We start from the raw sequence: 57671 nt of genomic DNA, 5'->3' as shown, positions 1-57671 counted from the left end.
GGTTACTGCGAAATTACTGGACTTGGATCCCGAGAGTGGCGAGAAACTTGATACGTTAGCTCTAGCTGATCAACTTGAAACTCAACTTCGCGGACAATTTGAAACCGATGATATTAGTATTCATATTATTGGCTTTGCAAAGATGATAGGTGATGTGGCCAATGGTGCTAAAGATGTATTGGTATTCTTTGCTATTGCGATCGCAATTACCGCTGTTTTAGTTTACTTCTTCTGCAAATCTTTGATGCTCACGGTATTACCGTTGTTATGTTCGATCATTGCGGTAATTTGGCAAATGGGCTTATTAACACTACTTGGCTTTGGTCTCGATCCGATGTCAATACTGGTGCCATTCTTAGTGTTTGCCATTGGTATTAGCCATGGTGTTCAGATGATCAATTCAGTCGGTAAAGAAGTTACCAAGGGCAGTACATCCTTTAATGCAGCCAAGTTAGCTTTCACCACTTTATTGATTCCTGGCGGCGTAGCCTTGCTGTCAGACACAATTGGATTTATGACATTATTGGTTATTGATATCGGTATCATTCGTGAACTTGCCATCACTGCGAGTATGGGTGTCGCCGTTATTATTTTAACCAATTTATTGTTATTACCTGTTCTTATGTCTTTTGTTAAGTTCAGTGATAAATACAAGAAAAAGTTTGCCGGTAAAGAGGATCGAGCCGATAGATTTTGGGATTGGATTGCAGCGTGCTCAAGCCCGAAAGTTGCAGTAGTTATTCTGGTCGTTACCGCCGTTCTGTTCGGATTCGGATGGATGCAAGCTCAAAAAATGAAAATCGGTGATTTACATGCTGGTGCTCCCGCGCTTCATGAGTCATCTCGTTACAACCAAGACACGTTTTTAATTACTGACAAGTATGAAATCAGTACGGATTATTTGTCTATTTTGGTTGAGGCGACCAAAGATGCGTGTACCTCTTACGACGTAATGAATGCAATTGATGAACTTCAATGGCGCATGAGTAACATCGAAGGTGTGCAATCTGCGGTAAGTTTAGCGTCGGTGGCAAAAATAATTAACGCGGGTTACAACGAAGGTAATGCTAAGTGGCGTGTTTTGCCCCGAAATCAGCAAACGTTAGTTCAAGATATTGCCCGGGTCGATACCTCTTCTGGTCTATTAAACGGTGACTGTTCTGTGATGCCTATCATCTTGTTTATGAAGGATCACAAGGCAGAGACGATTAATCGCGTGGTGGAAGCGGTAAAAGAGTATCGGGTAGATTTTGAAACACCTGAGCTACAGTTCAAACTTGCGTCAGGGCCTATTGGCGTTATGGCGGCTCAAAATGAGGCCGTTGATGAGTCGCAAAATCCAATGATGTTATACGTGTTTGGGGCGGTGATTTTATTATGCCTTATAAGCTTCAAGTCATTGCGCGCTACATTGGCAGTGGTTATTCCTTTATATGTAGTATCAGTATTAGCACAAGCGCTAATGACGTATCTACAAATTGGCTTAACCGTTTCGACGTTACCGGTTATTGCACTCGGTGTCGGGATTGGTGTGGATTACGGTATTTATATTTTATCGACCATGAATCATAAACTTAAAGCCGGTATGCCTGTACGCCAAGCCTATTTCGAAGCACTTAAAGAGCGAGGTAGTGCGGTGTTGTTTACCGGAGCTACGCTAGCGGTCGGTGTCAGTACTTGGGTGTTTTCATCGCTTAAGTTCCAGATGGACATGGGGATTTTGCTAACCTTTATGTTTATCGTGAACATGATGGGCGCCATTATCGTACTGCCTGCTTTAGCGAGTGTTTTCTGGCGCAAGCAAAAATAATTTCGCATAATTATTTAGTATTTTGCATAAAAAAGGCCGTATGGCCTTTTTTTATGAGCGAAATTCAGATAACTATTTCAATTGTAAATTTTGCGTGAATTTAAGGCTTTTAATGGTCGCCAATTTTAGCGAGAATAGTCACATATAGATGAAAAACTGTATATATGTCAGTCTATTGTCTAGTCTCATACAATATCGTCGACGGTACTGACATTGTAACAAATTGTTAATGCGTCGATTCAATACCACTGTTACTTCCACAAAAGTAAGGAATAGGTAAACACATGACGGTTGCAACACACCAGCATTCAGTTTTGTTAGAAAACGTAGTCAAACTTATTGAAAAAAAGGTAGATAAGTCACAAGTTGACTTAGTCAAAAACTTTTCTCATATTTTGTTCAATAATATTTCCACAGATGATCTCGATAATCGCAGTGATAGCGATTTATACGGAGCGACGCTCAGCCTGTGGAATAAGTTTTTAAACTTCGATGCCAGTAAGCCAATTATCCGTGTATTTAATCCTGAGGTAGGTAAACATGGTTGGCAATCAACTCATACCATAATAGAAATTTTAGTACAGGATATGCCGTTTTTGGTCGACTCTGTGCGCATGGCGTTAAACCGGGTTGGCGTAACCGCTCATTTATTATTGCACAGCCCAATCGCGATTCAGCGTGATGAAAACCATAAATTTACCGGGTTTATCAATGGCGATAAAAAAGTTAAAAATGCCAATAAGGAAACTATTTTCTTAATTGAGGTTGACCGTCAAACGACTAAGAAAGCTTTAGACAGCTTGGCTAACGAATTGATGTCTGTTGTTAATGAGGTTTCATTGGCTGTACAAGACTGGAACGCAATGAGCGATAAACTCGATGTGATTATTAAAGCGTTTCCAAATAACCCATCGCCAGCCACGGTAGAACAAAAAACACAAACTATTAAGTTTTTGTCTTGGTTAAACGACCATAATTTCACCATTATGGGTTATCGCTCATATAGTGCTAAAGCCGTTGAAGGTGATTATCGTTGGTTAGCGGACAACGAATCGAGTCTGGGATTAATGAAAAACTCTGTGAGCGAGCGCGAACGGGTATTGTCAAATATTCCTGGGTCTGCTCGTGAAGAAGCATTGAGTAATCATCCACTTTTACTCACTAAAACCAATAGTCGTTCACGTGTGCATCGTCCTGCTTACCTTGATTACGTTGGTATCAAACGTTTTGATGAAAAGGGCAATGTGATTGGCGAAGACCGTTTTATTGGACTGTATTCTGCTTCTTTTTATAATAGCAGTGCGACACAAGTGCCGGTCTTGCAAAATAAAATTGATAATATTTGTCAAAAATCAGGTTTCGATAAAGATTCACATGGACACAAAGCGTTCTTGAATATTATTGAAACCTATCCCCGTGATGAATTGTTGCAAGGTAGCGAAGATGAGCTCGCACAAATTGCGTTAGGTATTTTTCAAATGCAAGAGCGCGGAATTTCACGTTTATTTGTGCGCAAAGACGTATTTGGACGTTTTGTTTCATGTATGGTTTATGTTCCTCGGGAGCGTTACAACACTCAATTGCGTAAAGATACGCAGGTGCTGCTACAAAAATCGTTTGATAGCCAAGAAGACGTAGAGTTTACGACTTACTTTTCAGAATCTGTATATGCTAGAACGCAATACATTGTCAGAGTGAAAGACAACAATTCGGAATATAACGTGAAGGAAATTGAAAAGAATATCATCGAGCTGACTAAGAGTTGGAACGATAAATTAACGGCTACCATTCGTACGACTTATGGTGAAGCGGCCGGAAAAGTCATCGAGAAAAAATATGAAGATGCATTTCCTCCGAGTTACAAAGAGCAGAATTTGCCCAGCGCCGCATTGGTCGATTTAGAAAAAATTGAATTACTAAGTGCAGAGCATACTTTAGATATGTTGTTCTACCGACCACAAGAAGAAGCTCTCGACAGTGAAGTCGTTAAGTTAAAGCTATTTCATAAAAATGAGCCTATTCATTTATCTGCCGTGTTGCCCATGTTAGAAAACTTTGGTCTTAGAGTGATCGAAGAAAGTCCGTATCGTGTTAAATCCAGTGATGGTCAGATGAATTGGATCATGGAATTTACCATGTTACACAGCACCAGTAATCGTATGGATTTGGTACGTGCTCAAGCACTTTTCCAAGATGCATTTGCGAAAGTTTGGTCAAATGATTTAGAAGACGACGCTTTTAACCGTTTAGTGCTAGGTGCGGGATTACCCGGCCGAACCGTGACTATTTTACGTGCCTATGCAAAATATATGCGTCAGATCGGAAGCTCGTTCAGTAAAGATTATATTGCCAACACACTTGCCCATTATCCTGACATAGCAAAGATTTTGGCCTCGTTGTTTAATCAACGTTACAATCCAAAAGTGCGCCGTTCGAATAAGCGCGAAGAGACACTGTTAAACGAAGTGAAAAAGCATTTGGATAACGTCTCAAACTTAGATGATGACCGTATCATTAGGCGCTATTTAGATCTTATTCTTGCTACCACTCGGACCAATTTCTATCAAAGCGATGCTCAGGGTAACGAAAAGTCTTATGCCTCATTTAAAATGTTATCTGAGCTTATTCCTGACATGCCTTTGCCGCGTCCCAAATTTGAAATATTTGTTTATTCCCCGCGCGTTGAAGGTGTTCACTTACGTGGTGGCAAAGTGGCGCGAGGTGGATTGCGTTGGTCTGACCGTCAAGAAGATTTCCGTACTGAAATTTTAGGCTTAGTTAAAGCGCAGCAAGTTAAGAATACGGTTATTGTGCCTGTGGGTGCAAAAGGGGGGTTTGTTTGTAAAAACTTGCCTGTTAATCAAGGGCGTGAAGCATTCCAAAAAGAAGGCCAAGCGTGTTATAAAATTTTCATCCGTAGTTTACTTGATATCACCGATAACATCGTCGATGGGGAAATCGTCTATCCTCGAGATGTCGTGCGTCTTGATGAAGATGATCCTTATTTGGTTGTTGCCGCTGATAAAGGAACGGCTACGTTCTCAGATATTGCCAATGGTATATCAGAGGAATTTAATTTCTGGTTGGGTGATGCATTTGCCTCTGGTGGCAGTATTGGTTACGACCATAAGAAAATGGGCATTACCGCACGTGGTGGTTGGGAGTCAGTTAAACGTCATTTCCGGGAGATGGACGTTGATTGTCAAACGACCGATTTCACCTGTGTTGCAATTGGAGATATGGCGGGTGATGTATTTGGCAACGGAATGTTGTTATCGAATCATACCAAGTTGATTTGTGCTTTTAATCATCTACATATTTTCTTTGACCCTACACCAGACGTGAAAGCCAGCTATGCAGAACGTAAACGCTTATTTGAAAACCCTTCGTTAGGTTGGAATGATTATGACAAATCTTTAATTTCGTCCGGTGGTGATGTTTTTAGCCGTGCCTCGAAGTCAATTAAGTTAACCCCTGAAATGAAAAAATGGTTGGGCACTAAACAGCTCACCATGACACCGAATGAACTTATCCATAATATTTTGCAAATGGAAGTCGATTTAATTTGGAACGGCGGCATTGGAACATATGTTAAAAGTGCTAAAGAAAGTCATTCACAAGTAGGTGATCGTGCAAATGACGATACGCGTGTTAATGGTGCTCAAGTAAAAGCCAAAATTATTGGTGAGGGCGGTAATCTAGGACTCACACAATTAGGTCGAATTGAATTTGCTCGCAATGGTGGAAGAGTGAATACCGACTTTATCGATAACGTTGGCGGAGTGGATTGTTCTGATAACGAAGTTAATATTAAAATTTTACTCAATGCCTTGGTTAATGCTGGAGACTTAACTCTCAAACAACGAAATAATCTATTGCACGAGATGACAGACGATGTGGGTGACTTGGTGATCCAAGATTGTTATCGCCAAACAGAATCTATTTCTATTACGCAATTGAGTGGCGGCAGTCAGTTAAAAGAGCAGCTACGTTTTATCCATAATTTGGAAAAAGAAGGAAATTTAAATCGTGAAATTGAATTTATACCCACTGACGATGAGATTTCTGACCGTTTAGCAGCATCGCAAGGGCTTACTCGTCCTGAATTATCTGTGCTTATTGCCTACGGCAAAATGATGTTAAAAGAAAGATTCAATACCCCGGAAATTACTGACAATCCATATCATCGTAAATTATTAATCAGCGCATTCCCAGCTGTATTGCAAAAGCGTTACGCCGAGCAAATGGAACAGCATCCACTTCGTAGCGAGATTATTGCCACTAAGTTGACTAATAATTTAATTAATGACATGGGAATGAATTTTGTTTTTCGCATGCAAGAAGAAACCGGTGCCAACATTGATGAGATAGCCAATGCGTATTGCGTGGTTAAAGGTATATTCTCAATGGAATCGCTATGGACCGAAGTACAAGACTTAGACAATAAAGTGAGTGCACAAACGCAGCTTTCAATGCTTGAAAGTATGCGTCGCACGCTGCGTCGTGCTTCGCGTTGGTATTTGCGTCACGGCGTTAAATCTATGGGCATTCAAGAAGCAATCGACAATTACACGTCTACTTTTGCTGATTTGTTTAAAAACCTTAAAGACTACTTAGTAGAAGATGAGTACCAAGAACTTGAAGCGAATTGCGCACGCTTGACCAATGCAGGTGTGCCGGATGATATTGCTTATAAAGTTTCTAGCCTAAGTAATTTGTTCCCATGTTTAGATTTGGCACAAATCGCCAAAGCGGAAGGACGCAGTATTAAGCTGGTTGCGAGTTTATATTTCAAACTTGGCTCACGTCTTGAACTTCATTGGTTTTTGGAACAAATAAATAAACAGACAGTTTCTAATCATTGGCAAGCATTAGCACGTGCGTCATATCGAGAAGAACTCGATTGGCAACAACGTGCTTTGGCGACAGTATTACTCACTGGCGCGCCTAAAAATAATGATGCAGAAATGATACTTGGCACATGGATGGAACATAATCAGGCTCTATTAGAGCGTTGGTATAGTATGATGTCGGAATTCAAAACCAGTAGTACTCATGAATTTGCGAAGTTTTCAGTCGCATTACGTGAATTAATGTTGCTTAGCATAAACGCTAACGCGTAATATTAAACGTACGGTCTTTAACGCCCTGGTTTCGCACTGGGGCTTTTTTTTGTCTGAGGAAAACGAACACCATGTATGCCATTTTACAGAAATTTTTATTTACCCAAGATGCCGAGTGGAGTCATGACTTTACGATTACGTGGCTTAAGCGCACGCAGCATACTTTTTTAAACATGGCCTACAAACAGCGCATCGCAGACAAACCAGTGGAGTGCTTTGGTTTACACTTTAAGAATCCTGTTGGTTTAGCTGCTGGATTAGACAAAAACGCAGAATGTATTGATGCTTTCGCGGCGATGGGATTTGGATTTATAGAAGTCGGTACGGTTACCCCCAAACCGCAAGCGGGTAATGACAAACCTCGAATGTTTAGATTACCAAAAGGGCAGGCGATTATTAATCGTATGGGATTTAACAATAAAGGGGTTGATTACCTTGTAGAACAAGTTCAAAAGGCCCGTTACACAGGGGTGCTTGGGATCAATATTGGTAAAAACAAAACGACACCTGAGGACGAAGCACTAAACGATTATTTGATCTGTTTGCGCAAGGTTTATCAGCATGCTAGTTACGTAACAGTAAATATATCGTCACCTAATACGCCAGGGCTTAGAAACTTACAATATGGTGATGCACTCACACAATTATTAGGCGGCTTAAAAGCAGAGCAAATTAAGCTTAAGGCTCAACATAACAAGCATGTTCCTATCCTTATCAAGATCGCGCCCGATCTGCAGGATTCTGAATTGAGCTCAATGGTTGATTCTTTTTTGAGCGTCGGGATCGATGGAGTGATCGCAACGAACACGACACTTGATCGTGAAGCAGTTAAAGGCCAGCAATATGCTGAGGAGGCTGGCGGTCTGAGTGGGTCAGTACTCACTGACAAAAGTCAGCGGATCGTGACATCGTTATGTCGTCAGCTAGCGGGGCAGGCGCCTGTCATTGGTGTGGGTGGGATTGATTCGGTGTCTGCTGCGAAGGCTCGGATCGATGCCGGATCACCTTTGATTCAAGTGTATTCGGCGCTGATCTACCAAGGTCCAAAATTAATAAAAGAGATCGTAGATTCGTTATAATGATCGATGGCTGATCGGCTTCTTTTATCACCTTTAAGTATGACGAAAAGTGCATGATTCCAACGTAAACTATGCTAGCTTTTATTTAAGGATTAAATTCTAACTAGGCTAAGGAATCATGCTACTTCCTAATACAAATTGGTTTTGGTATACGCACGATAATGAACTGCGTCTCGACTTAGGTCACACATTGACCTTTGTGGTGCCTTTTGCGTTAAAGAATTTAGTTAATTTACCTACAGATAAACAGTTATTTAGTCTTGAAGATACCGAGCACTATGTGGCGTTAGCTGAAAGCTTAGATAACAGTGGGTTAGTCTTGACTGAAGGGCAGTTGGTGCAAGTTTTATTAAATGCCACCGCTGCGCTTAAATTTCATAAACCTGTTTGCATGAAGAGTTGGTTGTACAAGGCGCAGTCGACTAGTGGTGTGCATTGTCAATTGGCGATGTTAGAGGCTGCCGATAATGATAATGGCGAATTAGGCCAAGTCATCGTGATAGAACAACAAGGCACAACGGCAACGTGCATGCTTATTTCTGACCAATTTGTCGTAAGCAATAGCAAAACATTGTCGCAGTTTGAAATAATCAAAGTTATGAACGATCGGCTTATTCCATACCTTGCTGATATTCCTATGTATAAACGCGCTTAGCTGTCAACGTTCCTCAATATCACCTCTGTACTTTACTCATTTATAATTCTTCGAATTAACGATCTGATTTTTATGCATTTAGCCATGCGATTACTCCTTTATTACCGTATAATCGCGCCCGAAGAAATAACTGGATCGGTATATGTTTGAATTTTTAGTCACCACGTCTAAGGGGCTCGACGAGCTTCTTGCCAAAGAAATATCTGCGCTGTGTCCGCAATTGTCAGTAAAAACCAAGCCTGGTCAGGTGCTGTTTAGCGGTGAAATTGAGCACGCATACAAAATTTGCTTATGGTCCCGGTTGGCCAATCGGGTATTGCTTAAGGTTGCAGAAGGCCACGTGGATGTCGCTGATGACGTATATCAAATCACCAGTAGCGTAAATTGGACATCGCATTTCAGTGTTGATAGTACATTTGTTGTCGACTTTGTTGGCGCCAATCATTGTATTAATAATACGCAATTTGGCGCATTGAAAATTAAAGATGCTGTTGTAGACCAATTTAATGAATTGTTTGAATCACGACCTTCGGTGAGTAAGATTGATCCCGATATTCGCTTGCAAGGAAGAATGTGGAGTGACAAGTTAACGGTGTATCTTGATTTGTCAGGGCATAGTTTACATCAACGTCATTACCGTGTGAAAACGGGCTTAGCCCCTGTTAAAGAGCATATCGCTTGCGCTATGTTGGTACGAAGCGGTTGGACGCAAGATAAAGCCTTACCCTTACTTGATCCTATGTGTGGTGCGGGCACCATTGCTATTGAAGCGGCGCTTATGGCTGCCAATATTGCACCAGCACTCAAGCGTAAAGATTGGGGCTTCACGCGTTGGCTTCAACATGATGCCACTTTATGGGAATCGCTGGTAACGGATGCAGAATCAAAAATTGTTGAGTCAACTAGTGTGATCTGCGCAAGTGACATTGACCATGGTGTTGTCGCCATTGCTAAAGAGAATGCCGATGCTGCTGGCGTATTTTCAGCTATAGAATTTAATACCATAGACGCTTGCAAAGTTACGCCTCCTAAAGGGCAGGCACTGGGTTATATTGTTAGTAATCCGCCTTATGGTGAAAGACTGAGTGAAATCACCGCGTTGCTTCCATTATTTCAAGCGTGGGGAGTGAATCTTAAAGAACATTTCAAAGGTTGGAATTTGTCATTATTGACGTCAAATCGTGACTTGCTGCGCAGTATGAAAATGTTTGCCAACAAAGAATATAAGTTGATGAACGGCAAGTTAGAATGTCAGCTAGTTAACTTCGCATTAGATGAAAAAAACTGTGTTACCAGAGAAGTCTCACTGAGTAATAATGACTTTGCTAATCGTTTGACCAAAAATCTGAAACGTCTCAGTAAATGGCTTAAAACTGAAAATACAAATTGTTACCGTATTTACGATGCGGATTTGCCAGAATACAACGTGGCAATTGACCGCTATGGTGACTGGCTTGTTGTACAAGAATATGCAGCTCCGAAAGATGTGCCGACAGCGAAAGCTAAGCGACGTTTGCATGAAGTGATTGTGGCTTTGCCTGACTGCGTTGATGTACCCTCAGAACAGATAATCATGAAGGTCAGGGCGCAGCAAAAAGGGAAAAGCCAGTACGAAAAGGTGTCTCAGACTCAGAAGACCGTTGAAGTATATGAGAACGGTGCCAAGTTCAAGCTTAATTTGACTGATTATTTGGATACTGGGTTATTTCTTGACCACCGCATAACACGTCAACTAGTGCAGCAACGAGTCAAAGATAAAGACGTATTAAATCTATTTGCCTATACCGGCAGTGTTTCGGTACATGCGGCTATAGGTAAGGCTAAATCAGTGACTACCGTCGATATGTCGAATACCTATGTGGATTGGGCAAAAGAGAATTTTGCACTAAATAATTTAAAGGGACCCTATGAATTTATTCAAGCGGATTGCTTGACTTGGTTAGATAGGCATAACAAGCAGTACGATTTTATTTTTATCGATCCACCGTCGTTTTCTAACTCAAAACGTATGGATACCACATGGGACGTTCAGCGCGACCATTTAGCATTACTCAGTAATGCCGTAAGATGTTTACGCCCAGGTGGGGAAATCATGTTTTCCAATAATTTACGCCAGTTTAAATTGGATGAAGAAGGCGTCGGCAAGTTAGGGTTGAGTATTGAAAATTTTACCCAGAAAACCTTACCTGAAGATTTTAAGCGTAATCCAAAGATACATGGATGTTGGGTGTTTACCTTAAATGTCTAATTTAGCCATTTTGTTTTATTCAGGCAAAGATTGCTGCTTGTGTGATGATGCAGAAGTTATTTTAAATTACGCGGCACCAGACGCATCTTATAACAAGGTTGATGTTAGAGCGTCTACAGAGTTATATCATTTATACGGTGCACGTATCCCAGTACTGAAAAGGCTAGACACAGAGCTAGAGCTTGAGTGGCCTTTCAATGAACAACAATTAAGAGAGTTTTTGTCTTGAGTTTATTACAACTTAAAAATGCCAGTATTATTTTCGGTCACCCACCTTTATTAAGTGGTGTTGAATTAGTGATCCACCCAGGTGAACGTGTGTGTCTTGTTGGCCGAAACGGTTGCGGCAAGTCCACATTATTAAAAATTATTGCTGGAGAATTGAAACTAGACGATGGCCAGAGATTAGTCGGAAATCAAGTTAAAATTTCACGGTTACCGCAGGATCCACCGCAAAGTGTAGATTGCAGTTTGTTTGATTATGTTGCCGAAGGTATGGCTGAGGTAGGAGAGATCCTCAAAGCCTATTTCCATCAGACTCATGTTATCGCTACCGATTACAGCGAAGCACAGATGGACAAGCTCGAAAAGTTGCAGCAACAACTTGATCACCATAATGCCTGGCAGTTTGAACAGAAAATAATGCAGGTTTTAACTCAGCTTAAACTTGACCCTGATCAACAGTTGTCTTCGCTTTCAGGTGGATGGCGTCGTAAAGCCGCTCTTGCAAGAGCACTGGCTAATCAGCCTGATATTTTATTATTGGATGAGCCTACTAACCACCTAGATATTAGTATGATCAAATGGTTGGAGAATACCGTTCTTGATTATCAAGGCGCAGTGGTTTTTGTCAGCCATGATAGGGCGTTTATCCGAAACGTTGCCACGCGTATCGTTGATTTAGATCGTGGACAACTGGTTAGTTACCCTGGTAATTATCAGGAGTATTTGGACAAAAAGGCCCATGACTTAGAAGTTGAAGAAACGCAAAACGCGTTGTTCGACAAAAAATTGAGCCAGGAAGAAACGTGGATCAGGCAAGGTGTTAAGGCTCGTCGTACACGTAACGAGGGCCGCGTTCGCGCATTAAAAGCCCTGCGTAATGAGCGTAGTGAGCGCCGTGATGTAACAGGTCGTGCGGTAGTCACACTCGGTCAAGGACAAAACTCAGGTAAGATTATTTTTGAAGCCGAGAGCCTTAGTTATGAAATCGATGATAAAAATATTGTCGACCATTTAGACTTCACTATTTTCCGTGGCGATAAAATCGCATTTATCGGGCCTAATGGTTGTGGTAAGAGCACGCTGATAAAACTACTGCTAGAACAGCTAGAGCCTACGTCAGGCTCGGTGCGTTGCGGAACCAAAATAGAATTAGCCTATTTCGATCAGCATCGCTCGCAACTTGATGTGTCGCTCAAAGTGATAGACGCCATCGCTGATGGTAAGCGTGAGGTGGAGATAAACGGCAGTAGTAAGCACGTTATCAGCTACTTACAGGACTATTTGTTTACGCCTGAGCGGGTGAACGTGCCTGTTAGTTCATTATCTGGTGGCGAAAAGAACCGTTTGTTATTAGCAAAATTAATGCTTAAGCCAAACAACTTACTTATTCTCGATGAGCCAACTAATGATCTCGATGTTGAAACCCTAGAGTTACTAGAAGATATACTCGGGAATTATAAAGGTACGCTTATCTTGGTGAGCCATGATAGAGAATTTGTCGACAACGTTGTGACCTCAAGTTTGTTTTTTGAAGGCCAAGGTAAAATTAAAGAGTTTGTTGGTGGTTATGCCGATATTTATCAATGGTATGCTGCAAACGCGGTATCAAAACAAGCAATTAAAAGCAAAAGTGAAACTTCTAAACAAAGTGATAGTCCTAAGACCAAGCCTCAAAGTAAGCCGAGTAAAAAATTATCATATAAGCAGCAACTTGAGCTCGAAAAGCTGCCTATTTCTATCGATAAGTTAGAAAAAACAATAGCCGAATTACAATCGCAAATAAGCGATGGGGATTTTTTCAAGAAAGATAATGACGCTACATCCAAGACACTAGCCCAACTTGCTGATGCTGAAAGTAGCTTGAGTGAGGCTTATGCGCGTTGGGATGAGCTCGAAGCTTTAACTGAATAAAACAACACATAAAAGAAATCAGGATTTTAAATGAATAAAACTAGATTGGCAGCATTCGCATTTTCTGCATTGACGATATCCTTGGCTAATGCCGCGCAATACAATGTGGTTGAGCTCGAAGCAAACAACATAGGTGTAAATACCTTCCCAAGTGATATCAACGCCAGTGGGCAAATCGCTGTTAATGTTTCAATACCTTATAATCCACCCATCGATGCATCGTTGCTAAATTTCGAGTCGCAAACACTTATCGATGGCTTGACTGATATTGAAGCGGCCAAAATAGGCAACTATAACGACGCAGATTATACGTTTTTATATGCATTACTGACGTCTGACGCTAACAATGAAGCATTAACCCTCCAACAAATTGCTGACCGTCACGCGTACATCGAAACAAACAATAATAGCGTATTTATTCCCGGCTTTGATGTACTTGATGAAAACACAAACGAATATACCTTCAGTAACGATACACTTGTGCGAGGAATGAATGACTCGGGTTCTACGGTGGGTAGCAGCTTCGACGTATTTTACACCATTGATTACACCCTAGAAGCAGGCACTGATATTACCTATGTGGTGAATGATTTTTACAGCCGTGCATTTGCCACAGTGAATAATACAACCATTGAATTGCCACCCATTGATGATACGGCAGGGGGCCTAAGTGTTGCCTATGACGTAAATAACAGTAATCAGGTTGTTGGCTATAGCACTACTACACTTTTAGACGCATCGACACTGCAGACTTCAGTTGATAATTGTAATGATGATGATATTCGTGGAGACGAGCCAGCAGAAGTCTGCCTGCGTCGAATTAATTTAGTTTCTTCATCTACTACAGGTGAAAAATCGTTGAAGTTTAACTTTCAGCGCCGAGGCACTATCTGGCAATTGGATAATCAAGGTCAAATCATCAGTACGAAAGAGCTGGGCTTGGCATATACCCCTGAAGAAGACGACACTAATGGCTATGAAAGCAAGGCTTTAGCTATCAATGATAATGGTGTGGCTGTAGGTGATTCGTCTGGCCAATATCGCGATACTAACTTTATTCGTACATTTGCCGCCATTTTTGAAGGCGATACAGTCACTGAGATTACGGACGATCAAACGTATACATCAAGTACCGCAACGGATATTAATAATAGTGGTTTAGTGGTTGGTTCAGCAGTTAGGCAAGTTAATGGAATTTCGCGTAGCAAGTTTTTTGTGCACGACATTAATACTGATGAAACCGTTTTCCCTGAAGACTTTTTCTTAGGCTCATCAAGCTTTGCCAATGCCATCAACAACAGTGGCATAGTGGTAGGTAAAGGCGAGATAGAAGCAGGTGTATCGGCCAGAAGAAGCCATGCCTTTCGGTTTGATACTAATGCATCTGAATTCATTAATATGAATGACTTAATTCAATGTAATTCGGCTTATACGTTAGTGAACGCCACAAGCATCAATGATGATGGTGTGGTTGCGGCTTCAGCTTTAGTACGTATACCGTCTAAAAACATTTTCGGTGATGTGGTGTTAGACAGTAACGGTGATGAAGTGATAGTTGATAGAATTATCAGTGTTCGTTTAGAGCCCATCCCAGGAGGCTCTATCGAGGACTGTGATGTGACGGAACCTGGTGACGATGAAAGCGACAATGACTCTGATCGTCAAGGAGCTGGGTTTGGTCTTATATCACTGCTTGGCTTAATGGTGGTAGCAATACGTAGACGCATAAAGTTGTAGTAAAAACGTCTTACTCCTGAAGCCCGCATTTAGCGGGCTTTTTTGTGGATATCGTTTTTTTTATTACTAAATATAATAAATAATCTATCTAATATTCGAATTGAGTTTATTGAATTTACATTAATTAAATCAATGTCTTGTCGCTATTTCCTGAATATATTAGCCAAACGCTATTGAACCAAAATGCCTGATCTATTATCTCTATATACGTGCTTACTTTAAGCACGGTTATTGCTACGTAAAAATAGGAAACTCGATGAAATGAAGAGACAAAAGAGAGATAAACTTTCCAGAGCGCATTCAAAGGGATACCACGCTGGCATTTCCGGTCGATCTAAAGAAAACTGTCCATTCCAAGCCTCAACGGCTCGTTCAGAATGGTTAGGGGGGTGGCGAGAAGCCATGGGGGACCGAAGCTTCGGCCTTAAATTCTAGTTAAATATAGCCCCTTACGGGGCTTTGTTTTTTACAGCAAAAATTTGCAGTAATCGCCTCTGCTTAGAAAGTACTGGTATCTTGAAACAAGCCCACTTTAAGATTTTTAGCTTGATAGATTACGCGGCCATCAACAGACACTTCACCGTCACCAATTCCCATATACAATTTACGCTTAATGACACGTTTCATATCGATGCGGTAAGTGACTTTTTTAGCTGAAGGAAGTATTTGACCTGAGAATTTAACTTCACCCACACCCAGAGCACGTCCTTTTCCTGGACCACCACACCAACCTAAAAAGAATCCAACTAACTGCCACATTGCATCCAAGCCTAAGCATCCTGGCATCACTGGATCACCAGGAAAATGACAATCGAAAAACCATAAGTCTGGTGAAATATCTAATTCGGCAATGATGACGCCTTTTCCATGTTCTCCTTCTTCCTCAGAGATATTAATAATACGATCCATCATTAACATATTTGGCGCAGGTAGCTGACTGTTACCAGGACCAAATAACTCACCTCGACTGCAGGCTAATAATTCTTCTTTTGTAAAACTGCCTTGATTCATTGTCATAGTATTCCGAGTCTAATATTTTTAAAGGACGTAATTTAGCGAACACTTGTAAGCTAAACAACTCTGAGCAGTTAATTATTTTACATCTATGCCATAGTAATGGATGATATCAGCGAATTTATCATCTTTTTAACCGTAAATAATGACATTGTAATGAAAAATCCCAAAATGGTTGCCAATGCTCAGAAGCAACGCAGATTTAGAGAGCGACAAAAAGAACTAGGAAAACAACAGGTTCGTGGTTATGTAACCCCTCAAGGTATGGAGAGCTACAAAGAACTATCTGCGAAAACCGGTTGGTCCGATAGTGAATTATTATCTAATGCGTTACGCATAACCTATGCAGCCTATAAGTGTGGGCAAATAAAGCTATTAAACGAGTGGCTTAAAGATAACGATAAATAAACATAAGCAAATAATAGAAAATAGCGCTTAGGTGGCCAGAACTTATCTAGCTTTACGACAAACTTTGTTTGCTTACTTGTGAATAGTAACCAACTAACGTTTACAGACAGCACTTTTTGAATTTTTTTCCGCTGCCGCATAAACAGCTATCATTGCGTTGAGGTTTGTACACTCCACCGTCTTTAAATAATACCCCTGAGTCATAGCGCCATTGACCCTCTTCACGACAAAACTTAGAACGTTCGTGCATCTTGTAAATCACATTGTCTTGCCGGTAATAGGCAACAAATTCAACTTCACCTATATGAGCACTATTGTCTGTAATGGTGTCTAGCACTTCTAAGCGAAGCCAATGGGTATCGTCACTGCCTTGAGATAATACTTGCAAGGTTAAATTCTGGCGCTGGGTGAGTGTGTAGGTGTCTAAAACGTATTGGAAGTGCTTGGTGGCATATGCACTAAAGCGCGAGCGCATAAGTTGTTCAGGTGTCTCAGGACGTCTGATACTGTGTATATAAGGTTTACAACACAGTTCAAAGCTGTGGCCGCTATTACAAAAGCAAAGAGGATCATTCATCTAGTCTACCTAACAGCAAAAAATATCGCCGTTTCCACCATATCGTTACAATATTAATAAACGAATTATACACATTTGACAGCGAAGATAAGGCTATTGTGTCCAGGTTAAGCTGAGCCTAATCGTTTATTTTTATCTATTAAGGCATGCACCAAAATCACCCGATACAAATACTCAGTTATTTAGCCAAGGGCCTTTTATCACGCTAGCTTGATTTTGTGTCATTAAATTAACCACATTAACGTTGTGCATAGCACAAAGCTGAGTAAGGCGTATTTGGTTCATTTCGTCTAACTCTAATTGTTCAACGTATATATTGGCACATTGATCAGCGGTAATAAGTTTCTCTAACCAAATAATCATTTGCGCCTGCGTGGGCTTTTTTAGCTTAATGCAGCGCGTGTTAGGGCGAGTAAATGCAATATTATCTGCAATAAGATAAGACCATTTAGCTTTATTTTCACCGCTGTGAATTGTTTGTAAGCGCTTTTGGTTAAAAACCGAAACACTATCGAAGTGGCTAATTTTAGGGTTTGATATTGCGTGTACGCTGGCCATTTGCTTATACCTGTTTGTTTATACAGTGATTGCAATTACAATAGTACTGTATAAAAACACATGCAAGTTATTTTTTACTTATTTGCGTATTATTTATTCGATTCTTTAACCAGCGTTTTAACTTATCACGTCTGTAGAGCAGCAGTGATAGGGTTAAGAACATATAAACGAGCGGTTCTGTTACATCCGATTTGACTGACCATAAGAAGTGAAGAGCCACAAGCCCCACGGCTAGGTATACCCAATTATGCAGTGTTTGCCAACGTCGCCCCAAACTGCGCTGGGCCTTTTTATTTGAGGTTAAGGTGAGGCAGAACAATATTATCCACGCGACAAAACCTACCGTTATATAGGGGCGTTTAACTATTTCGCTGAGTAAAAGTGGCCAGTCGAGTTGTAAATCGAATAATACGTAACTTACCAGGTGAGCAAATGCATAACTGAAGCTATAAAGGCCCAGTAACCTGCGGACATTGATAAGTAAGCCTTGCTTAAATTGCCGCGCTAGGGGAGTGATAAGCAGTGATAGCAGCAGCAACTTAAACGCACCTAAACCAGTAAAATGTAAAAGTGCGGTGACTGGATCGCCGCCTAATTGGTCATTAAAAGCTTGATAATACGTTATCAATAAGGGCAGCAATGCCCCTAAATGAATGACAAGTTTTAACCAAGGTAAGTGTGCCTTTTTAAGCTTAAAGGAATAAGTCTCTGCCATTAGAAATTTTTTCTTAGATCCATGCCTTGATACAACGATGCCACTTCATCGTAACCGTTGAACATCTTGGTATCTATTCGATTTCGCGAGAACAAACCGGCCGAGCTAATACGCCTTTCGCTGGCTTGACTCCAACGAGGGTGGCTTACCTCAGGGTTTACATTGGCATAAAATCCGTATTCGCTAGCTGCCAAAATATTCCACGTTGTAGGAGGGCGTTTATCGGTAAGGCGAATACGGGTAATGGACTTAATGCTTTTGAACCCGTATTTCCATGGCACCACTAGTCTGATTGGTGCACCATTTTGTGCAGGTAAGGTCTTACCATAAAGTCCTACAGAAAGTAGCGTAAGCGGATGCATGGCTTCGTCTAAACGTAATCCTTCAACATAAGGGTACTCAATACCGCCGCCTGCAAACCTATTTTTTTGTCCCGGCATTTGCTTAGGATCATACAAAGTTTCAAACGCCACGTATTTAGCCGAACTTAATGGTTTAGCCTTTTTAATTAAAGCCGCCAGTGAAAAACCAATCCATGGAACAACCATGGACCAAGCTTCAACACATCGCATGCGATAAATTCGTTCTTCAAGGGGAAATTGGTTGAAAAGATCATCGTAGTTCAATGTAAACGGTTTTTCAGCTGATCCTTCCACGCTGAGACTCCATGGGTTCACTTTGAACTGCTGAGCGTTTTCAACCGGATCTGATTTAGCCGTACCAAATTCATAAAAATTGTTATGAGTAATTATTTTTTCTTCGGGCGTAAAAGCTTGTTTCTGTTGCGATGTTGCAGCTGGGGTATATTCCAGCGCTCGGGTTTTAAAGGTCTCTTTATCGTCGCTAGTGAAGAAACCAGCCTGAGCTGGTTGGCTAGTGAGTAGTGCTGAAGCACCGATGAATCCCATAGATTTAAGAATGTCTCGGCGTTGGTTGTATACCTTCTCGTCGGTGATTTCGCTCTCTTTGACAGCGCTTGCTTTGGGTACATTAATTAACATAGTGGCCTTAATTGCGTTAAATACCTTAATGATTACTACTAAGGACAATGAATTAAGACCAAAAATTTCAATTGTTTTTTAATCGTCAGCTAAAGTCCTATGCTATCGGGATTCGCGCCACTTTTTGGAATAAACAAATTAGCGTAAAGGCGTGAGGCAAATTCATCTGTCATACCGGCGATATAATCACAGATTATACGCATTCCATTATTCTCGCTCTGCGCGTTTAGCCAGCGAACTCGGGTATTTTCTGGCAACAAGCGCTCGGGATCTGATGCGAAGGCTTCAAATAGCCCCATAACAACTTGCTGTCCTTTGTATTCCAGCATTTGTATTTCTGGTTTACGGATCACCCGTTGATAAACAAACTGTTTAAAGATAGACAGTGCCTGCTCAAACTCAGGTTGGAATATCGCGTTGTATTTGAGTAAGTCATGATCAAAGGCAGGATCCGTTTGGCGTATATCTATATTAGTAATAAAGCTATTGACCAACGCACCTATCGCATCTTTGCGTTCATGATGGTGCTTACTGAACAGTTTTTTAGCTAACATTGAAATATGCCCAGCTAACCACGTTTCACTTAGTGCTTCTATCGGTTCAACGATTTGTTCTTCAAACTGCTGTAAGTTAACGATGCCCATAACGATGGCATCTTCTAAGTCGTGTATGCCATAGGCGATATCGTCGGCCAGCTCCATAATGGAGCAATCAAAAGATTTGAACGTGGTTTTATGGTGTCGCTGCAATGATGTACTCGGCGCTATCTGGCAAAGCTGCGCTTGGTCCTGCAAAGACAGAGGCTGCAATAGCCAGTCAAACATCCCCTTATCACATGCGTACAACCCCTTAGGGGGGATCCAATCCGCTGCCTTAATATTGCGATGTGATGTATTTTGTATATTCGTGTTTGCTGGGGCAGGTTGAATATTGGTTAATGGCTCAATAAAGTTTGGATATTTAACCAACCCAAGTAAAGTGCGGCGACTGAGGTTCATTCCATGAGATGGGGTATAAGGCTCTAACTTGGTAACGATTCTGAATGTTTGTCCATTGCCCTCGAAACCACCATTTTCGCGCATCATGTAATGTAAGGCAATTTCACCACCATGGCCAAATGGAGGGTGTCCAATGTCATGGGCTAAACACAAGGCTTCAATTAACGTGTCGTTAAGGCCAAGCTTATCCGTTAACACTGGATGTTTTCGACGAAGCTGTGCAGCAATTCCCTGACCTATTTGTGAGGCCTCAAGTGAGTGGGTCAAACGTGTGCGATAGAAATCGCTCATACCCACGCCTAATACCTGTGTTTTGGCTTGCAGACGTCTAAATGCTGCAGAATGCAGTATACGGGCTTTGTCACGTTGAAAAGGTGAGCGGTGATCGCCATCACGTTGAACTTGCTGTGAAAAATGTCTCGCTGACCACATGGTAGGTTGCTGCATGGACGTATATACCTCTGTGAATACCTCTGAGAATTATTGTTTTGTTGAAATTCCCTTACCTGTTGCTGCCCAATATATACCACCGTATATGTGCTGTAAAAACGCATTGTCTTATAGGCAATAGGTTTATGCCTCAGCGCTATGTAAAATATACGTCCGTCGCAGCCTGGCGTTACCAAGAAATAGCATGAAACTTGCCCATGCCATCACCTACATTGTCCTTCGGTTGAGCATAATGTATTGCTTGTTTGTATGGAAATCGACCTGCTGATTAAATGGTATGTTTGGACATCGTAACCCTTGGCGTTTCATTTGACGTAAAGGCATACTCGCAAACCGGTTAAAGGTAACTGTGAGAAAAACACAAAATATTACTAATCAGTACGTTACTGTCTGCTGTAAGCAGATTAAGCGGCTACCCTAAGTCAGTTTGAAAGCCAATTGTCTCGCTGACCACAGGGTAGGTTGCCGCATGGACGGATAATCCTCTGGGAATACTGCTAAATGTTATTGTATCGCTGGAATTCCTTTACCAGTTGCCGCCCAATATATACCACCGTAAATGTGCTGTAAAAACGCGTTGTCTTGATAGGCAATAGGTTTATGCCCCAGCGCTGTGTAAAAAGCGCGCCCGCCATCGAATGTGTGATACCAGGCAATAGGGTGAAACTTGCCCATGCCGTCGCCTATATTGTCACCCCACTGGGCATGAGGAGCGAAAGTATTTTCGTCTACTGTTAGTAGGTAATTTAAGTTTTTGCTTTGGGCTGGACCAAACTCATACCATTCATCAGTCCACAGTAATGTATTAGGTAAATACTCCATTCCTGGAAAATCTCTAGAGACAACTTCCATTTGTGCTGTTTGTATTTCAGGATGGATTTTAAACACATGGCCCACCAGCTGATTATACCAAGGCCATGTTTTCTCTGTGTCGGATGCACTATGGATCCCTACAAATCCTTTACCGGATTGAATAAATCGTTGTAATGCCGCTTCTTGTTGCGAATTTAATATATCGCCAGAGGTAAGCAAAAAAACGACTGCATCATAGTTTTTAAGATTGTCATCATTAATAAGCGCTGCATCTTCTTGCCAATCAACTCCAAAGTGATGTTTAATTCCAAGATTCTCAATGGCTTGCACTGCGCCGTTAATTGACTTGTGATGCCATTCGACTGTTTTAGTAAAAAGTAAAAGATTAAATTGCTCGGCATGAGCCACAGATGTTGTGATTAATAAGCTGGCGCAGAGAATGATTGTGGCGCTTTTCATAAGGTAACGTCCATTTTCAAGTTGACCAGCAATAATATTGGCTTCTAGCAGAAATAGTATTCAGTTAGTTTGTTATTCCATTAACAAATTTTGTGCGCCGCTTGTAGGCTATATTCAAAGGGCGTTATCTTCTTGGGTAATTTCGTCCAAACTTAAGCTAAAGCTAGGCACATAAGCGCGCATGAAATAATCCACTTCCTGAGAATGGTAATCTTTAAGAATTTTGTCTAAACGTTTTTTCGCTAAACCAAACTCCTGATTACCCGCAGAGAGTTCTTCTAAGGTTTTTAAATACGCGCAGATAACATCTGCCGCTTTGATAATGAAGGCTTCGGTTTCATCTTGTCCTTCATGCTGTATCAGTGCCGCGTAATCTTCTTTGAAATCGGCCGGTGCCATATCAATGAGTTTTTGCTCGGCTATTTTTTCAATCTTCTTATATTCAGCTTGAATAGCTGGATTGTAATACTTTACTGGGGTAGGTAAGTCACCCGTTAGCACTTCAGATACATCATGAAACATCGCTTGTGTGGCTATTTTGTAAGCGTTGACAGTCCCACCAAAATATTTATTGCGGATCAATGCTAATGAATGAGCCACCATAGCAACTTGTAAACTGTGCTCTTGCACATTTTCGGTTCGCACATTACGCATTAACGGCCAGCGATTAATGAGCTTCATGCGTGATAGATGGGCAAAAAAATGACTTTTTTGTGGGGTACTCATAATAGTTAGTCAGCCTGACGGTAGTGTTTAAAGAAATTTGCGATGCGCTCAATTGCCGGGCGCAGTACATCAACATGTGGAAGAAAGACCAAGCGGAAAAAGCACCCTTGGGTTAAATTGAATGCGTTACCGTGCACCAGTAATACTTTTTCACTGCGTAGCAAGTCCATAATCATTTGCTCGTCACTGTGAATATTGAATTTTTCGGCATCGACTTTAACAAAGCAATACATGGCGCCGTTCGGAGCCACGCATTCAAGTCCATCAATTTGATTGAGCATGGTGGTGGCTAAATCTCGTTGTAGTTTAAGGCGACCGCCATCAACAATCAGGTCATTGATACTTTGGTATCCACCTAATGCTGTTTGGATTGCGTGTTGGCTAGGTACATTGGCGCACATACGCATAGACGACAACATATTTAAGCCGTCTATATAGTTTGTGCCAAGCGCTTTATGCCCACTAACCACAAGCCAACCAGCTCGAAAACCTGCAACGCGATAATTCTTTGACAATCCACCGAGCGTAATAAAAAAGATATCCTCTGCTAGTGCAGCGATACATTGATGCTTAGCGCCGTCATAGAGGATTTTGTCGTAAATTTCGTCGCTGAACACCATTAATTCATGCTCTCGAGCAACGTCAATTATTTTCAGAAGCAGTGCCTTACTATAAACCGCGCCGGTTGGGTTATTTGGATTGATAAGAACAATGGCCTTGGTTTTGGCGGTGATCTTATTTTTGATATCTTCTATATCTGGCTCCCAGCCAGCATTTTCATCACAGTGATAATGTACTGGTTTACCCGAAGACAGACTGACCGACGCGGTCCACAGTGGGTAATCCGGGCTAGGCAGTAACACTTCATCCCCGTCATCTAGCAATGCTTGCATGGCCATTACGATAAGTTCGCTTACGCCATTACCAATATAAATATCATTGACGGATATATTTTTAATTTGTTGTTGCTGGTAATACTGCATCACCGCAACACGGGCGGGATATATGCCTTTAGAATCTGAATAACCTTGGGATTTGGGTAAATGATGAATGACATCTTTCAAAATATCATCTGGTGCCTCAAATCCGAATGGGGCAGGGTTACCAATATTAAGCTTTAAAATACGGTGCCCTTCATCTTCCATTTTTTGAGCTTGCTCTAAAATAGGGCCGCGAATGTCATAACAAACGTTATCGAGTTTTTTTGATTTTTTGAAAGTGCGCATGATAATGATGAATAGAAAAGGTAGCTGCAAGAGTAATACAGGGCACTAGGGTATGTTAAGTATAATTATGTCTTGTGGACGATTATTTGCGCATTCCGTGTCGTTGGCATTGATAGGCGTTTACACTTGCTAAGCCCGCGGTAATCAAGGTGTATTATGGGTAGCCTAAAAGCCGATAGTAGTATTACCGCGAAAACTCTTCTAACAGTGGTAACTTTTACCTGACAAGTTTGGTTTATAGGATTAGTCTAAAAGAGCAGTAAGATAAAACAGACACAAATTTCTTTTTGTTTGGAGTACCTATCTATGTCACAGTCTTTTAAAGAAGCCCCGCAAAATGCCATTACCGGTAGTACTATCGCTCGGGTAATACCCTGTAGAGAATTATCTATTACCGATCCTATTAATTGGCTAAGGCTGGGTATCCAAGATGCTATACGCGCCCCTATATTGACGTTAATTTTTGGTGTTTTCTTTGCCGCAATTCCATGGTTTATCACCTATTTAGTTGAACTAACAGGTTGGCACTTAGTTATTTTACCCGCCATTGTGTGTTTTATGCTCATTGGACCGTTTTTGGCCGCAGGTCTTTACGATATCAGTTGGGAATTAGAGAAAGGCCATAAACCCTCTTTGTGGCACAGTATTAAGGCCGTTAAACGTAATGCAGTCAACGAATGGGGTCTGGGGATCTTATTAATGGTACTGATGATTTTTTGGTTACGGGTGGCTTCGTTGATACATGCTTTGTATCCTCCGTACCTAGATGAAAATTACGAAAATTTATTTCCGTTTTTAGCGTTAGGGGGCGTTATAGGGGCCGGTTTTACGTTATTAGTTTTTTTTCTCAGTGCGTTTACTCAGCCTATTCTTATGGAACGTAAAGTTGATTTGGCTACCGCGGTATTAACCAGTATGAATACGGTCTGGAGTAATAAGATCCCGATGTTGTTTTGGGCGAGTATTATTTTGGTGTCCGTATTAATCGGCTTCGGAACCCAGTTCTTTGGGTTTATTATATTGATGCCTATTATTGGTTACGCTACTTGGCATGGTTATATCGACAGCGTTGAGGTTAAGCGTAAGCGTTTATACGCATAATTCATTTTTAGCGCCGCCTGTGATGCACTATAGATATATACCTAGGAGGCCTATACCTAGGAGGCCTATATCTATAGGCGGCGAATACTTTCTCATCTAAACAGCCGTTTATAGCTATGATCCCCGCTATTTTACTATTTTCACCTTCATTTATTATCTCGCCTAGCACGAAAGTCTTTACAGCAAGGTTTTACCTTTAAAGTTGTTTGAAAAAAGGCGGATGAACATCATGTTTTCTTTCATTAATTAGGTTGAGCATTCTTTCTTTCAGTCATTTCGTTACTAATTTGGAAACGTCCTATCCTTAAATCTGCATTACCATTAACACTCAAATAACAATTTTTAAACATTGTCTGTTATGACAGTGTTATACAAGTTAAGAGGGGTCGTGGTGAAAGATAGAAATCATCTCTTTGATGTGGGAATTAGTCATACGGTGAATATCATTGATAAAGGCACAGTAGATATTCCTATGTTACAAATTTTACAGCCCGATGGCAGCGCGCATAGCGATGCAGATATGCCCGATATAAGTCAGGATACGGCCCATAAGATATTTCAAACCATGCATTATATACGCGTGCTTGATGAGCGGATGGTCGGAGCTCAGCGTCAAGGGCGTATCAGCTTCTACCTTGCTTGTAGTGGCGAAGAAGCATCGACGGTGGGCAGTGCTGCGGCGCTTAGTGATAACGATATGATTATGTCTCAATACCGAGAGCAGGGAGCGTTAGCATATCGAGGTTACCGTACCGAGCAATTTATGAATCAAATGTTCAGTAACAAGCTCGATCCTAATAAAGGTCGGCAAATGCCTATTCATTACGGGGATAAGGCGTTGAACTTCATGACTATCTCATCGCCTCTGGCGACGCAAATTCCTCAAGCTGCCGGTTATGCTTACGGACAGAAAATGGCAGGTAATCAGGCAATAACGATTTGCTACTTCGGTGAAGGCGCTGCATCAGAAGGGGATTTTCACGCAGGGCTCAACATGGCTGCTGTACTCAGTTGTCCCGTTATCTTCTTTTGTCGTAACAATGGATATGCCATATCGACTCCTTCAAGTGAGCAGTTCTGCGGCGATGGGATTGCCTCTCGCGGACTGGGATACGGCATCAAAACAATTCGCGTTGACGGCAACGATGTATTAGCGGTTTATCTTGCAACCAAAAAAGCGCGAGAAATTGCCCTAGCGGAAAATTGCCCTGTGTTAATCGAAGCGATGACTTATCGCCTTGCCGCTCATTCAACATCTGATGACCCATCGGGTTATCGCTCAAAAGAGGAAGAGCAAAAATGGCGGGAGAAAGATCCCGTGCAACGTTTCGAAAATTGGATGAAAAGTAAGGGCTGGATCAACGAGGAGCAACATAAGCAATTTATCGAACAAACCCGCCAAGAGGTTTTAGCCCAGATGAAAAAAGCCGAACAAGTCGATATTTGTGCGATTGATGATTTGGTTAACGATGTTTACGACACGCCACCTTGGCATTTACAGGAACAACTAAGTCAATTGAAAAAGCATATTAGCTTGTACCCAGAAGCATACCCGAAGACTGCTGGGAGAATTCGCCATGATTAAAATGAATATGCTACAAGCGATCAATAGCGCGCTTATTACCGCCATGGACGATGATGAAAAAGTCATGGTATTTGGCGAAGATGTAGGTCATTTCGGTGGCGTATTTAGAGCAACTAGCAATTTACAGCAAAAGTTTGGTAAAGCGCGCTGCTTCAATACGCCGTTAACCGAACAAGGTATTATTGGTTTTGCAAATGGTCTTGCTTCTCAGGGCTCAGTACCTGTTGCTGAAATACAGTTTGGTGATTATATTTTTCCTGCTTTTGATCAAATCATTAACGAGACGGCTAAGTTTCGCTATCGCTCAGGCGGACAGTTTACTTGCGGCACATTAACCATACGCACGCCATATGGTGGCGGTATTGCTGGTGGCTTGTACCACTCGCAATCCCCTGAAGCATTTTTTGCTCACATACCTGGGATGAAAGTGGTGATCCCTCGTAATCCTTATCAAGCGAAGGGATTATTGTTGGCATCCATTAGAGACGACAACCCTGTGTTGTTTATGGAGCCAAAACGTTTGTATCGAGCATCAGTAGGCGAAGTGCCAGAAGAGGACTATGAGTTGCCACTAGGCAAGGCAGATGTCGTCAAAGAAGGCGAGCATATTACCTTACTTGCTTGGGGGGCTCAGGTTGAAGTGATTGAAAAAGCGGCTGAAATGGCCGAGAAAGACGGCATATCATGTGAAATTATCGACTTACGAAGTATTTTGCCATGGGATGCACAGACTGTAAGCGAATCCGTTAAGAAAACTGGTCGACTGCTTATTAATCATGAAGCCCCTCAAACAGGCGGCTTTGCCAGCGAGATTTCTGCCACCGTCCAAGAGCGATGCTTCTTGTATCTGGAGTCACCTATAACACGTGTTTGCGGCTTAGATACGCCCTATCCTTTGGCCCATGAAAAAGAATACATGCCAGATCATCTGAAAACGTATGAAGCGATTAAACGCTGCGTGAATTTTTAATCATCAATATCGAGGAATAGCTGAAATGAAAGATTTTATTTTGCCAGATATTGGTGAAGGAATAGTGGAATGTGAACTATTAGCATGGCTAGTATCGGAAGGGGATATCATCGTCGAAGACCAGCCTGTCGCTGAGGTAATGACGGATAAAGCCACGGTTCAAATTCCTGCAATGTACAGTGGTAAAGTGCAAAAACTTTATTACCAAACAGGAGAAATAGCACAGGTGCACAAGCCTCTGTTTGCTATGGACATTGACACGAAAGGGGATGATATTCGCGCGGCAGATACCCTAGAGCTTGGTTCAAATGAGGTGCTTGCGGCACAGACAGATTCTGCTAAAAAAAATAGTCCGGTTTTAAGTGAACATCCAAACAAGACGCACGTTCATAGTAGACATATTGAGACGTTTATCTTGCCCGACATTGGTGAGGGAATTGTTGAGTGTGAATTGGTTAAATGGTTAGTTAGTGAAGGGGATGAAATAGTCGAAGATCAGCCAGTGGTTGAGGTAATGACAGATAAAGCGCTGGTAGAAATTCCAGCGAAATACAGCGGCACAGTAGTGAGTCTGTGTTATCAGCAAGGTGAAATTGCCAAAGTACATTCTGCTCTTTTCACCATGCAAGTCACAGAAGATATTCGCGAAAATGGCGTGATTAAAAGCAATGTAAGTTCGCCAATCTCTCCCGCCAACAAAGAGCAAAAAGGCCAGACGGACAACCAAGATACCAGAGCGGTTACTCATAGTGGTCTTAACTCCAATCATAAAGTGTTAGCCAGTCCAGCGGTACGTCGTGTCGCCAGAGAGCAAAATATTGAGTTGTCACAAGTTCATGGCTCGGGTGAGAAAGGCCGAATATTAAAATGTGACCTAGTGCAAAAGCCAGTGGATGATGCAAAAGCCTGCACCACGTCTGAAGTGACAAGTCGCACAAATCCAGGACAAACGAGAGTTGAACGCATAAGTGGTATTAAAGCGGCAATGGCTAAGCAAATGGTCAACAGTGTTTCGACTATTCCACATTTTACTGTGAGTGAAGAGATACAGATGGATGCGTTGATGGCTTTGCGTGCGCAATTGAAAGATGATTTTACCGCACAAGGGGTTAAATTAAGCTTTATGCCATTCTTTATTAAAGCGATGTCTATGGCGCTTAAAGCTTTCCCCGTCATTAATAGTCAAGTAAATAAAGATTGCACCGAATTGACCTATTTTCACGATCATAATATTGGTATGGCAGTGGATGGTAAATTCGGCTTATTGGTACCAAACATCAAAGGGGTGCAAGACATGTCCCTACTTGAAATAGCCATTCGGGCAAGTGAATTGATTGAACAAGCTAGACAAGGGCGGCTGAAAACAAGTGATTTAACCGGTGGTACCATCAGCATATCGAATATCGGTGTGTTAGGTGGAACAGTTGCCACACCTGTTATTAATCATCCCGAGGCCGCGATTGTTGCGTTAGGGAAAATTCAACGTTTACCTCGCTTTGATGAAAACGATCAGGTGCGTCCGGTCAATATAATGCATGTGAGTTGGTCTGGTGATCACCGGATAATCGATGGAGCTACTATGGTGAGGTTTAATAATCTTTGGAAGTCTTATATTGAACAACCAATGACAATGCTGAGCACTATGCGTTAGCCAGAGGATTATAGGTTGACTTTTAGTCTGCTTAATAAGCCTTTACACAAACCCGCGTTACGCGGGTTTGTTTTTACTGATTTTTACTTTTGCTTACGCAAAGGTAACAGGTAAACTAGCTGGCTATAGGCTAATTAAGCCTAAACGTATTACACCACTAAGGAGTTAATCAGTTGTTTAGTTATCGCCACGGCTTTCATGCAGGTAATCATGCCGATGTGTTAAAACACATTTGCCAGATGTTGATCATCGATAAGTTAAAACGTAAAGACAAAGGATTTACCTATATTGATACCCATAGTGGTGCCGGTATGTACGATTTAGCCTCTGAGCAAGCTCGCAAAACCAATGAATTTAAGCAGGGGATTACGCGACTAGCCGATTACGCCGGCGCTGAACCAACGCTTTTAGCCTATCAAGAGTTAACGGCCAGTTATATTAAACATCAGCAGTACCCTGGTTCGCCAGAAATAGCACGTGTGTTAATGCGTGAACAAGATCAATTACACTTGATGGAATGGAATAACCAAGAGGTCATTAACCTTAAGCGCCAAATAAGAGGCCATAACGTAGCGGTGCATCACCGAGATGGATACGAAGGATTGATCGCAATGACGCCACCGGAATTAAAGCGTGGCTTGGTACTCACGGATCCTTCGTATGAAACACCAGATGACTATCAACAAGTCGTCGACAGCATCAGCAAAGCCTACAAGCGCTGGCCTACAGGCATTTTTGCTATTTGGTATCCCTTGTTATCGAAACGGGACGATGAGCAAAGCGATGGATTTGAACGCGCCACCTCTAAACATCAAAAAAGTCAGCAGATGCTTGACGCTCTCAGTAACGGGGGTTTTAAAAACTTACTGCAAGTGGAACTAGCAGTGCAAGACCCGACCACCTTCGCCGGAATGTACGGGTCTGGAATGGCAATCATTAATGCCCCGTGGCAATTAGATGAACAAATTCGTGACTGTTTAGCTGAACTAAGCCCTTTGTTGGCGCAAAACAAAAGGGCCGCTTACCAAGTCAATTGGCTGGTGGAAGAGGCTTAGCGAAAAACTTAGGTATAGATTACCCAAATGGTTTCCCAAACTGATTTAAAACACTTTTATATCCCGGACGAACAATCAATTTATTTGCTATCCCACAAGGACGCGCAAAAGCTCAAAGCTTGGTTTAAGTTATGTACCGAGCAACTTGAACGTTTAGGTTATCGGGATATTGAATTAATTGGTAAAGGAGCCTTTGGATTCGCTTTTGCCGGAACGCCAAAACTCGATCAGGCAAAGCAGTATGTATTTAAATTCTCTCGGGCCAATCTACCCCAACATGTGCAGGACCGCTTGGAAGAAGAGGCCTATATGTTGGGTCATGTGACACATCCTCATGTACCGGGATTGATAGAATTTCAGCGTGTTAAAAAGCAATCCATTTTGGTAATGCAGCGTGCAAAAGGTAAAGATCTCGAAAAAATATCATTGGAGTATGGTCCGTTATCGCCCAGGCTGGTGGTCAAAATTGCCGTTCAGCTCAGTGATATTTTACAAACGTTACGTACATTTACTGAAAATGGTCAAATAAAGCCTATTGTTCACGGGGATATTAAGCCGTCAAATATCGTGTTTGACCCGTTAACCGAAGAGGTTGGCTTAATTGATTGGGGCTCCTCGGTATTCGCTCAGCTAGACGAGCAGGGTAATTACTTAGCAAATAACGTGATGGATTTAATGTCCAGTGATATGCAACAAACCAATGCGCGTTTAGGGGATGTGTATTTTATTGGCCCTGAGCAATTAAGCGGGAATTTATCTTCACCGCGCTTCGATGAACAAGGGCTGGCAAGCACGCTATATGCATTAGCATCTGGACAGTCGAGCCGGTTTGGTGCTCAAGTTATTCGACCAAATTCCCTTGGTTTACCCAAAATGCTAGGGGAGATATTGACAGCTATGCTCAGTGACGATGAGCAAATAAGAGCAAAGGGCGGCGATTATTTACTGAACAATATTCATTATTTGAAAAACATGGTATTTCACCCCAAAGATCCTCCCTTGAGTCCCCCCCTTATTCCAGGTTGGTGTCATACAAAATCCCGAGAAATTGACACCGTGGTTTACAGCTCACGTAAGTCCTTTCTTCGCGCAGAAGCATATCAAAGCACAGAGCAGCTTCGTTATCTTAACGATGAGCAGTTCGAACGTTATTATAAAAACTACTTGCAAGGCATGGGTGAAACTGAAAAAGCGTTTATTTCAGAGGTGAGTCGATTAGGTAAATATCCGGTGGTGGGCGGTTTAGCCGTTCGCTGGACACCGCAAGGGGTATATATTGATTCAAGTTTAAACATTTACGACCCAGCATTAAAAAGTGCTTTTGATGCAACGGTTAATAATATTGTGACACTGGCCCGCTCAATTCATCGAGTGGGGGTATTTAAAAGCTGTATGTTTAATGCTCGGGATACACTCCATATTGAACGAGATGATGAAACTGCGCCGTTTATCCCTGAATCTGGCATGCAAATCCCCTATGAACTCAATAAAACATCTGTTAAAGAAGACGAAAGCCGGATGCATTCTTACTTTGAAGATGGCGTCGATCCCGACGAATTACTGACGTTACCCGATAAGTTGATGACCATTATTCATCAGTTAAACGCCATACACCATACAGGCTGTATTATATTCGAGTCGTTGCCGACCCATCTAAAGATTCATAGCTATTACACATTACTCGATCATTCGGCGGTAGATGAATTTAAGAAATTATTAAATGAAATTATTAACCTTGTTCCAACGATAAACGGGATGGGTATGTCAGGTTTTATGAAACTACCCTATAAAGATACACGTTTTTTCGAGCATCAAGCCCATTTACCTGATAAGTTTTATCCAAGAAATCCCTATGCTGAGCGGGTAGTGGTCACTGCCAAAGCCCAGTAGCAGCCAATATTATTGAAAACTTTTTGAGAAATTATGAGCGATATTAAATTAGTAGATTTATTAACATTAGAAAAAATAGAAGAAGGTTTGTTTCGTGGCCAAAGTTGGGATCTCGGGTTTCGCGCGTTATTCGGTGGGCAGGTTATGGGGCAAGCCATTGCAGCTGCACAACTTACATTACCAGAGGGACGCGTCGCTCATTCGTTTCATGCTTATTTTTTGTTGCCTGGTGATGCCAAAAAACCAGTGGTATTTGATGTGCAGACAGTACGTGATGGGCGTAGTTTTTCAACACGCAGGATTAAAGCAATTCAAAATGGTCGTAGTATTTTCTATATGACGGCATCATTTCAACAGCCTGAGCCGGGTTTAGAGCATCAATTTGCCGTTATGCCCGATGTGCCTTCACCAGAGTCGCTGCCACGAGATACCATGTTTGATGAGGTGGCTCAAGAGAGCATGTCGACGCGTATGCGCGAGGCACTTGGATATCATAAACCCATTGATATGCGCTCTGTACAGCAAATTGACTCTGTTAACCCCGGCGTACATGAGCCAAAACGTTATATTTGGATGAGAGCTGAAGAAGTGTTACACGGAAATGTTCATCTAAATCAAGCCATGTTGTCCTATGCTTCTGATTACCATTTTTTATCTACCGCTATTCAACCTCATGGTATTTCGGTCAGAGATAAGAATCTAATTATGGCCACTATCGATCACGCTGTATGGTTTCATCATCCGTTTGATTTTGATGATTGGTTATTGTACTGCGCAGAAAGTCCGTTTAGTGGTGGCGCAAGAGGCTTAGTTCGAGGGCAATTCTTTAACCGTCAAGGAAAACTAGTTGCATCGAGTATGCAAGAAGGATTAATGCGAAAAATTTAAATAAGGAGTAAACATGTTGTATTCATTAGGCGATGATCGAGTCAGTGTTGGAAACGATGTATTTATCGCACCGGGCAGTCATGTAATGGGTAAAGTGAAACTCGCTGATAACAGTAGTATATGGTTCAACGCAGTATTACGCGGTGATTGCGATGTTATTTCAATTGGCGAGGGCAGTAACGTTCAAGATGGTAGTGTATTACACACCGACGTTGGTATACCGTTGACCATTGGCAAAGGTGTAACAATAGGCCATAAAGTGATGTTGCACGGCTGCGAGGTCGGAGACTTCACATTAATCGGTATTAATAGCGTTATTTTAAATGGCGCTAAAATAGGTAAGCACTGTGTTATTGGGGCAAATAGTCTTGTGACTGAGAATATGGTGATACCCGACGGCTCACTCGTGATGGGCTCACCAGCAAAGGTAGTGAAAAGCATTCCCGACCAGCAAAAGAAAATGTTAGAGGCATCAGGACAACACTATGTTGAAAACGCCAAACGTTTTTTACGGGATTTAAGGCCTCAACAAGATTAGTCGTCGATAAGTGATGTTCGCTTGAGAGTTTAACTTTTGGCAATGTAACTTTGTATAAAGATAAAAAATACTCGGATCATAATAATCGATCCGAGTCTAAGGGAACGGCTCAATTAAGAGCCTAACGCTAACTATTTCCAATGTTCAAATAAAGTGTAGGTTAGTTATTGGTTTTTACTAATTTATTCCTTAATTTAATGTCTTTGTCTCTCAGGGTTGTTTTGTTACCACTACGTTATCAAAAATAAGCATTCATTAACTCTTATATCACTACATTATTCCATTCATGTTATTTATGTCGGATATGCAAGCCTTGTTGAAGATGTCAATCAAGGTAATATAATCGGTAAATCAGTAAGCATAAGGCATAAGTACTCATGACAGCGCAATTTCACACCTTTATTCCTCCAGTTAGAACATTGATGGGTCCTGGACCATCAGATGTTGATCCGCGTATATTAAATGCACTCTCACGCCCGACGTTGGGGCATTTAGATCCTGCATTTATACAATTGATGGACGAAGTAAAACAGTTATTACAATATGCTTTTCAAACCCAAAATCAGTTGACTATGCCCGTGTCAGCACCAGGTTCCGCTGGAATGGAGGCCGTTTTTGTTAATTTACTCGAACCGGGTGACAAAGTGATTGTTTGCCAAAATGGCGTGTTCGGCGGGCGTATGCAACAAAACGTTGAACGCTGCGGTGCAACTGCGATTATGGTGCAAGATACGTGGGGCAAACCAACGGATATAACTAAGTTAGAAGATGCCTTAAAAGCGAATCCAGATGCTAAAGCCGTTGCCTTTGTACATGCTGAAACATCTACTGGCGTTCGCAATGACGCACAAGCGCTTTGTGCGTTAGCCAAACAATATAATTGCCTCACTATTGTCGATGCAGTGACCTCATTAGGAGGAATAGAACTTGATGTTGATGGTTGGCAAATAGACGCTATTTATTCTGGTACACAAAAGTGCTTGTCATGTGTACCAGGTTTATCACCGGTTTCGTTTAGTCAACAAGCCGTAGAGGTGATTAAAGGTCGTAAAACTAAAGTGCAAAGTTGGTTTCTAGACATGGAATTAGTGATGGGGTATTGGGGGCAAGGTGGAAAGCGTGCTTACCATCATACCGCCCCGGTCAATAGCTTATACGCCTTGCACGAAGCATTGCGTATTTTGCACAATGAAGGTCTGCAATCAGCTTGGCAGCGTCATGCTGACATGCACCTGGCATTGAAAGCGGGTTTAGAAAATATCGGCCTCGAGTTTGTTGTCGAAGAAGCGTATCGCCTGCCACAACTAAATATGGTGAGCATTCCTCAGGGCGTTGATGATGCCGAGGTTCGCGGTCAATTACTCAATGAATTCGGTCTTGAAATAGGCGCTGGGTTAGGGGAGTTAGCTGGTAAAGTATGGCGCATAGGGCTTATGGGCTATGGCTGTAATAAGAAAAACGTAGATTATTGCGTGAATGCATTAACCAGTGTTCTTCGACGCTAACACATCTTTCACATGACAGGCCAAATCCTTGGGTCTGTCAGTATCCTCTTTAGATTTTCAAGTTTCAGCCTATACGCTGGTTAATTAACTGTTATAGAATAAATTCTTTTAGCTATTATCCAATAGAATATTTGACGGTATGAATGAAAAATAAAATATCTGTAGTTATTATTTGTAAAAATGAAGAGCGAATTATACGAAGCTGCCTCGATTCTGTCACGTGGGCAGATGAAATTGTGATTGTTGACTCAGGTAGTACAGATAAAACTATCGAAATCGTGTCTGAGTATACGGACAAAATATTTGTTAATTCGGATTGGAAAGGATTTGGATTTCAAAAAAAATTGGCGGTAAGTAAAGCGTCTAACGATTGGGTATTGTCCCTTGATTCAGATGAAGTGGTTAGTGACGAACTTAGAGATGCACTTATGGATCAGCTTGATTCATTAAATGATCAAACAGTTTATCGTATTAACCGACTGACACATTTTTGTGGAAAATTTATCTATCACAGCGGTTGGTATCCTAGCAGGATAGTCCGATTGTTTAATAAAAAAAAGTACGACTTTAATGACAAACTCGTACATGAAACGGTTTCTTGTAAAGCAGCAGAAAAAATAGACATAAAAGGTAATCTTTATCATTACACCTTTGATTCATTGGAAGAATACATTGATAAGCGCAATCGCTACGCCAAAGCGTGGGCTAAAGGAAAATTTGAACAGGGCAAAAAAGTGAATGGATTATCAATCATTACACACTCCCTATTTGCCTTTATTCGTCACTATATTATTCAACTGGGTTTCTTAGACGGCTACCACGGATATTTAATTGCCACAATTCAAATGCAGTACACCTTTAATAAGTACAATTTTTTAAAATATAAAAACCTACCCGATAAGCCTCTTTAGAACTCAATTTCCCTCGCACTCTATAGGAGTGCGTGGGAATTCTAGCGCCTAGTATCTTTTCAAATAGCCTCTCAGTGTAAAACTCTCATATCCACATTATCAAACAATTAAATCGAAACTGTGAACTGAATCTTATAAGTGTAAACATGTAAGCTGGTACTCACTATCTTTGAAGCTCTTTATTTTAAAGGGTTTTTGTGTATTTGACTGGTCTATTATTCGATAAGTAAATATTATAAGCTCAATAAAAACTTGATTAAAGGTTGATTTATCCGTGATTAATGCTTGATTGATCAAGTAATTGTATCGTTTCTGTGCTTGTAGTAAAGTGCTGGTGCACTGATTAAATTAAACTACTTTGGTAACGGGAGACAAACAAATGGGACAACTACCCCCATCGTTAGAATTACTATTTTTACTGTCAGGTACAGTGGGTAAGATGACGAAAAAAGCAGACCGCGCACTGGGTGTGCACGGTATAAGTTTGAGCGAGTTTATGGTGTTGCATCATTTAAATTACGCTCAGAATCAAATCATGACCCGCACTGAATTAGCCGATGCGGTTAACCTTACTGCGTCAGGTATTACGCGTTTGTTAACACCCATGGAAAAAATTCATTTAGTCGAAAAAGAAAAAAATAGTCGTGATGCACGGGTAAGCTTAGTTAAACTGACCTTTTCTGGGCGCGATATATATAAGTACGCTTTCCTTAGCTGTAAAAACACGTTCGACGAATCAGTTAAAGATATCAGCCAAAAACAGCTCTCTACGGTATTAGAAGTACTAAACAAATTAGCTTAAGCGTGGCAGCATTCACACATACGTTATGTATTCATTAATGTATTGACAGTCAAGGACCTTCATGAGTATTCATTTATCGGACATCAGTGTCGATTTTTCACAACAATTTAGCGTAAAGCACGTAACTTGGTCAGTAGAGCAAGGACAACACTGGGTTTTAGTGGGGCAAAATGGGGCGGGTAAGTCTGCATTAGCTGCATTGCTTGCTGGGCACGGCGAGATACTTAGCGGCATGTTAACCTCGTCATTTAAACGTATTGCGTTAGTTTCCTATGAGGCGCAGCAAGCATTAATTGCAAAAGAGCGCGAAAAAGACTCTGCCGACATTCTCGATGTTGTAGCTACGCCGAGTACCGTTAAACAAGTGTTATGTGAAGATTTACATGAAAGTGCCAATATCATTGATTCTGCATGGTGTATTAGGTTGCTCGCTTTATTCGAGTTTTCAAATTTATTGGCCCGAAATTTTATCGATCTTTCTACCGGTGAAACACGAAAATTATTGCTTATTAAGGCGTTACTGTCTCAGCCAGATTTATTAATTTTAGATGAACCCTTTGATGGTTTAGACAGTAAAATGCAAGACAATCTACGCGAACTATTAGATGAGTTGCACAAGGATATTTGTATTGTATTTGTGCTAAATCGTTGGTCCGAAATCCCGTCATTTATTACCCATTATGCACTTGTTGTTCAAGGTAAATTACAGTCTACCGTAAACGCACATGACAATGATGCGGTAGGTGATTTGCAACGATTATTGAGCTTACAACACGATGATTTTGTATTACCTGAACCAGATCTTAATGTTACGCGTAACCAATATAGTGCAGGGGAAGTAATAGTTAAGCTGACATCTGTCGGTATTCATTATCCTCAGGGTGCGATAATAGAAAATCTTTCATGGGAAATTAAATGTGGTCAACATTGGCAACTGAGTGGGCCAAATGGCTCAGGTAAAACGTGTCTTTTACAACTTATCTCAGGCGATCATCCACAGTGCTACGTGAACGATATATATGTCTTTGGTTATCAGCGTGGTACAGGTGAAAGTATATGGGATATTAAGCAGAATATTGGCTTTCTTTCCAATGCATTTCATCTATCCTACAGGGTAAATTGTAGCTTGTTGCACGTAATACTTTCCGGTTTTTATGACAGTATTGGTTTGTATCAACAACCCTCTAAAAGACAAACTTTTTTAGCCAAAAAATGGCTGACGCTGGGTGGCTTAATGGAATATGAAAACACACCGTTTCAGCAGTTGTCATTTGGCGATCAGAGATTAGCGCTGATATTGAGGGCTATGGTTAAGCATCCACCGTTACTTATTTTAGATGAGCCTTGTAATGGACTTGATGAAATCAATCGTCAGCGAATTCTGGCGGTAATCGAGACGATTGCTTTGAGTGACAAGACATCGATCATATACGTCAATCACCATAGCGATGATGTTATCGGTGGCATTCACAATTACATCATGTTGGAAGGTGGCTCCCCCGACGCTAAAATATATTATGCGCCGATTAAAGCTTAGTTTAGGAGCAGCACAAAAAAATGAATAATATCCAAATTAGAGATGTGACTGACGCTGATTTTGTGCACATTGTCACCCTCAACCAAGCTGAGGTGGCTCATACCAGCCCTATGAACCGAGCTGATATCGCCAAATTACATGACTTTTCAGCCTACCACAGAGTGATAATAGTTGATGATGTCATCGCCGGATTTTTATTAGTTATGGGCCCAAAAAGTAGATACATCAATGAAAACTATGGTTGGTTTAAAAAACATTACGATGACTTTATGTATATCGATCGTATTGTGCTTGCTATTCATTACCAGGGAAAACAATTAGGGCACGCTTTGTATCGCGATTTGTTCTTATTTGCTCAACAGCACGGCTGTCAACACGTGGTATGTGAATATAATGTTGTACCGTCAAACATTCCTTCAGCAAAATTCCATCAGCGTTTAGGGTTTGTGGAAGTAGGGACCCAATGGTTACCGGTGGGGAACGTCGCTACATCTCATGATAAAACCAACACAGCACCCGTGCTGCAAGTAGAAAATCATGGCGGACAAAAGAAAGTTTCCATGCAATGTTGTCAGTTGGTATCACAATAAAACTTTAAACATATGCGATTCCGCAAAGGTGCTTACCTTTACGCGCTAAAGTCACGCAAAATACCGCATTTATTTAAGGTGTAACAATGCAAAAAATCGTTGATAGTATTTATCAAAAAATGTGCGCGCGCACGGATCGCGGTAAAGTAGCGAATTATATTCCTCAATTAGCCTGTGTCGATCCTAATCAATTTGCATTAACTATCGTCACTCAGGAAGGTCACGTCTATAGTTCAGGTTGTGCTGATACCTTATTCTCTATTCAAAGTATTTCTAAAGTATTTACCTTAACGATCGCCCTTGGCAAGCTAGGGGATGCATTGTGGACACGAGTTGGGCGTGAACCGTCTGGTGATCCATTTAATTCAATTGTTCAACTTGAGCACGAAAGTGGTATCCCACGTAATCCGTTTATAAATGCAGGCGCTATTGCTATTGCCGATGCAGTAATGGGTCATAATGCACCTAAGGAAACGCTCGCAGAAATATTGCAGTTTGTGCGTTTCATCGCCAATGATGACAGTATTTCCATCGATGAAAAAGTGGCTCAGTCTGAGATGATGACCGGTAGTAGAAATGCATCACTTGCTTATTTTATGGCTTCTTTTGACCGGTTAGATAACCCAGTAGAAAAAGTACTGGGCACGTATTTTCATCATTGTTCAATTTCCATGACAACTGAACAGCTCGCAAAAGCTGGCATGTTCTTGGTGTCAAACGGTACAAATCACTGTACGGGTGTACAAATCGTATCTGAACATCGCGCCAGACGTATTAATTCTCTGATGTTAATGTGTGGTCATTACGATGGGTCAGGAGAATTTGCGTACCGCGTGGGATTGCCAGGTAAGAGTGGTGTCGGTGGTGGTATTTTAGCTATCGCCCCGGGCAAAGCATCGATTGCAGTGTGGTCGCCTGGTTTAGATAAAATCGGTAACAGTAAATTGGGTACCGAAGCACTTGAAATGCTAGTTCAGGAAACTGGTTGGTCCATTTTTGGCTATTAATTATTTTCATTTTATAAAATAAGTATATAAAATAGTAAGATACAGTTGATTTTGCCTATTCCATCCTTATTTTTGATTGAGTATTAACAATATTTCCAAGGATTATTTTATGTCAGATCGCAGCCATTTCTATCAACCTAGTCAAGGCCATGGTCTCAAACATGATCCATTTAATGCATTAGTCGCGCCGCGACCCATTGGTTGGATATCAACAAAAAGTTCAGCTGGTGTACTGAATATTGCGCCTTATAGCTTTTTTAACGCTTTTAACTATCATCCTCCAATCATCGGTTTTGCCAGTATAGGTTATAAAGATACCGTTAAAAACATTCAAGAAACCGGTGAATTTTGCTGGAATTTAGTTTCAGCATCGTTAGTGGATGCCATGAATAAAACCAGTGCTGCTTTACCCAGTGATAAAAGCGAATTTGAGTTTGCTGGATTATCAACAAGACAATCTAAAATCATAGATGTTCCGAATGTCGCGGCGAGTCATTCGGTTTTAGAATGCCGTAAAAGCCAGATCATTCAGTTGACTGGTGCTGACGGTGAATTGGTCGATACATGGATGGTATTAGGTGAAGTTGTCGGCGTTCATATTGATACAGCATTTATTCAAGATGGGGTTTATAACACAGCTGCAGCCAAGCCAATATTGCGTGGCGGTGGGGCAGGCGACTATTTTAGTATTGATTCTGCACAGAGGTTTTCCATAAATAGGCCATAATAAAGGCGCCCGGGCAGTTAATTTAAAGAGGAATATATGGAAATTATTAGAAGTAAAAAATTTACCGCATCACTTCCTTGGGGGTCGTTAAAAATTGCTAATATGAATGGTATTACGACCAAGTTACATTGGGCTAACGAGCCATATAGATGGCATGTTAACGAAGGTGAGGAAGTGTTTGCGGTGCTTGATGGTATGGTAGAAATACAATATAAACTTAAAGGTGTAGTGCATACAGACTTGCTTAACCCAGGCGATATTTTTTATGCCAATGAAGGCACGGAGCATGTTGCCAGTCCTATTGGCGAAGCTCGAATTTTAGTGATTGAAAGCGAAGGTAGTATTTAATACTACTGGGATAAATGATTTATATTGCTGCTGGTTTTAATCGCATTACTCAAACGTTGGTCAACCCGCTGTAGATGGGGTTGACCCGTTAGTACATCAGGTATAATCCTCAATAAATGCGAACATAACTTTTAATGCAACCTCAATATCGTGCACCGCAATGGCTTCGGCAGGATGATGACTTAAGCCTTTTTCACAACGCATAAAGAGCATCGCGACAGGACAGATTGCCGCCATTGCCATGGTGTCGTGCCCAGCGCCTGAACTGAGTATAAACTGGGGAATATCACTTTTTTCGCTTGCATCAAGTAAGCGCTGCTGTAGGCGTTCGTCGCACTTCACTGCAGGGGCTTGATGGGTAGGAGTAATATCCATTTTGATGCGTCGTTTATCTGCAATCATGTGAAGCTGTTCGATTATTAAACTAAGTGTTTCATCCCGCAATGCATCATCAATACTGCGAATATCCAAGCTAAATGTAGTCGCGCCAGATATCACATTAACGGCGCCTGACAAGCAACGAAGGTGTCCCACTGTAGCGACTATACCTTTTTGAGTGGCAATTTTTTCAATTGCTAAAATCATTTCACTTGCACCAGCCAGTGCATCTTGACGCATCGGCATAGGCACCGTGCCAGCGTGTCCCGCTAAACCTTTTAACGTTACGGCAAAACGTTTAGCGCCTGCAATTGCGTTGACAACTCCTACGGCTAAATTTTGCTCTTCAAGTACTGGGCCTTGTTCAATATGAAACTCAAAAAAGTCGTCAGTATTGGCATTGTTGCGCGCAGCTGTATGTACTTCGTTAATATCTAACCCTGCATCGATGAACGCTTGCGTTAGTGATATTCCGTTTTCGTCAGTTAACGTATTCCATTTTTCCTGCCATGTTCCCGCTACGGCACAACTGCCTAGTAGTGTTGCGCCAAACCTTGTACCTTCTTCATCACCAAAACCGACTAATTCAAGATGAAATGGCAGTTCGATATTATGATCATGCATATATTGAATTAGGCTTAACGGTGCTAAAACACCAAGAATGCCATCGTACTTACCGCTATTAGGAACCGTATCTAAATGACTACCGATCACCAGCGTTTTGGCCTGTGGGTTAGCACTTGAATAGCGACCCCATTGATTCGCCGCTGAATCTTGCCAGGTAATCATGCCGGCTTGCTCCATCCACAGTGAAACTTGTCGATTGGCTTGTAAATGCTCTGGCGTTAAATAGCGCCTATCTATACAGTCTGGATCTTGACTAAAGTGTGCGAGTACATCACAGCGCTCGTAAGTTTGAATTGCATATGGTGCAAATGTGGTCATTAACCTTTCTCACTGTAAATACTAAACGCGCTATCTATTGCCAGACCCGGTTGAAGCTTATGTCCAGCTCGACGAAGTAGTGTTTCGAGTGACTGTAATGTGTGTAGCACCGTATCTTGGCGGGCGTTATAACCCATTGTGCCGATACGCCAAATTTTACCGTGCAATGGCCCAAAACTGGTGCCAATTTCGATATTGAAATCGTGAAGTAACTGTTGACGAATTTGTTCGCCATTTACACCCTCGGGTATATATACACCAACGACGTTATTCATCTTGTGAGTTAAGTCACCGAAGGCTTTAAGATTCATTCCCTGAATGCCTGCTAGCATAGCGCTGCCATGTAATTCGTGGCGGGCAATTGATGCTTCAACCCCTTCTTCGAGTAGCGTAATGGCACATTCCCGAGCGCAATAAAGCATCGATGTCGCTTCAGTGTGATGGTTTAAACGTTCTTCCCCCCAGTAATCGAGGATCATGGGGATATCGAAGTAATTAGAACGAATACGACTGCCTGTACCTGCACTATGATGATCTGCTTTTATACCTGCTTCAACGTGTTGACGCCCGCGCACTAAATCTACATAACGTTCACTAAGTGTAATGGGGGCACTACCACTTGGTCCGCCTAAGCATTTTTGTAATCCAACTGATACTGCATCAAGTTGCCACTTGTCTGTCTCAAATGGGTTGCCACCGATTGATGCGGTAGCGTCAGAATAAAAAATGACATCGAAGCGTCGACAGATTTCACCTATATGTTCAAGTGGCTGCAACATAGTGGTTGATGTATCACCTTGTACTAAAGCTAGCACTTTAGGTTTAACACGTTTTATCGCATCTTCTATTTGTTGGGGCTCGAATATTTCGCCCCATGTTGCTTCAATACAGTGCACATCTGCGCCGGCTCGTTCTGCTATCTCTTTAAGTAAGTGGCCAAAACGACCAAAAATAGGCACCAATACTTTATCGCCTGGTTCAATACAAGAAACCAAAACGGCTTCTATTCCGGCGCGAGAAGTACCATCTATCAGTAAAGTGGCTTTATTTTTGGTGGCGAACACATCTCGATATAGACTCATGACTTCGTTCATGTAGCCGGTCATAACCGGATCATATTGACCAATTAATTGGGTGGACATCGCACTCAACACCCGTGGATAACAGTTTATTGGTCCAGGTCCCATAAGTAGGCGAGGAGGGGGGGTTAGGTGTTTCACTATGTGTTGCGCTCCGTAGTAAAAATCATAAAGTAATAGTTAATTGATAGTTGCTGTCACGCTGCGTTAGATAAACAATTGCGCTAGCATGCGTGTACCTGTAATAAATAAAACGACCGCGAAAATCTTTTTCAACCTATTAGCATCAAGCTTAGATGCGATACCTGCACCAATCGGCGCACATAGAACCGTCAGAGGCACAATACACACGAAGCCTACGAGGTTGATATATCCGAAGGTACCAAGCGGCGCATCCTCGGGAGTCTGACCGAAGATCAACAAGTACAAAGCCGCCGGAAAGGAGATAATCAGCCCGATAGCCGCCGCGGTACCTACGGCTTTATGAGCCGGATAATTAAATGCAGTTAAAATGGGCACCGATAAGGTGCCACCGCCAATGCCTACCATGGAGCTGAAAAAACCGATGCATCCAGCTATAACAGATTGCCCAACGCGGCCAGGTAAACTTTCAGCCAGCGCTGATTTACCTGTTCTAAACAACATGTTTAACGCTGATAAGGTCGCGACGATACCAAACAGCGTTGTAAGGTAGCTGCCATCAACTTTTGTCACCAACCAGCTACCCAGTAGAACGCCTACTAGAATGAGCAGTGCCCATTGTCTGAGCAACGCGACATCAACATTGCCTTTTTTTCGATGAGAACGAATGGAGCTAATGGAGGTAGGAATAATTGTTGCCAATGATGTGCCGGTTGCAATAACCATGGCGCTTTGTGGGCTAACACCAAACGATTGAAAAAGGAAAAATAGCACAGGTACGATCACAATACCGCCGCCTACACCTAATAATCCTGCTAACAGGCCAGCAAAGATACCGGTGCCGATCAAAGCGGCAATCGTCGGTAGATTGTTTAACACTAATTCCATATTTTTCTCATTTACATTGTAATTTAAGCAAGTGGTTGGTTTTATTTATTTGTTATTGGCTGCACTTATTCGTAGGTATGCGCTGCAAATGCGTTGCCATCACTACGAGGATCGGTTGCTGCGGAAACGTTATCGTCTGGTCGCATAACAACTGCACCAGCATGTCCCATTAATTCATTACGCGAATCTACAAGCGCAATGTCATGCCCTTTAGCACTTAGTTCGCTTTGTATATCATCCGCTAAATCTTGCTCTATTTTGAGATTATGACTTTCATCTCCCCACGTTCGACCGAGTAGCCAACGGCCTAAACTGATGGATTCTGCTAGTGATTTTTGTTGGTAAACATAGCGACTAAATATTGCAGCCTGAGTTTGTGGCTGGCCTTCGCCTCCCATTGTGCCGTAGCTGATACGACGCCCATCATTTAACTCGGCAAAGGCGGGATTTAGCGTATGGAACGGTTTCATACCAGGAGCAAGTTGCTGCAAACTGTCAGCTTGCAGTGAAAAAGATGTGCCACGGTTGTTCCACACAATCCCTGTTTGTGGTGATACCACACCACTACCAAATTCCCAATAAATGCTTTGTATATAACTGACCATTCTACCTTCACTGTCACAGGCGCCCATCCAGATGGTGTCACCGGGTTTTGCCAGATGTGGCCAAGACAGGGCACTGTCAATATTAATATCAAGGACCATCGCATCAAGCGACTCAAGGGAAAGTAAGTTTTGTAAATCGATACTCACACGACTTTGATCGGCAACATATTGATTACGTTTAATAAAAGCTTGTTTGGTACATTCGACCAATAAGTGTACAAAATCAGCCTCGTTTGTGGCTAGGTGCTGTACTTTGTCGAATAACGCGAGGATCAACAACGATGCGATGCCCTGTGTCGGCGCTGGCAAATTGTATAGCTTTCCAACGGAGGTCGTTACTGAAAGCGGTGTAACAATTTGAGCTTCATAGGCGTTAAGATCTTCAAGTGTAATTGGCGAGCCTGCGGCGCTTAAGTCTTCGGCTAAGGCTTGGGCTATTTCACCTTTATAAAAGTCTTCAAGACCATTTTCTGCCAGCTTTGCTAGTGTTTTAGCGATAGCGGGCAACTTAAGGATTTTACCTTTTTTAAGGCTTTTTCCTTTAATCAAAAACTGCTCAAAGTGTGGGATAGTTGATAAGTCATCAAATGTTTTTTCACTGGCATCTTGCAGACTTTGAGTGACTTCAATGCCCCATTCGGCTTGACCAATGGCAGGTGCAAGTAATTCACTTAGGGGTAATCCGGATTGCCACGTATGACTTATCTCCAGCGCTTTTTGCCAACCTGAAACTGCGCCAGCCATAGTGAGCGCGGCGTCTGGTCCACGAGACGGGATCGTACCGTGTTTTGCATAATAAGCGAGATCAGCTTGAGCACATGCAGTGCCACTAGCATCAATGGCCACAGGCTCTTTGCCTGGTTCGCTGATCAGCCAAAAGCCGTCGCCACCCATGCTGTTCATATGGGGGTAAACGACTGAAATAGAAGCAGCAGCAGCGACCATTGCTTCGATGGCAGTGCCACCATGTTGTAATACATTTTGTCCTACCTGGCTTGCTGCATAGTGCGGGGCGGTGAAGGCAACAGGTCGTAATGTGGTTGAATTGCTCATGATAGTTTCTCTAATAACATGCGGGCGATTTCAATTAATTGTTTGTCATGATTTTTTTGGCCAATTAATGAAAATCCCATAGGCGCATGGGAGTTAATTGATAACGGAATATGTAACTGGGGTAGGCCACATAAGCCTGCAATGCAGGTTAGTTTCATCAGCGTATTCCGATAGCTTGCTAAATCGTCACCAGACAGACTTAAAAGAGGAGCAGGGCCTGGTGTAGTAGGTAAAAATATCACATCACATTGTGTAAATAGATGATTAATATGTTCGATAAACGTTTGCTGTTGCTTTAAGGCTTGTTGGTATTGAAATTTGTCTATTGTAGCGCACCACGCAAACCTATCTTGAATATCGGGCGCAAAAGTAGGCTGCTGGTCAGTTATCCATTGACCATGAGTTTGCCATATTTCATAGCCTTGTAAGATTCTAAATGTTTCACTGGCTTGGCTTAATAATGTACTAGACAACCCAGACTCAAGTTTATATGACGTTGCGGCGATCCTGCGATAGGTATCGAGCAGAATATCAGCATAGTCACACTGAGCTACGAGCTCTTGTGCAAAACCAATTTTCGGTGCTGCATGTACATTAATCACAACTTGGTCTAACGCTTGGGTGTCTTCAAATAGCACATTAGCGACGGTTGCTAGGCTGTTTAAATCTCGGGTTATCCAGCCTACCGTATCAAAGCTTGGTGCCAAACTGACCATATGGTCGCAACTGATCCGTCCATGAGTCGGGCGAAGACCAAACAAACCGTTGTAGCTAGCGGGAACTCGAATGGAACCACCCGTATCTGTGCCCAAGCCTATTGTTGCACTACCTTCTCGTACTGCAACAGCCGAGCCGCTAGATGAGCCGCCGGGTACGCGATTTGGCGCAGAAATATTGAATGGCGTACCATAATGAATATTTTGGCCATTAAGACTGTATGCCAGTTCATCGGTGATTGTTTTACCGACCAAAGATGCGCCTTGCCCTAATAACGTTTCAACCACAGGCGAAGTCTGTTCAGGGATTGGGTGACTGGCTAACCAGTCAGGATTACCTGCTGTGGTAGGCAGGTTTTTTATATGAAACAAGTCCTTTACCGCAAGCGTCATACCAGACAAAGGTAAATCTTTTGATTTTTTGTTGTCGTCTACTTTTTCGTCCAAATGCAATACGTAAGGTGTCTGACTAGTAAAGTGTTTAGCGGCGTGGCTCATGGATCTTAAAAGTTGACTAAGTGGTCTTATATGAAACAAATGTTTCACCTAATAGTCAAGAGAAACATTTGTTATAATGAGTATATTGCAAGATTTAACAATTTTTTAATAATTATCACTTTATAATCAAGTGCTGAGACAATTTCACAATAACAAATTTTAATTTTTTATTGTGAAACAAGTAAGGGCACTTTACCCCTTATACTTTTCTCATCCTTTTCATATTGATACTCTGTTATGTCATTGATTTAGGATCTAACAGTGTCCGCAGTGTTTCGATTGGAATATCTGTCATTTCAGCTGCTACATCGACCACAGGTCGTTTTTGTTCGTAGGCTGCTTTTGCGATAAGAGCGCCTTGTTCGTAGCCTACTTTGCTATTCAACGCGGTAACCAATATTGGATTCATACTTAGCGATTGTGCCATTTTATCGATATTGGCTTTCATCGGTACAATGGCTTTATGGGTTAGTGCACAGATCCCGTTGGTCAACAAACTTAAGCTACTGAGTAGGTTAAAACCGATAAGGGGCAACATGGTATTGAGCTGGAAGTTACCCGATTGTCCAGCAATGGTAATACTCTGATGGTAGCCCATCACTTGCGCGCAGACCATGGCAACAGCTTCAGGAATAACGGGATTTACTTTGCCTGGCATAATACTGCTACCTGCTTGTAATTTTTCCAGCGATATTTCGCCCAATCCTGTAAGCGGTCCGCTATTCATCCAGCGAAGGTCGTTGCATATTTTCATCAAACTCACTGCTAACGTGTTTAGATGTCCGCTGACTTCGACGGCCGTATCTTGGCTACTTATCGCTGCAAAAAAGTTATCTGCAGGCAGAAAACGTAATCCGGTGAGTTGACTCAGTCCACGACAAGCTGAGTGGGCAAAATCAGGATGGGTATTTACGCCCGTACCTACAGCAGTGCCCCCGAGAGCAAGCGCAGAAATTCGCGGCAGTACTTCTATTAAACGCGTTATGGCGAATTGAATTTGCTTGCTCCATCCACTTAGCTCTTGCCCGAGTGTGATGGGCATTGCATCCATTAAATGCGTACGACCAGTCTTCACCGTCTCGCGGTATAAAATACTTTTCGCATCAATTGCTGACATTAAGCTTTGTAATGCAGGTATGAGTTCTCGGCTAATTGCTAGAGTGGCGCTGACATGAATGGCGCTAGGAATAACGTCATTTGAGCTTTGCCCCATGTTCACATGGTCGTTAGGGTGAACGGGCTTACCAAGCTTCTCAGTGGCCAGCGTCGCAATAACCTCGTTAACATTCATATTAGTGCTGGTACCTGAGCCCGTTTGAAATACGTCAACCATAAAGGCATCGTCATGCTTACCCTCTGCGACTTCCATCGCCGCTCGCTGTATATCTATGGCTATCTCGTCATTTAGGCCCGCATGTTCAGCATTCGCTTTTGCCGCACTGGCTTTTATTAGCGCAAGAGCATGGATGAACTCACTTGGCATGGGGGTTCCGCTGATCCTAAAATTCTCTAAGGCGAGGGCGGTTTGCTCTTTGTATAATATAGGCTTTTCGATTTCAGGCGATTGCATGGTTTTTCCTTAGTCTTTTGTGTCTATAGGGATTTCATCGGCTAATAATTTTAGCAGTGGCATTGTCAACAGTGGGGTATAACCCTTGCTAGGATAGGCACTATTCACGATCAGGCGCCATGTAAATAGTGACAAGCTGGCGACTGAAAATTAGACAAATGATAGCGTTTACCTTTCGCGTCTATTAAGCAAACTAAAAATTTGCGTATGCTACGATATTTAGCATATCCCCAGTTTAATAAGGGACACTTTATCATTAGAAAAAGTATCCGCCGCTACTATAGTTCTTGGTGTAATAATTGATCTTTCAAGGTGGGCTGTACAACAATTATTTTAGTTGGTGGGGTAAGAAACTTTATCAAGAGTATGCACGTTTAAGACTAGGTTCAATTACCGATTCAGCCAGTTTAACGTTTTTCGAGTTCATCTAATTCTTCATAAAGAGACGATATTTCGCTGATCCGTTTATCTGAGGAGTTACCGAGTAAGGTAAATACCTGATTACAAATTATAGAAATAACACTCATTGGCGCCGCGTAACTATCAAGCGCTTGCTCTTGACCAAGTTGGCAGATAATTAATTGTTTAACTTGTTCCGCGTATATTTGACCTGACGGATCCGCTAGTAGGGCTACGTTGTGGTGTTGAATTTTGTTAAGCAAAGGTTTGAATATTTTAGGTCTACGGCGAAAACCTATTAAAATGACCAGTTCATCTTCACTAATATCACGCAGTTCTTCACTTAATGTCTGCCCAGGTTGGGGAAGAAGACGCACCTTACTCCGGATCTGTAGCAACTGCTGGCGAAAATGTAGTGCCACCGGATAGCTGTTCCGAAAGCCAATAAGCGTGATCCGAGACGCTTTGCATATCGATTGTATAAGCGCATTTAACTGCACCTGATCCAGATTGCTCCAAGTTTGTTCGATTCGCTGTATTTCTCGACTTAATGCACCGCCTTGGTCTGATTCCATGTACATAGGGTAGCCATTGGCCCTAAATGCATTGAGCTCTTGTTTTGCATCAGAGTGAGAGTCATAACCAAGTTGACGAAAAAAACGACTCACGGTTGCTTTAGATGTATGTGTTTTATGGGCTATTTCAGCTACCGAACAACTCAATACATCAAGGGGGGTATGTTTAAGATGATCAGCAATTAACCGCGCATTAGGAGAGAGTTCTTGGTATTGCTGTTCTATACGATCAATAAACGGAATTTTTGCCAAAATAGAGTGTTCACAATGTAAAAAGGCTATATAGCTTATACCAATTATGTTGCATAAAGGAAATATCAGCGAAAATGTTATCGCTATCTAAGTTGATAATGAAGGTTGAGTATTTTTATAAACAGTGGCTAAGCTCAAATGAAATAAAACCCGCACCGCTGATTAAACTTATAAGCTAATGTTCAGTGTATATTGCACAAAACCTGACTTTTTACCCTTAAAGTATTAAGGCATAATAACCACAACGTATGTTTTGAAAGCTTATGTCAATATACCGTATTTAGTGGCAGTGCTTGCATTCACTAATCGTGGGGTTGAGGTTATGGCATAAAATAGCGTTTTAGTCCGCCCTGAAAGAAAATTAAAGAGGAATTTGTGTCAATAAACCATCAGACTGATCACGTATTTTGGGAGGGAATTACCCCGCTTGCGAAAGTAGTGGTCTTAACGGGGGCTGGAATATCAGCTGAATCTGGATTGCGCACATTCCGTGATAATAACGGTCTATGGGAAGAACATTCTATCGAAGATGTGGCGACCCCTGAGGCATTTTTACGTGATCCTGAGTTAGTCTATCGATTTTATAATCTACGACGAGCACAGTTGCAGAGCAATGAGGTTATCCCTAATGCAGCTCATCATGCATTGGCTAAATTTGAGAGTGTCCACAAAGGTACTGTATTAATTATTACCCAAAATGTTGATGATTTACATGAGCGCGCGGGCAGCCAAAATGTATTGCATATGCACGGTGAATTGTTACGAGCAAGATGCTGTCATAGTCAACGAAGTTTCTCTATGACTGGAAGCTTTGACGGAGCTTCGCGCTGCACATGCTGTAATCCACCTCAGCGCATTAGGCCGGACATTGTATGGTTTGGTGAGATGCCATTTTATATGGATGAAATTGAACATGCCATTGCTGATGCTGATGTTTTTATCTCTATTGGCACCTCTGGCAATGTTTACCCAGCGGCAGGCTTAGTTCAACGTGCTAACTATCACGGTGCGCATACAGTGGAATTAAATTTGCAACCAAGCGAAGTAAACAACGATTTCAAAGAGACACATTATGGAATAGCCAGTTTGGTTGTAGCGCAATATTTAACACAAAACGTCAAGGAATCATAAGGTGGATCTAAGTCTATATTGGGGGGAGTTTTTAACGATTGCCGCTGTACACTTATTAGCCGTGGCTAGCCCAGGGCCTGACTTTGCAATCGTATTGAAGCACAGCATCAATTACGGTCGCAGACTAGCGATGATCACTAGCATCGGTGTGGGGGCCGCAATATTATTACATGTAACCTATTCGTTATTGGGTATTGGGTTATTACTGAAAACGAATCCCATGGTATTTAAAATATTTAGTTACTTAGCTGCTGCATATCTCGTTTATATTGCAATTGGTGCCATTCGAAGTCCAGCCCCAAACACCAGTGACGGGGTGAAAAATAGCACTGATTTAAAAATGATCAGCGATAAAAAAGCGTTTGCAGTAGGCTTTTTAACGAACGGTCTAAACCCCAAGGCTACGTTGTTTTTTCTTTCGGTGTTCGCCGTTGCCGTGTCAGCTGATACGCCCTTCGGCGTGAAGTTGGTATACGGTTTGTACTTAGCTGTAGCCACAGGAATTTGGTTTTGCTTTTTGTCATATTTGCTTAGTACGCGTAAGGTGCGCGCCTTCATAGGTCAATATAGCCACTGGTTCGATAGAGTGATGGGCGCCGTGTTATTAATATTGGCTGCAAAACTGGTTTTAGCATAATTAGTTTATCGAGAAAATATATCGGCTCGCTATTTTCACTCGAGGAGTTTCCCTCAGGCTGTAAAGTTCGGGTATTATATCGGTTGCGGTTATTTAAAGGGTAATTTGTGGAACAACAGAACAAACACACGCAAGGTGGCAACATCGACAAAACGCTTATCGGCGAAACGACACTTGATTTAAGCGCGTGCGCAAAAGAAGGTTGGACGCTATCAAAGCAACATTTTTACAGTATTTTGCAAGGCGGATTGTTTACGTTAGGTATGATATTGTTGCTGCTGATGTTAATAGGGCATTTTGTCAGTATCGATGATTTACAAAAACCTTCAGTATCATTGAGCTTTGGCTTAAACCTTCTATTCACCTTGATCACCACACCTCTTATTACGGCCTTGATGATGATGGGCATCAGCCATAGCGTAGGTTTAAAAACCACTTTTATAGGGTTGGTAAAACGTTTAGCAGCATCCGCGATGTTGATTTTTTGTGCCTTAATGTTAGGTGCATTGGTTAACTTAGGTATTGCGCTATATATCTTACCGGGTATCTATTTGGCAATGTCTACAGGCTTTGCGTTGGTGTTGTTGGTAGAAAAAAAATATCGACCCAGCCAAGCAATTTTAATGTCAATGCGTGTTTTTAATCGATATTGGATGCCGTTGAGCCAGTTTTATATTGTGTCTTTCATGTTATTTATTGCGGGTCTATTTACCTTTGGAATTGCACTGATTTGGCTTGTTCCTTGGTATCTTCATACTAAAGGCGTGTTGTACCGTACCTTATTCGGTGTTGAAGTAATTGGACAACCTTCTACTAATACAGATAAAAAAGATTCGGTTTTCTATGCCTAACACTTACAACTTACTACACAAATTTCGCTACTTTGCGGTCGCACTAATGCTATTTGGCATTATGTATACCGCTGACAATTATTTTGAATCTCAATTGCCAGATACCGCGTTACATCTGGACGATGCAGAGCTACGTATTCTGATCGACGATTTAGCGGGAAAGCCCCAAGCATTGCCGGATGCTACAGCTTCTAAAAAAATCCCTAATTTTAAAAAATATGAAGATATAACAGATAAAAAGCGTGCTTTTTTTGCGTATTTATTACCTGAAATTAATCGCCAAAATGACATTACCTTAATTAAACGCAAAGCGGTTATCAGCATGGCGCAACAACTTGATCAACAGGCCAAATTAAGCCCGTTTAGTGTTAAGCTGTTAAAGCGCTTACGCCGAGACTACAAAGTTGATAAGACGCTGTCTAATCAAGAGTCTATGGCGGTGTTGCTTAAACGCGTAGACATGATCCCAGCCGAATTGGTCCTTATTCAAGCCGCGAATGAATCAGGGTGGGGCACGTCGCGATTTGCCCGTAAAGGCTATAATTTTTTCGGATTATGGTGTTTTAAAAAAGGGTGTGGTTTTGTGCCTAAACGCCGTAACGAGGGTACTGTGCACGAAGTGGCTAAGTTTAAAGACTTATCTCACGCAGTTAAAACCTATATAAAAAACCTTAATCGACATTATGCGTATCAGGAATTACGCGATATTAGAGCAAACCTACGAGAACAAGATAAGCAAATTACGGCTAAAGCGTTAGTCCATGGTTTGCATAGCTATTCAGAACGTGGGCAAGACTATATCGATGAATTACTCAGCATGATGAGAGTCAATAAAGAGCATATGGATTTATGAAAAAATGGTTACTTGCAGCTTGTATTATTCCAAGCTGCTTTGCAGTTGCGCAAGAAGAACAGGAGGCACTATCTACATTTCCTCAAGCCTCATTGAACGTCGATTACAGCAGTTTTTATAGTCATGTTCGGAAATTGCAAGATGAAGACAACAGTGCTTTGCAGTTTGCATTTGGGTTCAAACATGTCACAACGGGTGACTTATGCCATATAAGCTCTGCTTATATCCATACTCAAAAACTGGATATTCCCTTAACAGTATCTTCTGAGCAACGTTTTACCGTTCCTAGTGAAAAGGCATTAAAGATGGCTAATGCAACGGTTGCCCTTGTAATAGAAGAGCCAGTGAATCAATGTGATATGTCAGTGCAACTCGAAACGACGCCGCAGTGGTTAAAGATGCAATATAGCGTTGAGGATATAGAGATACTGTATCAGCAATATCAGACATTTTTTGATGACATGGGCAGCTTTTTATCGTTTTTAATGCCTTCTGTCGACGGTATGATTGTTCATTTTGCTGACACGCATTTAAATCAATCTTTAGATAGTGGACTGAATATTAATGACGGACGTTTAGTGCTTGAAAAAAGCTGGTTAGATGAGAAAAAGAGTTTGTCGTTGCCTGCTATTCCGTTACGCATAACCGCCAGAACAGCTAAGTAAGAAGAGTTTTAAGCAAATACGTACAATTCATAAATCTATTCAAATTAATCAAATAGATTGTTTAATCTGACCTTTGAATTGGTTTATGCGCTGCATTGGCTATTTATCTTAACCATCAAAAAGTTAGTCTAAGCGCAGTTGATAACGAATTTGGTCTGCTATACGTTTTACGCTATTGCGGCCTTCTTCAATCAACTCACCCGCACGATAAAATTCCATCATACCGAAATCACGCAATTGAGGCTCTATCAATATATCCGGTGGGTTTCCTGCTAATCGAGAGCGGGTGACACGAGCCTGCAGAATATCCAATGAGCCTGCCATAACACCAATCATACTGGGAGGGTGGTTTTTGGCCGCGCGAGGTTTAGCAATTTCACTATTTAATTCGACGTCATCCTGATCGTCGGCTTTATCAGGGTCGCTGTCTTTGTCTTTACGATCGCTTTTAAACCATTTAGATAAGTGGTTTTGACTTTTAGTGAACATGTCAGTGATTTTTTGTTGATTACGTTCTCGTTCTTTTTCGTTGTTGTCCATTGTTTGCGGACGAAAATCAGCACTTAGGTTAACGGCAAAGACAATGTCGGCCCCTAGATGACGACACAAATTAACGGGAACAGGATTAACCACGCCACCATCGACTAACCAGCGGTCATTAAAGGTTGTAGGTGGAAATAACCCAGGGATGGCGCAGGAGGCGCGAACAGCATCAACCACAGAGCCAGTTAGAAAGTTAATTTCTCGGCCGCTATAAAGATCAGTCGCCACACAAGCAAAGGGTTTGCATAGTTCTTCGAAGGTTTCTTCGCTAAAGTTATCCTGTAACGCTTTAAACACCTTTAAACCGCTGACTAATCCGCCCCGATACAAACCTACGCCCATTAATGCAAAGACTTGCCATTCGGTTAAACTGCGCACCCATTCCTCAAGTGGTTCAAGTTTGTTAGACGAATAGGCGGCGCCGACATATGCACCGATAGAACACCCAGCGACAACATCAATTTTAATCCCTAATTCTTCTAGGGCTTGTAAGACGCCGATATGCGCCCATCCGCGAGCTGCGCCGCTACCGAGGGCAATTCCTATCTTCACAGTTTATTCCTAATCTATGCGTACAATAGACACTGCTTGGGTGTCATAGTTTTGTACTGGTTTTAAATCAACGGGATCAAACGCCAAATCACCTTCATCGTTACCAAGCTGGTGTTGACTCAAGTCGGTAAAATTAAACGCTGTCGGATCTGCTAGGTGCGACGGTACTACATTTTGCAACGCTTTAAACATAGTTTCGATTCGGCCAGGAAACTGAGTATTCCATTGCGCTAACATTGCTTTAACTTGCTTACGTTGTAGGTTTTCCTGTGAACCACATAGGTTGCACGGAATAATTGGAAACCCTTTGTGAAAAGCATAATCCGCAATATCTTGTTCACTGCAGTAAGCAAGGGGGCGTATGACTACATTACGCCCATCGTCGCTGGTTAACTTCGGTGGCATCGATTTTAAGCGACCGTTATGAAACATATTTAAAAACAGAGTCTCGAGCATATCGTCTCTATGATGGCCAAGTGCAATCTTTGTGACGCCAAGCCTGACCGCGTTGGTATACAGAATACCGCGACGAAGACGGGAACATAATGAACACGTTGTTTTGCCTTCAGGCACCTTATCTACAACGATAGAGTAGGTATCTTCTTCAATAATGGCGTAATCGACAGCTAAATCATCAAGATAGTTTGGTAGTATATGCTCAGGGAATCCGGGCTGTTTTTGATCTAAATTGACCGCTATAATCGAAAAACTAATAGGGGCAGACTTTTGCATATGTAGCAAAATATCCAGCATGGTATAACTGTCTTTACCGCCAGATAAACACACCATTACCTTATCGCCTTCTTCAATCATGTTGAAATCGGCTATCGCTTGGCCAGTCTTGCGACGTAGTTTAGTGGTGAGTTTTTTGAAATTCAACGCGGTCGACGACGCAGTATTATGTGTGGCATTAGATTTATTATTAACAGCATGATTCATGAATAAGGCAACTAGTGGATAATGAAAAGAAAATACTGGCGGATTATAGCGAAGTTATCGTTTTTATTTAAGTGACATTCGCTTGCTGACATGACAAAAATGATTACTCTATGCTTTCAGTTTATTTATCAGGAATACTATGTCGTTAGCCATTGACATTGAAAATCTCATTTTTACTTGGCCTAAGCAAGACAAACCGACGTTAAGCATCCCTCATTGGCAAGTAAAAAAAGGCGAACATGTGTTTCTGCACGGTCAATCGGGCAGTGGGAAATCTACGTTATTAAATTTGCTATGTGGGGTATTGGTATCGCAAACTGGTCGTTTATGTGTGCTCAATAGCGAGCTAAACCAACTGTCTGGTCGAAAACGCGATAACTTTCGAGCACGTGAAATGGGCGTTATATTTCAACAATTTAATTTATTACCCTATTTAAGTGCTAAGGAAAATATATATTTGGGCCAATGGTTTACGCGTCGTGCAAATGGCGGCCACCAATCATCTAATGTTGATAAAGATTTTGGGGATTTAACCGCTTCGTTAGGATTAAATAAGAATGTGCTTGAAAAGCAAGCCGGTGCACTGAGTGTTGGGCAACAGCAACGAGTAGCCGTTGCCAGAGCGTTGTTATCTAAACCCGCTCTTATCATTGCTGATGAGCCCACGTCAGCCCTTGATAGTGAGCATAGAGACAAGTTCATCGAATTATTGCTTACGCAAAGTCGGGCCTACCACGCCACTGTAATATTTGTCAGCCATGACCGATCATTGGCGTCAGCGTTTACCTCTGAAGTAAATATGCATACGTTAAATTCGCCGCTCTATACACACTACGCACACTATGCGCATGGAGAGGCTGATGTTAGTTAGATTAACCTTAGCCAGCGTAAAGGCGCGTAAATTAATGGCGGGATTAACCGTTTTTTCCATCGCGGTGAGTATGTTTGTGCTATTCAGTGTTGAACATTTGCGTGGCGAAGTACGGCAAAATTTTGAACGCGCCGTTTCTGGAGTCGATCTTATCGTAGGTGCCAGAACAAGCCAACTGAACCTATTGTTGTTTTCTGTATTTCATGTGGGTAGCCCAAGCAGCAATATTAGTTGGAATGAGTATTTGACATTAGCTGATGCTAAAAGTGTTAAGTGGGCAATACCCATCTCATTGGGTGATTCCCATCAGGGATTTCCTGTTGTTGGAACCACAGATCAGTATTTTACGCACTTTCGATATGGAAATAAAAATGCCGTGGACTTTGCGCTTGGACATGCTTTCACTCAGCCCAGAGATATGGTCTTAGGCGCGACTGTAGCTCAAAAATTAGGATATCAACTCGGCCAAGAAATCGTCTTAGCACATGGTACCGGCAAAGTAAGTTTTACCCATCATAATCAATTTCCGTTTATCGCAGTCGGTGTGTTAGAAGCCACTGGAACACCGATCGATCAAAGTGTGTTTGTGCCAATTGAATCAATCGATGCGATGCACAGCATTTCGGGAACACGCACCATCAGTAGGCATTCGAGTGAGCCTATAAATAGCGATATTCACGAAGACGACCATG

The 57671-nt window shown here is 41.8% G+C and carries 51 protein-coding genes (2 of these 51 only partly in view); 33 read left to right on the top strand and 18 right to left on the bottom strand.

Annotation, left to right across the window (positions count from 1 at the left end; all coding sequences use genetic code 11):
• The 9 genes from GQR89_RS11040 to rmf all read left to right on the top strand — a co-directional run.
• On the top strand, positions 1–1810 hold the 3' portion of the coding sequence (locus tag GQR89_RS11040) for an RND family transporter (protein WP_158770101.1). Its footprint begins 506 nt before the window's first position; only the last 1810 of its 2316 coding nucleotides appear in the window; its start codon lies off the left edge, out of view; it ends in the stop codon at positions 1808–1810.
• A 284-nt stretch (positions 1811–2094) separates the two neighbouring features.
• Positions 2095–6933 (top strand): NAD-glutamate dehydrogenase, encoded by a 4839-nt coding sequence (locus tag GQR89_RS11035; protein WP_158770100.1) that lies wholly within the window; start codon positions 2095–2097, stop codon positions 6931–6933.
• Between the two features lie 71 nt (positions 6934–7004).
• Entirely contained in the window at positions 7005–8012 is a 1008-nt protein-coding gene (pyrD, locus tag GQR89_RS11030; protein ID WP_158770099.1) for a quinone-dependent dihydroorotate dehydrogenase, read from the top strand.
• A 118-nt stretch (positions 8013–8130) separates the two neighbouring features.
• Positions 8131–8667 carry a cell division protein ZapC domain-containing protein gene (locus tag GQR89_RS11025; protein WP_158770098.1) on the top strand — a complete coding sequence of 179 codons (537 nt, stop codon included), beginning with the start codon at positions 8131–8133 and terminating at the stop codon, positions 8665–8667.
• Positions 8668–8809: 142 nt separating this feature from the next.
• Positions 8810–10915, top strand: a complete 2106-nt coding sequence (rlmKL, locus tag GQR89_RS11020) for a bifunctional 23S rRNA (guanine(2069)-N(7))-methyltransferase RlmK/23S rRNA (guanine(2445)-N(2))-methyltransferase RlmL (RefSeq protein WP_158770097.1) — start codon at positions 8810–8812, stop codon at positions 10913–10915.
• Positions 10908–11144, top strand: coding sequence for a glutaredoxin family protein (locus tag GQR89_RS11015; RefSeq protein ID WP_158770096.1), 237 nt, complete (start codon positions 10908–10910; stop codon positions 11142–11144). The genes rlmKL and GQR89_RS11015 overlap by 8 nt, the downstream gene beginning before the upstream one ends.
• Positions 11141–13051, top strand: a complete 1911-nt coding sequence (locus tag GQR89_RS11010; protein WP_158770095.1) for an ABC transporter ATP-binding protein — start codon at positions 11141–11143, stop codon at positions 13049–13051. The genes GQR89_RS11015 and GQR89_RS11010 overlap by 4 nt, the downstream gene beginning before the upstream one ends.
• A gap of 30 nt (positions 13052–13081) precedes the next feature.
• Positions 13082–14788, top strand: coding sequence for a DUF3466 family protein (locus tag GQR89_RS11005; RefSeq protein ID WP_158770094.1), 1707 nt, complete (start codon positions 13082–13084; stop codon positions 14786–14788).
• A 261-nt stretch (positions 14789–15049) separates the two neighbouring features.
• Complete coding sequence (gene rmf, locus GQR89_RS11000; protein ID WP_158770093.1) at positions 15050–15223, top strand: ribosome modulation factor; 174 nt, start codon at positions 15050–15052, stop codon at positions 15221–15223.
• 63 nt (positions 15224–15286) lie between these two features.
• Here rmf and fabA read toward each other — a convergent pair whose 3' ends face one another.
• Positions 15287–15805: a bifunctional 3-hydroxydecanoyl-ACP dehydratase/trans-2-decenoyl-ACP isomerase gene (gene fabA, locus GQR89_RS10995; RefSeq protein WP_158770092.1), complete on the bottom strand. Its 519-nt coding sequence runs from the start codon at positions 15803–15805 to the stop codon at positions 15287–15289.
• Between the two features lie 153 nt (positions 15806–15958).
• On the opposite strand from fabA, the gene GQR89_RS10990 reads away from it, so the two are divergent.
• Complete coding sequence (locus GQR89_RS10990) at positions 15959–16210, top strand: hypothetical protein (RefSeq protein ID WP_370460942.1); 252 nt, start codon at positions 15959–15961, stop codon at positions 16208–16210.
• A gap of 100 nt (positions 16211–16310) precedes the next feature.
• Here the strand turns inward: GQR89_RS10990 and GQR89_RS10985 are convergent, their stop codons facing one another.
• The 8 genes from GQR89_RS10985 to GQR89_RS10950 all read right to left on the bottom strand — a co-directional run bounded on the left by GQR89_RS10985 (position 16311) and on the right by GQR89_RS10950 (position 23733).
• The gene (locus tag GQR89_RS10985) at positions 16311–16787 is read right to left on the bottom strand and encodes a YchJ family protein (RefSeq protein ID WP_158770091.1); all 477 of its coding nucleotides are present in this window, start codon (positions 16785–16787) and stop codon (positions 16311–16313) included.
• Positions 16788–16961: 174 nt separating this feature from the next.
• Positions 16962–17345 (bottom strand): hypothetical protein, encoded by a 384-nt coding sequence (locus GQR89_RS10980; protein WP_158770090.1) that lies wholly within the window; start codon positions 17343–17345, stop codon positions 16962–16964.
• Between the two features lie 67 nt (positions 17346–17412).
• Positions 17413–18060: a protein-methionine-sulfoxide reductase heme-binding subunit MsrQ gene (gene msrQ / locus GQR89_RS10975; RefSeq protein WP_158770089.1), complete on the bottom strand. Its 648-nt coding sequence runs from the start codon at positions 18058–18060 to the stop codon at positions 17413–17415.
• Positions 18060–19061 (bottom strand): protein-methionine-sulfoxide reductase catalytic subunit MsrP, encoded by a 1002-nt coding sequence (gene msrP, locus GQR89_RS10970; protein ID WP_158770088.1) that lies wholly within the window; start codon positions 19059–19061, stop codon positions 18060–18062. Before msrP ends, msrQ begins: the two co-directional genes overlap by 1 nt.
• A gap of 89 nt (positions 19062–19150) precedes the next feature.
• Positions 19151–20506: an anti-phage deoxyguanosine triphosphatase gene (locus GQR89_RS10965; protein ID WP_158770087.1), complete on the bottom strand. Its 1356-nt coding sequence runs from the start codon at positions 20504–20506 to the stop codon at positions 19151–19153.
• A gap of 507 nt (positions 20507–21013) precedes the next feature.
• Entirely contained in the window at positions 21014–21781 is a 768-nt protein-coding gene (locus GQR89_RS10960) for a ThuA domain-containing protein (RefSeq protein ID WP_158770086.1), read from the bottom strand.
• 114 nt (positions 21782–21895) lie between these two features.
• The gene (gene yfbR, locus GQR89_RS10955; protein ID WP_158770085.1) at positions 21896–22507 is read right to left on the bottom strand and encodes a 5'-deoxynucleotidase; all 612 of its coding nucleotides are present in this window, start codon (positions 22505–22507) and stop codon (positions 21896–21898) included.
• A gap of 5 nt (positions 22508–22512) precedes the next feature.
• Positions 22513–23733 carry a pyridoxal phosphate-dependent aminotransferase gene (locus GQR89_RS10950; protein WP_158770084.1) on the bottom strand — a complete coding sequence of 407 codons (1221 nt, stop codon included), beginning with the start codon at positions 23731–23733 and terminating at the stop codon, positions 22513–22515.
• Between the two features lie 306 nt (positions 23734–24039).
• Between GQR89_RS10950 and GQR89_RS10945 the strand changes: the two genes are divergently transcribed.
• The 16 genes from GQR89_RS10945 (at position 24040) to GQR89_RS10870 (ending at position 40838) form a co-directional block, all read left to right on the top strand.
• The gene (locus GQR89_RS10945; RefSeq protein ID WP_158770083.1) at positions 24040–24834 is read left to right on the top strand and encodes a DUF2189 domain-containing protein; all 795 of its coding nucleotides are present in this window, start codon (positions 24040–24042) and stop codon (positions 24832–24834) included.
• A 391-nt stretch (positions 24835–25225) separates the two neighbouring features.
• Positions 25226–26419 (top strand): thiamine pyrophosphate-dependent dehydrogenase E1 component subunit alpha, encoded by a 1194-nt coding sequence (locus GQR89_RS10940; protein WP_199271313.1) that lies wholly within the window; start codon positions 25226–25228, stop codon positions 26417–26419.
• On the top strand, positions 26412–27389 hold the full coding sequence (locus GQR89_RS10935; RefSeq protein WP_158770081.1) for an alpha-ketoacid dehydrogenase subunit beta: 978 nt from the start codon (positions 26412–26414) through the stop codon (positions 27387–27389). The genes GQR89_RS10940 and GQR89_RS10935 overlap by 8 nt, the downstream gene beginning before the upstream one ends.
• 25 nt (positions 27390–27414) lie before the next feature.
• Positions 27415–29040: a dihydrolipoyllysine-residue acetyltransferase gene (locus GQR89_RS10930; RefSeq protein ID WP_158770080.1), complete on the top strand. Its 1626-nt coding sequence runs from the start codon at positions 27415–27417 to the stop codon at positions 29038–29040.
• A 173-nt stretch (positions 29041–29213) separates the two neighbouring features.
• A complete protein-coding gene (locus GQR89_RS10925; protein ID WP_158770079.1) occupies positions 29214–30095 on the top strand; it encodes a 23S rRNA (adenine(2030)-N(6))-methyltransferase RlmJ in 882 nt (293 codons plus the stop codon).
• Between the two features lie 27 nt (positions 30096–30122).
• Positions 30123–31985 (top strand): protein kinase, encoded by a 1863-nt coding sequence (locus GQR89_RS10920; protein ID WP_158770078.1) that lies wholly within the window; start codon positions 30123–30125, stop codon positions 31983–31985.
• A 33-nt stretch (positions 31986–32018) separates the two neighbouring features.
• Positions 32019–32873 carry an acyl-CoA thioesterase domain-containing protein gene (locus tag GQR89_RS10915; protein ID WP_158770077.1) on the top strand — a complete coding sequence of 285 codons (855 nt, stop codon included), beginning with the start codon at positions 32019–32021 and terminating at the stop codon, positions 32871–32873.
• A gap of 13 nt (positions 32874–32886) precedes the next feature.
• Positions 32887–33411, top strand: a complete 525-nt coding sequence (locus tag GQR89_RS10910; protein WP_158770076.1) for a gamma carbonic anhydrase family protein — start codon at positions 32887–32889, stop codon at positions 33409–33411.
• Positions 33412–33788: 377 nt separating this feature from the next.
• Entirely contained in the window at positions 33789–34916 is a 1128-nt protein-coding gene (locus GQR89_RS10905; RefSeq protein WP_158770075.1) for an alanine--glyoxylate aminotransferase family protein, read from the top strand.
• A 143-nt stretch (positions 34917–35059) separates the two neighbouring features.
• Positions 35060–35827 carry a glycosyltransferase family 2 protein gene (locus tag GQR89_RS10900; RefSeq protein WP_158770074.1) on the top strand — a complete coding sequence of 256 codons (768 nt, stop codon included), beginning with the start codon at positions 35060–35062 and terminating at the stop codon, positions 35825–35827.
• Between the two features lie 379 nt (positions 35828–36206).
• Complete coding sequence (locus tag GQR89_RS10895; protein WP_158770073.1) at positions 36207–36629, top strand: MarR family winged helix-turn-helix transcriptional regulator; 423 nt, start codon at positions 36207–36209, stop codon at positions 36627–36629.
• Between the two features lie 61 nt (positions 36630–36690).
• The gene (modF, locus tag GQR89_RS10890) at positions 36691–38166 is read left to right on the top strand and encodes a molybdate ABC transporter ATP-binding protein ModF (RefSeq protein ID WP_158770072.1); all 1476 of its coding nucleotides are present in this window, start codon (positions 36691–36693) and stop codon (positions 38164–38166) included.
• A 20-nt stretch (positions 38167–38186) separates the two neighbouring features.
• Positions 38187–38756 carry a GNAT family N-acetyltransferase gene (locus GQR89_RS10885; protein WP_158770071.1) on the top strand — a complete coding sequence of 190 codons (570 nt, stop codon included), beginning with the start codon at positions 38187–38189 and terminating at the stop codon, positions 38754–38756.
• 86 nt (positions 38757–38842) lie between these two features.
• Positions 38843–39763: a glutaminase gene (locus GQR89_RS10880; RefSeq protein ID WP_158770070.1), complete on the top strand. Its 921-nt coding sequence runs from the start codon at positions 38843–38845 to the stop codon at positions 39761–39763.
• 109 nt (positions 39764–39872) lie between these two features.
• A complete protein-coding gene (locus tag GQR89_RS10875) occupies positions 39873–40490 on the top strand; it encodes a flavin reductase family protein (RefSeq protein ID WP_158770069.1) in 618 nt (205 codons plus the stop codon).
• A gap of 36 nt (positions 40491–40526) precedes the next feature.
• Entirely contained in the window at positions 40527–40838 is a 312-nt protein-coding gene (locus tag GQR89_RS10870; RefSeq protein WP_158770068.1) for a cupin, read from the top strand.
• 96 nt (positions 40839–40934) lie between these two features.
• On the opposite strand, the gene GQR89_RS10865 is transcribed toward GQR89_RS10870, so the two are convergent.
• From GQR89_RS10865 to GQR89_RS10835, 7 genes are all read right to left on the bottom strand, one after another.
• On the bottom strand, positions 40935–42161 hold the full coding sequence (locus GQR89_RS10865; protein ID WP_158770067.1) for an allantoate amidohydrolase: 1227 nt from the start codon (positions 42159–42161) through the stop codon (positions 40935–40937).
• The gene (locus GQR89_RS10860; protein ID WP_199271430.1) at positions 42161–43348 is read right to left on the bottom strand and encodes an alanine--glyoxylate aminotransferase family protein; all 1188 of its coding nucleotides are present in this window, start codon (positions 43346–43348) and stop codon (positions 42161–42163) included. Before GQR89_RS10860 ends, GQR89_RS10865 begins: the two co-directional genes overlap by 1 nt.
• Before the next feature lie 99 nt (positions 43349–43447).
• On the bottom strand, positions 43448–44269 hold the full coding sequence (locus GQR89_RS10855) for a sulfite exporter TauE/SafE family protein (RefSeq protein WP_158770065.1): 822 nt from the start codon (positions 44267–44269) through the stop codon (positions 43448–43450).
• Positions 44270–44334: 65 nt separating this feature from the next.
• Positions 44335–45927, bottom strand: a complete 1593-nt coding sequence (locus GQR89_RS10850) for a gamma-glutamyltransferase family protein (RefSeq protein ID WP_158770064.1) — start codon at positions 45925–45927, stop codon at positions 44335–44337.
• Positions 45924–47141 carry an amidase gene (locus GQR89_RS10845; protein ID WP_158770063.1) on the bottom strand — a complete coding sequence of 406 codons (1218 nt, stop codon included), beginning with the start codon at positions 47139–47141 and terminating at the stop codon, positions 45924–45926. Before GQR89_RS10845 ends, GQR89_RS10850 begins: the two co-directional genes overlap by 4 nt.
• A gap of 235 nt (positions 47142–47376) precedes the next feature.
• Entirely contained in the window at positions 47377–48711 is a 1335-nt protein-coding gene (locus GQR89_RS10840; protein ID WP_158770062.1) for a lyase family protein, read from the bottom strand.
• A gap of 407 nt (positions 48712–49118) precedes the next feature.
• Positions 49119–49937, bottom strand: coding sequence for a MurR/RpiR family transcriptional regulator (locus GQR89_RS10835; RefSeq protein ID WP_158770061.1), 819 nt, complete (start codon positions 49935–49937; stop codon positions 49119–49121).
• A 375-nt stretch (positions 49938–50312) separates the two neighbouring features.
• Here GQR89_RS10835 and cobB point away from each other — a divergent pair, with 375 nt between their 5' ends.
• The 5 genes from cobB to GQR89_RS10810 all read left to right on the top strand — a co-directional run bounded on the left by cobB (position 50313) and on the right by GQR89_RS10810 (position 54074).
• Entirely contained in the window at positions 50313–51068 is a 756-nt protein-coding gene (gene cobB / locus GQR89_RS10830) for a Sir2 family NAD+-dependent deacetylase (protein WP_158770060.1), read from the top strand.
• 1 nt (position 51069) lies between these two features.
• Positions 51070–51705 (top strand): LysE family translocator, encoded by a 636-nt coding sequence (locus GQR89_RS10825; protein ID WP_158770059.1) that lies wholly within the window; start codon positions 51070–51072, stop codon positions 51703–51705.
• 107 nt (positions 51706–51812) lie between these two features.
• On the top strand, positions 51813–52556 hold the full coding sequence (locus GQR89_RS10820) for a hypothetical protein (protein WP_158770058.1): 744 nt from the start codon (positions 51813–51815) through the stop codon (positions 52554–52556).
• Positions 52549–53409 (top strand): glucosaminidase domain-containing protein, encoded by an 861-nt coding sequence (locus tag GQR89_RS10815; RefSeq protein WP_158770057.1) that lies wholly within the window; start codon positions 52549–52551, stop codon positions 53407–53409. Before GQR89_RS10820 ends, GQR89_RS10815 begins: the two co-directional genes overlap by 8 nt.
• Positions 53406–54074 carry a DUF2987 domain-containing protein gene (locus tag GQR89_RS10810; protein WP_158770056.1) on the top strand — a complete coding sequence of 223 codons (669 nt, stop codon included), beginning with the start codon at positions 53406–53408 and terminating at the stop codon, positions 54072–54074. The genes GQR89_RS10815 and GQR89_RS10810 overlap by 4 nt, the downstream gene beginning before the upstream one ends.
• 123 nt (positions 54075–54197) lie before the next feature.
• Here GQR89_RS10810 and GQR89_RS10805 read toward each other — a convergent pair whose 3' ends face one another.
• Positions 54198–55169, bottom strand: a complete 972-nt coding sequence (locus tag GQR89_RS10805; RefSeq protein ID WP_158770055.1) for a patatin-like phospholipase family protein — start codon at positions 55167–55169, stop codon at positions 54198–54200.
• Positions 55170–55178: 9 nt separating this feature from the next.
• Positions 55179–56108, bottom strand: a complete 930-nt coding sequence (gene ttcA / locus GQR89_RS10800) for a tRNA 2-thiocytidine(32) synthetase TtcA (RefSeq protein ID WP_158770054.1) — start codon at positions 56106–56108, stop codon at positions 55179–55181.
• Positions 56109–56247: 139 nt separating this feature from the next.
• On the opposite strand from ttcA, the gene GQR89_RS10795 reads away from it, so the two are divergent.
• Together GQR89_RS10795 and GQR89_RS10790 are read left to right on the top strand one after the other, a co-directional pair.
• Positions 56248–56979, top strand: a complete 732-nt coding sequence (locus tag GQR89_RS10795; RefSeq protein ID WP_158770053.1) for an ABC transporter ATP-binding protein — start codon at positions 56248–56250, stop codon at positions 56977–56979.
• A protein-coding gene (locus GQR89_RS10790; RefSeq protein ID WP_158770052.1) for an FtsX-like permease family protein crosses the window boundary here: on the top strand, positions 56969–57671 show its 5' portion. The gene runs 575 nt beyond the window's last position; 703 of the gene's 1278 nt are visible here — the first part of the coding sequence; the start codon lies at positions 56969–56971; its stop codon lies off the right edge, out of view. Before GQR89_RS10795 ends, GQR89_RS10790 begins: the two co-directional genes overlap by 11 nt.

Origin of the sequence: Paraglaciecola sp. L1A13, assembly GCF_009796745.1 — a bacterium.
GTDB lineage: Bacteria > Pseudomonadota > Gammaproteobacteria > Enterobacterales > Alteromonadaceae > Paraglaciecola.
This window is presented reverse-complemented; position numbering and strand designations above follow the sequence as displayed.

Excerpts from the sequence above, each read along its gene's own strand:
- GQR89_RS10845 (WP_158770063.1), bottom strand. The coding sequence starts at position 47,141 with ATGAGCCACGCCGCTAAACACTTTACTAGTCAGACACCTTACGTATTG.
- GQR89_RS10935 (WP_158770081.1), top strand. The coding sequence starts at position 26,412 with ATGATTAAAATGAATATGCTACAAGCGATCAATAGCGCGCTTATTACC.
- GQR89_RS10990 (WP_370460942.1), top strand. The coding sequence starts at position 15,959 with ATGAAAAATCCCAAAATGGTTGCCAATGCTCAGAAGCAACGCAGATTT.
- GQR89_RS10980 (WP_158770090.1), bottom strand. The coding sequence starts at position 17,345 with ATGGCCAGCGTACACGCAATATCAAACCCTAAAATTAGCCACTTCGAT.
- GQR89_RS10860 (WP_199271430.1), bottom strand. The coding sequence starts at position 43,348 with ATGGGACCTGGACCAATAAACTGTTATCCACGGGTGTTGAGTGCGATG.
- GQR89_RS10945 (WP_158770083.1), top strand. The coding sequence starts at position 24,040 with ATGTCACAGTCTTTTAAAGAAGCCCCGCAAAATGCCATTACCGGTAGT.
- GQR89_RS10895 (WP_158770073.1), top strand. The coding sequence starts at position 36,207 with ATGGGACAACTACCCCCATCGTTAGAATTACTATTTTTACTGTCAGGT.
- GQR89_RS10810 (WP_158770056.1), top strand. The coding sequence starts at position 53,406 with ATGAAAAAATGGTTACTTGCAGCTTGTATTATTCCAAGCTGCTTTGCA.
- pyrD (WP_158770099.1), top strand. The coding sequence starts at position 7,005 with ATGTATGCCATTTTACAGAAATTTTTATTTACCCAAGATGCCGAGTGG.
- GQR89_RS10875 (WP_158770069.1), top strand. The coding sequence starts at position 39,873 with ATGTCAGATCGCAGCCATTTCTATCAACCTAGTCAAGGCCATGGTCTC.
- modF (WP_158770072.1), top strand. The coding sequence starts at position 36,691 with ATGAGTATTCATTTATCGGACATCAGTGTCGATTTTTCACAACAATTT.
- GQR89_RS10885 (WP_158770071.1), top strand. The coding sequence starts at position 38,187 with ATGAATAATATCCAAATTAGAGATGTGACTGACGCTGATTTTGTGCAC.
- GQR89_RS10965 (WP_158770087.1), bottom strand. The coding sequence starts at position 20,506 with ATGCAGCAACCTACCATGTGGTCAGCGAGACATTTTTCACAGCAAGTT.
- GQR89_RS11025 (WP_158770098.1), top strand. The coding sequence starts at position 8,131 with ATGCTACTTCCTAATACAAATTGGTTTTGGTATACGCACGATAATGAA.
- rmf (WP_158770093.1), top strand. The coding sequence starts at position 15,050 with ATGAAGAGACAAAAGAGAGATAAACTTTCCAGAGCGCATTCAAAGGGA.
- GQR89_RS10815 (WP_158770057.1), top strand. The coding sequence starts at position 52,549 with ATGCCTAACACTTACAACTTACTACACAAATTTCGCTACTTTGCGGTC.
- GQR89_RS10915 (WP_158770077.1), top strand. The coding sequence starts at position 32,019 with ATGAGCGATATTAAATTAGTAGATTTATTAACATTAGAAAAAATAGAA.
- msrQ (WP_158770089.1), bottom strand. The coding sequence starts at position 18,060 with ATGGCAGAGACTTATTCCTTTAAGCTTAAAAAGGCACACTTACCTTGG.
- GQR89_RS10985 (WP_158770091.1), bottom strand. The coding sequence starts at position 16,787 with ATGAATGATCCTCTTTGCTTTTGTAATAGCGGCCACAGCTTTGAACTG.
- GQR89_RS10960 (WP_158770086.1), bottom strand. The coding sequence starts at position 21,781 with ATGAAAAGCGCCACAATCATTCTCTGCGCCAGCTTATTAATCACAACA.
- GQR89_RS10795 (WP_158770053.1), top strand. The coding sequence starts at position 56,248 with ATGTCGTTAGCCATTGACATTGAAAATCTCATTTTTACTTGGCCTAAG.
- yfbR (WP_158770085.1), bottom strand. The coding sequence starts at position 22,507 with ATGAGTACCCCACAAAAAAGTCATTTTTTTGCCCATCTATCACGCATG.
- GQR89_RS10900 (WP_158770074.1), top strand. The coding sequence starts at position 35,060 with ATGAAAAATAAAATATCTGTAGTTATTATTTGTAAAAATGAAGAGCGA.
- GQR89_RS10950 (WP_158770084.1), bottom strand. The coding sequence starts at position 23,733 with ATGCGCACTTTCAAAAAATCAAAAAAACTCGATAACGTTTGTTATGAC.
- GQR89_RS10840 (WP_158770062.1), bottom strand. The coding sequence starts at position 48,711 with ATGCAATCGCCTGAAATCGAAAAGCCTATATTATACAAAGAGCAAACC.
- GQR89_RS11035 (WP_158770100.1), top strand. The coding sequence starts at position 2,095 with ATGACGGTTGCAACACACCAGCATTCAGTTTTGTTAGAAAACGTAGTC.
- GQR89_RS10910 (WP_158770076.1), top strand. The coding sequence starts at position 32,887 with ATGTTGTATTCATTAGGCGATGATCGAGTCAGTGTTGGAAACGATGTA.
- GQR89_RS10905 (WP_158770075.1), top strand. The coding sequence starts at position 33,789 with ATGACAGCGCAATTTCACACCTTTATTCCTCCAGTTAGAACATTGATG.
- GQR89_RS10865 (WP_158770067.1), bottom strand. The coding sequence starts at position 42,161 with ATGACCACATTTGCACCATATGCAATTCAAACTTACGAGCGCTGTGAT.
- GQR89_RS11005 (WP_158770094.1), top strand. The coding sequence starts at position 13,082 with ATGAATAAAACTAGATTGGCAGCATTCGCATTTTCTGCATTGACGATA.
- GQR89_RS10930 (WP_158770080.1), top strand. The coding sequence starts at position 27,415 with ATGAAAGATTTTATTTTGCCAGATATTGGTGAAGGAATAGTGGAATGT.
- GQR89_RS10920 (WP_158770078.1), top strand. The coding sequence starts at position 30,123 with ATGGTTTCCCAAACTGATTTAAAACACTTTTATATCCCGGACGAACAA.
- rlmKL (WP_158770097.1), top strand. The coding sequence starts at position 8,810 with ATGTTTGAATTTTTAGTCACCACGTCTAAGGGGCTCGACGAGCTTCTT.
- fabA (WP_158770092.1), bottom strand. The coding sequence starts at position 15,805 with ATGACAATGAATCAAGGCAGTTTTACAAAAGAAGAATTATTAGCCTGC.
- GQR89_RS10855 (WP_158770065.1), bottom strand. The coding sequence starts at position 44,269 with ATGGAATTAGTGTTAAACAATCTACCGACGATTGCCGCTTTGATCGGC.
- ttcA (WP_158770054.1), bottom strand. The coding sequence starts at position 56,108 with ATGAATCATGCTGTTAATAATAAATCTAATGCCACACATAATACTGCG.
- GQR89_RS10880 (WP_158770070.1), top strand. The coding sequence starts at position 38,843 with ATGCAAAAAATCGTTGATAGTATTTATCAAAAAATGTGCGCGCGCACG.
- GQR89_RS10850 (WP_158770064.1), bottom strand. The coding sequence starts at position 45,927 with ATGAGCAATTCAACCACATTACGACCTGTTGCCTTCACCGCCCCGCAC.
- GQR89_RS10870 (WP_158770068.1), top strand. The coding sequence starts at position 40,527 with ATGGAAATTATTAGAAGTAAAAAATTTACCGCATCACTTCCTTGGGGG.
- msrP (WP_158770088.1), bottom strand. The coding sequence starts at position 19,061 with ATGTTAATTAATGTACCCAAAGCAAGCGCTGTCAAAGAGAGCGAAATC.
- GQR89_RS11015 (WP_158770096.1), top strand. The coding sequence starts at position 10,908 with ATGTCTAATTTAGCCATTTTGTTTTATTCAGGCAAAGATTGCTGCTTG.